The sequence below is a fragment of the Pseudomonas sp. FSO-7 genome, assembly GCF_059579345.1.
The window spans coordinates 1,604,020-1,661,403 of sequence record NZ_CM184193.1; the positions used below are offsets into that span (position 1 = coordinate 1,604,020).

Sequence of the window (57,384 nt, forward strand, 5' to 3'; positions counted from 1 at the left end):
CTTGAGCCGTATGAACGCTGTGCAAGCCACCAAGGCGGATTCGATTGATGCCCCTATTCGCGTTTCCTGATAGGGAAAGTGTCATTCTAGGATTTGCGAAAAAGGAGAGAATGCCACGTATAAAATCTATTTCTTCGATTGAGGCATGTATAGCATCATCGGCGCTGTGGGCCAGAGTCTGGGCGACTACTCCGGAGTAGTCGTCGGGGGTGTGGGGTGTGGTTGATTTCCACTTTTCATCGTACTGTTGTCGGCTCTTAAATTTTCTTGGAAGACCGTCTGGGTAAAAAGTAGTCTGTATGTTGTTGGTTGTGAATTGTTTGATCGGTAAAGAGCCGGTTGTCGAGATAGATGTGGCTACAAGGAAGGCAGTTTTGGGGGTGCTGAGATAAGTGTGGAGTCTGTTGTTTATAGCGGCTAGTAGTGATTCCTTTAAGTTTGTATGGTTTGAATGGTGAATTTTGGCGAAATCATTAAGGCCGGAATCAAATATATCCTCTTCCGTCTTGGGGGAGATAACCTCGTTTCCAGTGAAAAGTATCATGCTTCTAAGCATTCCTTTGTTTTCGAAATATCTAAAGCCCTCATATTGTAGTGCTCCCTCTGAGTTTAGGGATGTGCACTCAAGAATTAATTTTATGAACATTGTTGGGTTGAAATTTTTACTTTTGTTGCTCCACTCAGCTTTCATTTTTAACCTCCATTTTGTACATCGGCTGCGGTTAGCATGTCTCATAGTAGCTAATCGGCATCATTGGCGCTAATCTCATTGACGCAGTGGGTCCTAGAGAGACATTGGTGGTCGGTGTTGCGAGGCCTAGCAATAGAAGGGGAAGGAAATGATTCTTTACAAATACTACAGTGCGGAAAATGGCTTGAAAGCTATCCAGAGTCGACGTTTAGGATTCAGAACTCCTAAGCATTTCAATGACCCGTTCGAACTCACAGCCCTGTCAAACGGTGATGGTCCTGGTGCGAAGCTCGACACACTCAGAAGCTTGGTAGAGAGGCTGAAGGAGCAGGTGGTGATTCTAAGTCTCACGCGCAGCCCACTGAATCCTCTAATGTGGGCTCACTACGGACGGGAGCATTCGGGAATTGTTGTGGGCTACGACATTGAAGGGCGATTTTTAAATACGCAGGAATACAGTTTGATTCCTGCTGACACTGGGGATGTCATTTACACGCATACAAAATCCCCATTTAAGATGACACCAGAAACAATGGGGGCTCTTCAAAGGGTCTATCAATGGGGGTTTGGTTCCGATGGGCTATCAGTGTACGAACAGCAAGCTATTGCGCGACGGCTCTTTTTAACCAAGCACGCCAGTTGGGTATATGAAGAGGAGGTTAGGATCGTGAAAATCGCGGACAGTTTTTTTGAAGAAACTTGCGATTTTCAAGCGGATCCGCTGCGGGCGCTAGAACAGAATGACAATCTACCGAAAGGACTGCACCTGTACAGCCATCAGGTTTCAATACACGAGATATATCTTGGGGTTAAGAACACAAGCCTAGACGACCCACTGGGAAAAATAGCTTTGGAACGGGCAGGCTGCCCAATCTATAAGCTGCATGTGGACGATGCTTCGTGGCAGCTTGGAGCTGAGCTTGCACAGGCTAAAGGTTAGCCATGCAGAGGTGCCAGTTGAGTGTTGAGAGCCGCTAACAGACACCTTAACAGACACCTAGGTGAAGCGGGGCAGGCTGGAAGCCTTGAAAATAGTGGAGCGGGTGAAGGGAATCGAACCCTCGTTATCAGCTTGGGAAGCTGGAGTAATGCCATTATACGACACCCGCTCAGAGCGGCTGACTTTGTACCAGATGTGGGCACGGATTTGAAGTTTTTCTTCACATGGCGTGCGGTCAGTCGTCTACGCGAGCCTCAAACCAGAGCGGTCGTTGGCGGGCAAACCCCATTGCTGAAGGCGCAGGAAGGGGCTTGCTCGCCAAGACTCGGTTTCAGATAGCCAGTGCATGGTAGCCCTGCACGTAGCTATAGCGCGGTCGGCTTTCGTGGTGTTCCGGTGTGAGGAAACCCAGCAAGGCGTTGCGACTGTCGCGGCAAGCGGCTTTGTGTTCCATGTCCAGAAAGTGCCCGGTGGCTTGCAGCGTGCTGAAGCTGCTGTGCTGCACATGATCGGCAAAAAGCTTGGCGTCGTCGGCCGCGGTGTATTCATCCCATTCGCCGTTCAGGAACAACACCGGTACGTTGATTTTTTTCGCTGCGTTGACGTAGCACAAACGGTCGCTGTGGAGCACATCGCTGATGTGGAAGTGCATCTGCCCGTACTCATGCTCGGCCAGGCTGCTGACGTGGCGATAGTTGAAACGCTTGAACAGCGGCGGCAGATGCTTGCCGATGGTGCTGTTGACCAGGTGCCCGACCCGGTCGCCGTCCAGGCTGCTCAGGTAATCGACACCGCGTTCCAGGTAGTCGCGCATCGGCGCATTGAGCACCGGCGAGAACGAGCTGATCACCGCTTTTTCGATGCGTCTTGGCCGCTGGGCCAAGGCGGTCAGCGTGGCGGCGCCGCCCCAGGAAAACGACAGCACGTGCTCGGCGGCGAAGTGGTCGATCAGTTCCAGGAGAATCTGGCCCTCGATCTCTTTCGTCAGCATTTGCTCATGTCGGTTGTGAGCTTTTGACTTGCCCGCGTAGGGTTGGTCGTAAAGCACGACATTGAATTGCGGGTAGAGGTTTTTGGCGGTCTGTGCGAACGACGCGGTGGTGGCCATTGAGCCGTTGACCAAAATGATGGTCTTTTGTGCGGCGTCTGCGCGATAGAACTCCGTGTAAACCCGATACTGACCCTGTATATCCAGCACAGCGATTTCTGGCCTCATGTCATAAGACTCCTGGCAAGCGGGTATGCGCGCAATGAGATTGCACGGGCAATGTGACAGGTAGGCATACGCCTGGAAGATAAGGCCCATGTCGATCCGAAACAGCGGTCGACGGGTGTTGTTATAGGCGGGCAGTTTGCCGGGCGGACAAGACGGAACCTGAGGGTTCCCGCCGACAAAAAGTTTCTTGGAAGTATGTGGTGACTCATCGGTCACATTTCGGCCGACGGTTTGATTCAAGCAGGGGGGCGACCGTTGCGCAAGTACCTGTCGGAAAATTGTTCGACACTTCTGCCCAGCGGTAGCGGGATCAGATGAGCTGGATTTCTTCAGGGCTCAAGGCGCGGTAGTGGCCCGGCTCGAGATGGTCGTCCAACGTCAGTGGACCCATGCGCTCGCGGTGCAGGCGCAGCACCTTGTTGTTGAAGTGGCCGAACATGCGTTTGACCTGGTGGTAGCGTCCTTCAACGATGCTCAAGCGCGCTGATTTTGGCCCCAGCAGCGTCAGCTCTGCCGGTTGGGTGGTGAGGTCTTCGAAGGCGAAATACAGGCCTTGGGCGAAGGTGTCGGCGTATTCGGCCGTGATGGTTTGCTCGGTTTCGACGTAGTAGACCTTGGGTAGCTTGGTCTGCGGTTGGGTCAGGCGCCGCGACCAGCTGCCGTCATTGGTGATCAGCATCAGCCCGGTGGTGTTGAAATCCAGGCGCCCGGCGATGTGCAGGTCGTCCTTGTCCGGTTCGTCCAGCCAGTCGAGGACGGTGGGGTGTTGCGGATCGCGAGTGGCACTGACGCAGCCGGGCGGCTTGTGCAGCATGAAGTAGCGCGCCGGCCGACCGGCTTGCAGCACTTGGTCGTCGACTTCGACGCGACTGAATTCACGTACCGGTGCATGGGGATCGCTGACGGTCTGGCCGTCGATTCGCACCCGGCGCTCCACCAGCAACAGGCGCACTTGTTGGCGATTGAATCGCGGCAGATTGCTAAGGAAACGGTCGACGCGCATGGGCAGTTCAGGCAGGGCAGCGGAGGGTGGGCATCTTACGCGATCGGCTGGGACTTGGCGCGCAATTGGGCTTCGACCTGGGCGCAGCGTGGGCACAGGCAGGACTGATCACGCAGTTCGACCGGCAACGCTTCAAGCACGGCCGGGTCGATGCTCACGCCGTAACACCAGCAAGCGCGGTCGGCGGTTCGTGGGTCGGCCAGGGTGCAGTCGTTGGTGCTGCCGCAGGCCGGGCAAAGATCGGGTTTATTCATAACTGGAGTGAGGCATGTCCACGCAGGTTCGGTTGCACCCGGTCTGCCGGGCGCGTTGCAGCGCATGATCGGTCCGCGACAGCAGGCTGTGCAAGGTGTCTTCGTCCTGCAAGGTGGTAAGGCCGAGGCTGACGGTGACCAACAATTGTTTACCACTGCAGAAATAGCGCTGCTTTTCGATGTGCTGGCGAATTTTCTCAGCGATTTTCAGACCGGTCTGTCCGTCGGTGTCCTTGAGCAGGACGACAAAGGCGTCGGCACTCCAACGACACACAATGTCCGAATGCCGCAGGCTCTCCGTCAAGTCGCGGGCGAACCCGGTCAGCAATTGATCGGTGGCGATATGACCGTGGGTGGTGTCCAGCCGCTTGAAATCGTCCAGTTCCACCAGCAACGCCGTCAGGGGTTTGGGCTCGCGCTGGGCTTCGTGCAGGGCTTGCACGGCCAGCAGGTCGAAGCCACGGCGGTTTGGCAATTCGGTCAGGCTGTCGAGGGTGGCCTGGGCGTCGATGCGCTGTTGATAGGTGTTGATCAGCCGATAGAGGATAGCCAGCACGGCCAGCGTCACGAGCACGCCGATCAGCAGGTTCACGTACAGCGTCTTGAGAATGTGATCGCGTATCGAGGCATGGGCTGCGTAATAGCCCAGCAACGTAATGATCAGGAAACCTGTACCGAGCAGCGCCACCACCGCCAGGAGCGGCTTGCGCTGGGAATACAACGGTGAACGGAGCGACATGGCGATTCCCTTGGCGCAGACCCAGTGAAATCAGTTTAGTGGCCCTGTGGGAAAAGGTGCTCGGATTTGCAGGTTTGTAGGACGGTGGTGAGGGAGCCAGCGCCCTCACCACCGGTTCAGCCTTATTCCAGGCTACGCAGATACGCGCGCCATCCTCCCAGGTGACTGATGTCCTGTGCGCCTTCCAGGCCATACGATTCACAGATGAAACCGCTTTCCCAGCGGCCATCGGCCAGTTGCACCTTGCCCAGCCCCAACGGTGCGGGAATGCCGGTCAGGAACGAGCCCAGTTCGCTGCTCGGCAGCTCCCAGACCTCGACCTCGATCGCCACGCCGCCTTCACGAACCCGAACCATGCCGGGGCGCAAGGGTGGACCACCGGCCAAGGCATGAAGTCGGTAATCCGCTGAGCTTTGGGTGGCCTCGACCAGCCGGGCACCGCGTTGCTTGAGCTGCCCGTTCAGCGCCAACCCGTCCAGGTGTGCGCCGCACACGACCAACCGCGCCCGGTCGTGGCGAGCCGGGTGGGCGGGAATGGGCAAGGCCTTGTCCTGTTGACGCTGCAAGGCATCGGCCACGCTCAAGAGGTATTGATCGGTGAAGGCTCGACCGAACAGCGTCACGCCCCAGGGCAAGCCGTTGGCCATGAACGCACTGGGAACGGCGACGGCGGCGTAGTCCAGCAGGTTCATGAAATTGGTGTAGTAACCCAGCTCCGAGTTGCTCAGCACGGGTTCGGCGGTCAGTTCGGCAAGGGTCACCGGGCGGCCGATGGTCGGAGTGAGTACACAATCAAGTGTGTCCATGGCTCGGTCGCATTGGGCTTTGAGCGCTTGCAAACGGTACCGGGCGCGGAAGGTTTGCACGCCATCTACCGTAGGCGCTTTCGCCAGGACGGCGCGGATGACGGGCAGTACGGCCTCCGGCTCGCGTTCCATCAAGGGGCCGGCAACGCTGTAGCGTTCGGCCACCCACGGACCTTCATAAAGCAGCCGTGCGGCTTCCAAAAACGGCGACAAGTCCAGTTCCACGGCTTCGCCGCCCAGGCGTTCGAGCCGTTCGACGGCGTCCTGAAACAGTTGCGGACCTTCCTGGCAGCCGAAAAATTCCAAGTCCTGCTGGCGCGGCACGCCGAAACGAAAGCGCCGGGGCGCGCCGAACGCGGCGCCGTCGTTCCACTGCGGGTTGTAGCGGCTGTAATCGTCACGAGGGTCTGGACGGGCCGTCAGCGCCAAGAGCTGGCTGGCTTCCTTGGCCGTCGCCGTGAAGGTCGTGACGCAGTCCAGCGTGCGACAGGCCGGGACCACGCCTGCCGTGGAGATCAGCCCCAGGGTGGCCTTCAATCCCACCAGGTTGTTCAGCGCCGCGGGCACCCGACCGGAGCCGGCGGTATCGGTGCCCAAGGCAAAACTCGCCACGCCCAGGGCCACGGCCAGCGACGAGCCGGCGCTCGAACCGCCTGCCGGGTAGTCGGGCAACACGCTGTTGCGGCAGGCGCCGTAGGGTGAGCGGGTGCCATTGAGCCCGGTGGCGAATTGGTCGAGGTTGGTCTTGCCTAGAGGGATCGCGCCCAGTGCCAGCAACTGCTCGACCACGGTGGCCGAACGGTCCGGCACGTAGGCAAACGCCGGGCAGGCGGCCGTGGTCGGAATGCCAGCCAGGTCGATGTTGTCCTTGATGGCAAAAGGCACGCCGTACAGGGGCAGGCCCTCCAGGTCGCGGCCTTCCAACGCGGCCAGGTAGGGCTCCAGTTCCTCGGCTGTCAACAGGTGGATGAACAGGTGATAGTCCGGGTTCAGCGCCGCGGCCTTTTCCCGCAGGCCCAACAGTAATTGGCGTGGCGTCAGTTCGCCGCTGCGGTAGGTATTGCGCAGGTCGTCCAAGCGAAGAGAGAGGTTCATGGTGTTAATCCTTTGATTGAGTTCAGTCACGGTCCAGCACCACGACGCGTTGTCCGGCACGCACCGCCGAACCGGGCTGGACGCGGACCTCGCGCACCACGCCGGCCGAGGGCGCAAGCAGCGGGATTTCCATTTTCATCGATTCCAGGATGACCAGCACATCACCGGCGGCGACCCGCGCGCCAATGTCTACCTGCACCTGCCAGAGGTTGCCCGCGATGTGGCTGTCGACACTCAGTTGACCGTCAGTCAGCCGCGATTCTTCGCTTGGCGCGAGGGCCGGTTCTTCACTGTCGAAGTGTGCCTGACCACTGGCGATCCAACGCTCGCGCTCGGCGTCGAAGGCGCTTTGTTGCTGTCGTCGGAACGCGGCGATGCTGTCGGCTTCCTGCGCCAGGAAACGCTGATAGTCGGTGAGGTTGAGCTGGCTGTGCTCGATCTTCAAGTCGAAGCGGCCCAGCGGGAACTCCCGGCGGATGCGCAGCAGCTCCTCGGCACTGACTGGGTAGAAGCGGATCTGGTCGAAAAACCGCAGCAACCAGGGCTTGCCGTCGAAGGCGGCGACCTCCCGATAACGATTCCACATCTGCAACGTGCGCCCGACGAACTGATAGCCGCCAGGCCCTTCCATGCCGTACACGCACATGTAGGCGCCGCCGATACCCACCGAGTTTTCCGCGGTCCAGGTCCGGGCCGGGTTGTATTTGGTGGTCACCAGTCGATGGCGTGGGTCGAGCGGTGTGGCGACCGGCGCGCCGAGGTAGACGTCCCCCAGGCCCATCACCAGGTAGCTGGCGTCGAACACCGTGCGTTGCACCTCGTCGAGGTTGGGCAGGTCGTTGATGCGCCGGATGAACTCCAGGTTGCTGGGGCACCAGGGCGCGTCCTTGCGCACGGTGGTCATGTATTTTTCGATGGCCAGTTGGCAGGCCGGATCGTCCCAGGACAGCGGCAGGTGGACGATGCGCGACGGCACTTGCAGATCCTGCGCGGCGCACACCGCGTCCCATTCACCGACGACGATGCTCAGGAGATCGGCCAGGGGCATTTGCTCGGGTTGGTAGTGCACTTGCAATGAGCGAATGCCCGGCGTGAGGTCAATCACGCCGGGCAGTTGTTTGTGTTCCAAAGCCTGCATCAAGGCGTGGGCGCGAAAGCGCAGCACCAGGTCCAATTCGGCGGCACCGATTTCCAGCAGCAGGTGGGTGTCGCCGGCTAATCTCGCCACCAGGCGGGTATCGTCCTGGCCGATATCCAACACCACAGGCGACGCAATCCCTTGTGCGAGCGAGCTTGCTCGCGATAGCGGCGAGACATCCAAAGCCGACGTATCTGACAGACCGCCATCGCGAGCAAGCTCGCTCCCACATTGATCCCATTCCAAGGCCAGTAAGCGGGCGGTCTTCAGGTCCACTGGCACGAATCGCACTTTGTCCCCGGCCTTGAGCTGTCCCAACTGCCAGAGGTCCGCCTCGATCACCGTCACCGGGCAGACGAAACCGCCCAGGCTCGGGCCGTCGGGGCCGAGGATGACGGGCATGTCGCCGGTGAAGTCCACGGCGCCGATGGCGTAGGGGTTGTCATGGATGTTGGAGGGGTGCAGCCCAGCCTCGCCACCGTCGGCGCGAACCCATTCAGGTTTCGGCCCGATCAGGCGCACGCCCGTGCGGCTGGAGTTGAAATGCACTTCCCATGCAGTGTCGAAGAAGGTCTGGATGTAGCGCTCGGTGAAATATTCGGGCGCGCCGTGGGGGCCGTAGATCACGCGAATCTGCCGCACGCTCGGCAGTTCCAGGACCGGTGCGCTCGTTGGCGGCAACGTCGAGTGCTTGTCCAGCGCCGCCAGGTGCAGCACGTCACCGGTGCACAGCGCGCGTCCGCCATGGCCGCCGAACTGACCGAGGGTAAAGGTGCTTTTACTGCCCAGGTAATCCGGTACTTGTACGCCACCCTGCAGGCACAGGTAGCTGCGTGCCCCGGCACCGGAGATGTTGCCGATGGCGAGGGTAGAACCGGCAGCAATCGACAACGGGGTGTTCATCGGTACGGCTTCACCGTCGAGCGTGAGGGCAATCACCGCACCGGTCACCGCCACCCGGGCATCGCAGTTGAAACGCAGCAGCGGCCCGTTCATGGTGATTTCCAATGCCGCCGCACCGTCTTCGTTGCCCAGCAGACGATTACCCAGGCGCAGCGAACGCCTGTCCATCGGTCCCGACGGCGGCACCCCCACGGCCCAATAACCGAGGCGGCCGGGATAGTCCTGGACACTGGTCTGGGTGCCGGGGCTGAGCACTTCCACGGTATTGGCGCGATAGACCAACGCTTCCAGGCAGCGGGTCCAGGGTTGGCCGTTGGCAAACGGCGCGTCGAGAAGAATCTGTTGCAGGTAGTGGCGGTTGGTTTCGACGCCGTACAGCAGGCTTTCGTCCAGCGCTTGATGCAAGCCCAGCCGCGCTTGCTCGCGGGTCGGCGCCCAGCGAATGACCTTGGCGATCATCGGGTCGAAGTAGGGCGGGATCTGGCAACCGGCATCGACCCAGGTGTCGATGCGCAGTGCTTTGCCGTCGGCCTGCGGAAATTTCACCGCGGTCAACAGCCCCGGGCTTGGCTGGAAATCCCGGCCCGGATCCTCGGCATACAGACGTGCCTGGATCGCGTGGCCCTCGGCCTTCAAGCCCTGGCCCAGCTCGCTCAGTGGCGGCAGATCACCGGCCGCCAGTTGCACCATCCAACGCACCAGGTCCACGCCCCACACCTGCTCGGTGACGCCGTGCTCCACTTGCAGGCGGGTGTTCACTTCCAGGAAGTAGAAGCGCCCCGCGTCGCTGTCGAACACGAACTCCACGGTGCCGGCGCTGCGGTAGTTCACGGCCTGGGCCAGTTGGATCGCCGCCGCGCAGAGTTCGTCGGCCATGCCTTCGGGCAAGTTCGGTGCCGGGGTTTCCTCGAGGACTTTCTGGTTGCGCCGTTGCACCGAGCAGTCGCGTACGCCCAGGGCGATCACCTGGCCCAGGCCGTCGCCGAATACTTGCACTTCCAGATGCCGCGCGCGTTCGATGTACTTCTCGATGAACACCCCGGCATCGCTGAAGTTGTTCTGGCCCAGGCGCTTGACCGCTTCGAAGGATTCGCTCAGGTCGGCGGCGCTGCGACACACGCGCATGCCGATGCCGCCGCCGCCAGCGGTGCTTTTGAGCATCACCGGATAGCCGACCTGTGTGCCGGCCAAGAGCGCGGCATCGAGGCTGTCGAGCAGTTCGGTGCCTTCGAGCAGCGGTACGCCGTGTCGACGGGCCAGGTCTCGGGCGGTGTGCTTGAGGCCGAACACGCGCAGTTGCTCTGGCGTCGGACCGATGAAGGCGATGCCGGCGGCTTCGCAGGCTTCGGCGAAAGCGGCGTTTTCCGAGAGGAAACCGTAGCCGGGATGGATCGCCGTCGCGCCGCTGCTTTTGGCGATCGCCAGGAGCTTGTTCACCGCCAGGTAAGTACCGGCCGCCGCACCATCGCCCAGGCAGTGAGCTTCATCGGCCTGCTGGATATGCAAGCTGGCGGCGTCAGCCTGGGAGTACACCGCGACGCCTTTGACCTCCAGCTCGCGCAAAGTCCGCAGGATGCGGCAAGCGATGGCACCACGGTTGGCGATCAGGATTTTTTCGAACATGGCATTGCCCCCTCAGGCATGCGTGCTGCCTGAACTGGGATGCGGGCCGTCCCGCAGTTTTCGATGGCCGACGGGGTCGTCCCCGACAGCAAACTTCCAAACAGCACTGCACCCCTTGTGGGAGCGAGCCTGCTCGCGATAGCGGTGATTCATCCAACATCAATGTGACTGACAGATCGCTATCGCGAGCAGGCTCGCTCCCACAGGGGATTGGTGGTGTTCATAAAATCTGTATTTATTTGATGCACTGCCCCGACCGGCTCTGGCACAACACAAACAGCCAGCGCCGCAGGCGGCTGAGTTTCAGTTCCATATCAAAAGCTCCGCTGGCGTGGGGTTGTAGGCGTTGCACGGGTTGTTCAGTTGCGGGCAGTTGGAGATCAGGACGATCACGTCCATCTCGGCCCGCAGGTCGACGTATTTGCCGGGCGCCGAAATCCCGTCCTCGAACGTCAGGCCGCCGTCGGCGGTGACCGGCACGTTCATGAAGAAGTTGATGTTCGGTCCGATGTCGCCCTTGCCCAGCCGACCGTCGTGGGCGCAGGCCCGCAGGTAGTTGTCGCGGCAACTGTGCATGTAGCGTTTTTCCAGGGCGTAGCGCACGGTGTTGCTTTCCTGGGCGCAGGCGCCACCGAGGGTGTCGTGGCGCCCGCAGGTGTCTTCAACGATGGTCAGCATGGGTTGGCCGAGGTTGGAATACAGCACGCTGCCGGTGCTCAGGTAAACGCTGTTCTGCCGGCGCAGGGTGCGCTGCACGTCATAGCGTTCCCTGGGGTTGGCCAGGCTGTAGAACAGCGTATCGACCGCCTGGTTGCCTTCCAGGTCGAGGATGCGCAGGGTCTGGCCGGCCTTGACCTCTGTCAGCCAAGGTTCTCCGGCGGGAATCGTGGCACGGTAGACGGCGGTATCGGGTTGCTTGTGTGCGGTGGCGATGGCGAGTGACATGGCAGCGATCCTCAGGCGAACAGGCGGTCGGTATTGATGAAGCCGCGCTGGTTTTCCGGGCGCGAATGGCGACAGTGCTCGGCGACGCTGGCGTCGGCATTCATCCAGCTGAGCTTGAGCGGTTGCGGGGCGTAGTGCGGATTCGGGTCCATCGGATGTTGTAGCGCGGTCAGCACCACCAGGGTGTCCATCGGTGCATAGAGCTCGATGTAGTCGCCGGCCTGGGAGTTGCCTTCAACGAAGTGAAAGCCTCCGGCCTCATCGACATCGACCCGACTGAACAGGTTGAGGGTCATCAGCAGGTCGGACAGGCCCAGCCCCCATTTACCCAGCTCCACCAGCAGGTTGTCGGTGCCGTTGCGAAAGAAGCCGTTGCGCAGTTCCTGATAGCGGCCTTGGCCGTATTTTTCAGCGACCTCTTCGGCGCAGAGCACGCCGCCAAGGCTGTCGCTCCAGCCGCAGGTGTCGGCGGTGATGGCCGCCAGTACCCGGCCCATGTCCGAGTACAGGCAATGGCCGGCGGTGAGTTTGGCGGTGTGTTGGCATTTGAGGCTGTCGGGCAGGTTCAGGCGTTCGGTTTTCTCGTTGGCATTGAGCAGCGTCAGGCTCACGTTGGCCCCGCCGCGCAGGTCGGTCAGGCGCAGCAGTTGGCCGCGCTTGAGCACGAACGAACGGTGGCCGCCACCGGGCAGCAGTTCTTCGGCGAAGGGGGGGAACAGAGAGATCGAATCGGTCATGGCAAAACTCCTTTCAAGCGATACGCAACGTGCCGGCCAGTGCGGCGGGCAGGGCGTCGACGGCGGCACGAGGGGTGCGGCGGTCGCTGTTCAATGGAATGTCGTAGGTAATGCGTGCGCCATAGGCGCTGGGGGCGTGCGGGTCGACACGAACTTTGTCGAACACCAGCAGGCGCGTGCCGAGGCTGAAACCTTCGGACAAGTCATGGGTGACCATGAACACCGTCAGCCGGGTTTCGCGCCACAGTTCCAGCAACAGGGCGTGCATGTCTTTGCGAATGCCCGGGTCGAGGGCGCCGAAGGGTTCGTCCAGCAGCAGGACGCGGGGCTTCATGATCAGCGCCTGGGCGATGGCCAGCCGCTGTTGCATGCCCCCGGACAGTTGCGCCGGGTACTTGTCCAGCGCATGGCCCAGGCCGACCTTGTCCAGCAGTTGTGCGGCATCTTCGCGGGCCTGGCGTTTGGCGCTACCGAACAGACGCCCCAGCAGCGGCGAGCGCGGCAACTCCAGGCCCAGGGCGACGTTGTCCAGAACCGTCAGGTGCGGGAACACCGAGTAGCGCTGGAACACTACGCCCCGGCTGGCATCCGGTTCACCGGCCAAGGGTTCGCCATCCAGGAGAATCTGTCCGCGACTGGCGCGCTCCTGGCCCAACAGCAAGCGCAGGAAGGTCGACTTGCCGCAGCCCGACGCCCCCACCAGTGTGCAGAACTCACCCTCGGCGACCCTCAGGTTCAAACGCTCCAGTACCACCTGATCGGCGTATTGTTGCCAGACGTTGTTCACCGTAATGAAGCTCATGCCTTCGCCCCCTCGTACCAGGGGAACGCTCGCCGGGTCAGGCGCTTGAGGCCCCAGTCCATCAGCCAGGCGAGCAGGGTGATCCACACCACGTAGGGCAAGATCACGTCCATCGCCAGGTAACGTCGCACCAGGAAAATCCGATAGCCCAGCCCATCGGTGGAGGCGATGGCTTCGGCGGCGATCAGAAACAGCCAGGCCGAACCCAGCATCAGCCGCAGGGAAATCAACAGGCGTGGCAGCAATTGCGGCAGCACCACCCGCAGTATCAGCGTCCAGGTCGAAGCGCCGAGGGTCTGGGCCTTGATCAGCAGTTCGGACGGAATTTCCCGGGCGCGCTGTTCCAAGTCGCGAGCCAGGCACGGGGTGATGCCAATCACGATCAGCATCACTTTTGACAGTTCCCCCAGGCCGAAGACGATGAACAGGATCGGCAGGATGGCCAGCGGCGGCACCATCGACACCACGGTGAGCAGCGGCGATAACGGCGCGCCCAACAGCGGCAGCGTACCGGCGGCGATACCCAGACACAGTCCGGCCAGGGCGCTGATACCCAAACCGATGGCCAACCGGCGCAGGCTCGACGCGGTGTCTTGCCAGAGCAGGTATTCGCCACTGCGGGCATCGGCGGTGAAGGCCAGGCGTTTCACCGCATCGGCCATTTGTACGGCGCTGGGCAGCAATTTGTCGTTGGGGTTGTCCGTCAACCGTTCGGCCGAGCCCATGAAGTAGGCGAACAACACCAGCGCGAAGGGCAGGATCACCAGCAACAAGCGGCTGGGACGATCCGGGTAGCGGTTGATCAGGCGCATGCCAGGTCCTCCGGTTTACAGCTTGGCGTCGGCGGCCAGCTGTACGTAGGTCGGGTCAAAGCGCAGCTTGAGGTTGGCCTTGTCGCCGCGGGTCACGCCATTGGCGAACGTCATGCCGACCGCGTCGGTGCTCTTGGCGCCTTCGCCCAACAAGCCGTGCTGGAACGAGAACGCGGCCACTTTGCCCATGGTGGCGGGCAGTTGTTCGCTGGTGGCGAAGGTGAGCGCTTCCTTGGGCGTGGCGAACAATTTGGTGGTGTCCAGTTGCGCCTGGAAACCTTTGAGGTCGGTGCCCGAGGCTTTGGCCATGTGTTCCAACGCGGCCTGGCTGGCGGCGTTTTTTGCGTTCATCAGCGCCACCACTTCAAACCAGGCACCGGTCAACGCTTTGCCCAGGGCCGGGTTGTCCTGCAGGGTCTGGGTGTTGACCACCATCATGTCCATGATCTCGCCGGGAACCTGGCTGGAATTGAACACTTCGCTCACCCCTGGCTGGGCCTTGATGTCCGAGAGCATCGGGTTCCAGGTGGTGACGGCCTTGACCTGGTCGGTGTTGAAGGCGGCGGAGATATCGGCGTCGGAGGTGTTGACGACTTTCAGGTCTTTTTCGGCGAGGCCCACGGAGTCCAGGGCGCGGGCCAGCAGGTAATGGGACACCGACAATTCCACCAGATTGACGTCCATGCCCTTGAGGTCAGCGACTTTCTTGCCCTCACCCTTGAGGACGATGCCGTCGTTGCCGTTGGAGAAATCGCTGACGATCAGTGCGGTGCTGTCCACGCCACCGGCGGCGGGAATGGTCAGGGCGTCCATGTTGGTCATGGTGCAGCCGTCGAACTGACCGGCGGTGTACTGGTTGATGGATTCGACGTAGTCGTTGAGCTGCACGACATCGATCTTGATGCCGTATTTTTTCGCCCACTTGTCGACGATGCCTTGGCTGCCAGCGTATTCCCAGGGCATCCAGCCGGCGTAAATGGTCCAGCAGACGCTGAAGTGATCTTTTTGTGCGGCGACGGACGAGAAGCTCAGGAGGGCCGAGAGTACGGCGAGGAGCAGGGCGGACAGACGAAGCTTGAACATGGTGGTTCTCCAGTTGATCAAGGGCGGACAGGAGCAACGCGGCACCGCGAACGGTGGCTTGTCTCCCGGGCTTTTGTCCCGCCGTGTAACCTCAACTGGAGGTCGCCAACTCTCGGACCAGCCACTCGCCAGAAGCGAGCCGGAACCCTAGTCAGCCATTGCAAATTGTGGTGCCGCGAACCTGTGATGACTCCTGCACGGAGTTTGTTAAAGCGAGAGCCGTGCCAATTCCGGCAAAGGCCCGGGCCAGAGAGGGCAAGTGTCGGGAACGGATGATTGAGGGCGGATTTGTGCTTGTTTGTGGTGCCTTGCGCACCGGAAGAGGGCGACGAAGGACATGTTTCTAGTTGTTGCCAGGTCGCACCAGATTCCGATTTGGCTGTCTGAGTATGTGTCAGTCACACCACGTTGACTGCCGCCCATCAGCGTCGCTGATGTGGCCCATCCGCGGTCCAGGAGGCCGCCATGTATCGACGACTGCTGCTCATTGCGTTTCTCGGTTTGACTCTTTCGGCCTGCGTGCCTTTTTACGACGGAGACTCGAGCTACTACCGTTCCGAGGTCTACACCTCACCGGCGCCAGTCTATTATGGTGGCGCGAGTTATTATTCGGCCCCGCGTGGTTATTACGCCCCGCGGTACTACCAACCGGCGCCGCGCTACTACTCGGCTCCGCGCTACTACCAACAAGGCCCACGCTACTACTCGCCACCGCGAGCGGCGTACCGGTCTTATCCGCACCGGGGCGGCTGGGACGGCCGTGACCGGGGCGGTTGGAATGACGACCGACGTGGTCGGGGCGGGCGTGATCATTGGGGACGCGGCGATCATGACCGTGGACGCGGCAATCACGATGGACGGGGCAACCACCGCTGATCTCTGGGCAACAAGAAGCGGCGCATTGAGCGCCGCTTTTTTTGGTGCGCCCAGCATGGGCGCAATCTTGTGGGTGAAAGTCCCGCCGTAAGCTGACCACAGCGAATGAAGTGAAGCGCAACTGCATGAGGGCGACCGAGTGTGGGGAGGAAGCGTGGAGCGAAGCCGTGAGCCGATGAACAAGAACCGGATATAAGGCGAAGCCGACCAGGGTGAGCGGGCCAAAAACCGCGAAACTCTTGTGGTCAAAGGGCGGCTGCGTAGATCCGGCGGCTGTGCGGTGAAGGATTGCGTTCTTACCTGGGGAGATCTCGCCTTATGCCTGAAAGGGCGACGGTGCAAACCGGAGCGAGAAGTCAGCAGAGGCCGTAGTAGTCTTTTTTTCTTTTTTTGACGAAGGGCCGAACGAGAGAAAGCGTCATAGGCCATGTTGATGCGAAAGACCGGAAGTCAGATGCCTGCCAAACGCGGGGCGGATGGGAGGGACGCGAGCGGTGAAGCCGTGAGTGCCTCCATCAGCGACGAGGTCAATTGCCCGCAAGATGAATCCTACAACGCAGGGCAAGGGCTGCTGGAACGGGCCTTTGCGAGAGCGAACCTGAAACGGGCTTGGAGACGAGTCAGGGCCAACAAAGGAGCTGCTGGAGTCGACGGTTTGGACATTGAACAGACCGCCAAACTTTTGCAGTCCCGATGGCCTGTGATCTGCGAACAGCTTCTTTCAGGCGTCTACCGGCCCAGTCCGGTACGGCGCGTGGTCATTCCCAAGCCTGACGGCGGTGAACGCGAGTTAGGCATTCCAACGGTCACCGACCGGTTGATTCAACAAGCGCTGCTGCAAGTCCTGCAACCACTGCTCGATCCAACCTTCAGTGAACACAGCTACGGCTTTCGTCCGGGGCGCAGTGCGCAGGACGCCATCCTGGCGGCTCAGCGCCATGTGTCTGCGGGGCTCAAGGTGGTAGTGGATGTTGATCTGGAGAAGTTCTTCGACCGGGTCGACCACGACATCTTGATGGATCGCTTACGCAAACGGATAGCAGATCAGGCGGTCATTCGCCTGATCCGTGCGTATCTGGATGCGGGAACGCTGATCAATGGCGTGGTCGAGAAAAGCCGCCTGGGGACGCCGCAAGGCGGCCCGCTGTCGCCGTTGCTGGCGAACGTGCTGCTGGACGAAGTGGATCGAGAGCTTGAACGCCGAGGTCATAGTTTTGTGCGCTATGCCGATGATGCGAATGTGTACGTTCGCAGTCAGAAGGCCGGGCAGCGAGTGATGTCCTTGCTCAAGTGTCTGTATGAAAAGCTGCACTTGAGCGTCAACGAGAGCAAGAGTGCGGTGACGAGTGCGTTTGGTCGCAAGTTTCTGGGATACGCCTTCTGGGCCTCTCAGGGCGAAGCCAAGCGAGCCGTCTCATTTAAAGCGCAAAAGCAGTTCAAGCAGCGAATACGCTGGCACACCCGACGCTCATGTGGCCGTAGTTTGCAGCAGATCGTCGATGATCTGCGCCCTTACATTCTGGGTTGGAAAGCTTATTTCGGACTGTCGCAAACCCCAGCCGTCTGGCGCGAGCTGGACGAATGGATACGGCACCGATTACGAGCAATCCAGCTCAAGCAATGGAAGCGCGGAACGACGACCTACCGGGCGTTGCGGGCACTGGGGGCGAGTGTGGAAGTCGCGAGGAAGATCGCGGGGAATGCTCGCCGTTGGTGGAGCAACAGCCGGTATGAGCTGAACCGTGTGCTGAGTATCGCCTGGTTCGACAGCTTGGGTTTACCGCGTCTCTCCTGACCTCAATCTCTCGAACCGCCCGGTGCGGACCCGCATGCCGGGTGGTGTGGCAGGGGAACGGCCTATGAAGGCCGTCCCCTATGCCGATTGTCTGCAATAAACCCGATGGGATAACGCTTGTGGGAGCGAGCTTGCTCGCGATTACGGTGTGTCAGGCACCCTTGATATTGCTGACCCGACGCCATCGCGAGCAAGCTCGCTCCTACAGAGGGCTTTATTCGTTGGACAAATCCGCCAATGGATGCCGACCTTCCCACGCCTTGTGAAAGTGCGCCTCCACTGCGGCTTCGGGCACATGGTTGATGTCCGGCCAGTGCCAGCGGGGTTTGTGGTCCTTGTCGATCAGGCGCGCCCGCACGCCTTCGCTGAATTCCGGATGACGGCAGCAGTTGAGGCTCAAGGTGTATTCCATCCGGAACACACCGGCCAAGGACAAATGCCGGGCCCGGGCGATCTGCTCCCAGACCAGGTGAGCGGTCAACGGCGAGCCTTCGGTCATGGTCTTGGTGGCTCGGGCGATCAGTGGATCAGGATGATCCACCAACAGGCTGAGGGCTTTCCAGGCGCAACGCACGTCGCTGACATCCAGCCACTCATCGATTTTCGGCCGCCGCGGCAGCCATTGGGCTTCGGGCAGTTGGGTGATGGCTTCCTGCTGCAAGGCCTTGAGCAAGCTGTTGAGCTGCATCTCGGTCTGCTCCTGCCAATTGAGTTGCAGCAGGCCTTCGATCAGGTCGTCCTGTTGTTCATCCAGCAAAAAACGGTCGGCCAGGCCCAGGTCGATGGCGTCCCGAGCATTCATGTGGGCGCCGGTCAGGCCAAGAAACAGCCCGAGCTTGCCGGGTAGGCGCGACAAGAACCAACTGGCGCCGACATCCGGGTACAGGCCGATGCTGATCTCCGGCATGGCCAGGCGGCTGCTTGGCGTGACGATGCGGGTACTGGCGCCTTGCAGCAGCCCCATGCCGCCGCCCAGAACATAGCCGTGGCCCCAGCACAGCAAGGGTTTGGGGTAGGTGTGCAGGTTGAAGTCCAAGCGGTATTCCGCCGCGAAGAATTGTGCCGCCAGCGGTGGTACTTCGCCGGGATGAGCGCGGCAGGCTTCCACCAGGCTGCGCACTTCACCGCCGGCGCAGAAGGCCTTGGCACCATTGCCGCGCAACAGCACGCAAACGACCTGCGGCTCCCTGGCCCAGGCATCGAGGCGATCACGCAGGGCGTTGATCATGGGCAGGGATAGCGCGTTCAGGGATTTTTCGGCATCCAGGGTGGCGATGCCGATACGGGCACCGTCGATGCCGGTAAGCTCTTCGAAGTGCAGATTCATCGTGACCTCGATCAGAAATTTGAATGTTCAGTATGACCGCTACGTAGGAAAGTGCCGGTTCTGCGTCAGATCAATTGACAAGCCCTGTAGGCTTTCCTAGGGTGCGCCCATTGTTTTTACCGGATGCAACCATGACTGCTGACGACCGTATCAAACTCGAACCGAGCTGGAAGCAGGCACTGCGTGCCGAGTTCGACCAGCCCTACATGGCAGAGTTGCGCGAATTCCTGCGTCGGGAATACGCCGCCGGCAAGGAGATTTACCCACCGGCATCGTTGATTTTCAATGCCCTCAATTCCACGCCGCTGGACAAGGTCAAGGTGGTGATTCTCGGCCAGGATCCGTACCACGGCCCGGGCCAGGCCCATGGCTTGTGTTTCTCGGTGCAGCCGGGCGTGCCGACTCCGCCGTCGCTGGTGAACATCTATAAGGAATTGAAGCGCGATCTGAACATCGACATCCCGAATCACGGCTACCTGCAAAGCTGGGCCGACCAGGGCGTGTTGCTGCTCAACACGACCCTGACCGTGGAGCGCGCCAATGCCAACGCCCACGCCAAAAAAGGTTGGCAGCACTTTACCGACAGGATCATTGAAGTCGTCAGCGAACACCAGCCGCACTTGGTGTTCCTGCTGTGGGGCGCCCATGCCCAGAGCAAGCAGAAGCTGATCGATGCGACCAAGCATTTGGTGTTGACCTCGGTCCATCCGTCACCGCTGTCGGCCCACCGAGGTTTCATCGGTTGCGGGCATTTCAGCCGGACCAACAAGTTTCTCCAGCAGCAGGGCGAGAAGCCGATCGATTGGCGGTTGCCGCCGGTTTGAATGGTTGGCTGTGAGGGCCCCATCGCGAGCTTGCTCGCGATGAAGGCAACTGGGTTACGAATTTGAACCCGGCCTGCTCGCCCAATACCTGAACAACGGCTCCGCCAGAAACAGCACGAACAGCAACCGCATCACCTGCAACGCCGTCACCAAGGGCACCGACAGTTGCAGCGTCTCCGCCGTCAGGCTCATTTCCGCGATGCCGCCTGGCATCATGCCCAGCGTCAACGAACGCAGGTCCAGATGGGACAAGGTGCTCAACCCTAGGGCTGCAAGCGTGGCGATCAGCATCGTCAACACCGTGCCAACCAACGTACGGCCCATGAACGACGGTGCCCGACGAAAGAACTGCCGGTTGAAATGACAACCCAATCCGCTGCCGATCAGCCACTGGCCGATCTGGCTGGCGCCGTTGGGCAGGCCAATGTGCAGGTCCCAACCGATGCTCACCGCCGCACTCACCAATAACGGTCCGAACAACCAGGGGTTCGGCTGGCGCAAGCGCTCCCAGACCCAGGCGAGCAGGGCGCCCGCCGGAAACAGGAGCGCCAGCCACAGCCAGTCCACCGTCGTGGCGTGTTGCACCGGCGCACCTTCGCCCAACAGGTACTTGAAGGCTGCCGGTACGCACAGCACCACCACCAGTACCCGCAGGCTCTGGCCCGCCGCGACACGGCTGAGGTCCGCGCCGTTGCGGGCACCGAGGTTGACCATTTCGCCGGAACCGCCCGGCATGCTCGAGAAAAACGCGGTAGCGCGGTCTTCGCCGGTGCGACGCATCAGCCAGACACTTACCACGCTGGACACGCTGGTGATCAGCGCGCCGAAGAAGATCAGGCCAAAATGGCTCAGGACCTGCTCCATCACTACGGGAGTGAAGTGCAGGCCAATGCCGATGCCCACCACCCATTGGCCGCATTTACGACCGCCGGGGATTTCCATCAGTTGCCACGGCGTAAGACAGCGCACCAGGATGATCGCCAGCAACGAGCCGACCATCCAGGGCAAAGGCCAGCCGATCAGGCTGGCCAGGTAACCGCCGGCCAGGCCGACCAGCGGTGTTCCCCACCATTGTCTGAAGGTCGCTTCAGACATTGGCCAGGGCGCGACGTTGTGCAGCGCGGCGACGCCAGATTCGCAGCAATGGCATGAACAGCATGATCGCTGTCAGGATCCAGCAGCCGAAGGTGATCGGGCTCGACCAGAGGATCTCCAGCGCACCGTTGGAGATCGACAGCGCACGCCGCAGGTTCTGCTCCATCAGCCCACCGAGGATGAAGCCCAGCAGCACCGGCGACAGCGGGAAGTCCAACTTGCGCAGGATGTAGCCGAAGATACCGATGCCGATCATCAGGAACAGGTCGAACGTGGTGGCATGCACCGCATAGACACCGATCCCGGTGATGATCGCGATGACCGGAACCAACGCCCAGTTCGGCACGGCCAAGATGCGGGTGAAGATGCGGATCATCGGGATGTTGAGGATCACCAGCATGATGTTGGCGACGAACAACGACGCGATCAGGCCCCAGACGATGTCCGGCTGTTGCTGGAACAGCAGGGGGCCAGGGGTAATGTTGTACAGCGACAGCGCGCCGATCATCACCGCCGTAGTGCCCGAGCCGGGAACGCCGAGGGTCAGCATCGGCACGAGTGCGCCGCAGGCTGCACCGCCGATGGCGGTTTCCGGCGCCGCGAGGCCACGCTTGTCGCCCTGGCCGAACGTGCCACCGGTTCCGGCGATGCGCTTTTCAGTCATGTAGGCCACGGCACTGGCCAGGGTCGCGCCCGCGCCAGGCAATACGCCCATGATGAAGCCGAGCACGCCACAGCGGATGTTCACCCAGAACACCGAGGCCGCTTCCTTGACGTTGAACATCATCCGCCCGGTGGCTTCCACCGCTTCCTGGCCGCGATGGGTTTTCTCCAGCAGCAACAGGATTTCACTGATGGAGAACAAACCCAGCACCAGCACGACGAACTGAATCCCGTCGGTCAGGTGGATATTGTCACCGGTGAAGCGGTAGACACCGCTGTTGGCATCGATCCCGACACTGGACAGGAACAGGCCAATCAGCGCCGCGATGAACGTCTTGAGCGGTCGGTCGCCGGCCATGCCGCCGAGGCAGACAATGGCGAACACCATCAGAACGAAGTATTCCGCCGGTCCGAACGCAATCGCCCATTTGGCCAACAGTGGTGCGAACAACACCATGCCGCAGGTGGCGATGAACGCGCCGATGAACGAACTCCACGCCGACAGCGACAACGCCACCCCGGCCAGGCCCTGACGCGCCATCGGGTAGCCGTCGAGGGTGGTCATCACGGTGGAGGCTTCACCGGGGATGTTGAGCAGGATCGAGCTGATGCGTCCGCCATATTCACAACCCAGGTACACCGCCGCCAGCAGGATCAGCGCCGATTCCGGCGGCAGCCCCAATGCGAAGGCGATCGGGATCAGCAGCGCCACGCCGTTGATCGGGCCCAGGCCCGGCAGCAGGCCGACCACGGTGCCGATCAAGGTACCGCTCAGGGCCGTGACGAGGTTGTAGGGGGTCAATGCAACGCCAAAACCCTGGCCGAGATAATTCAGGGTATCCATATCAATTCTCCAGGACGTCGAGCAGGCCAAGGGGCAGCGGCACGTCCATCAGCTTGTCGAACAACAGATAAAGACCGATGGCCATCAGGCTGATGATCACCACGCTCGGCACCCAGCGACCGCCATACAGGCGCGCCATCGGCACACCGATCAGGATGCTGGCGATGATGAAGCCCAGGGGTTCGAAGGTCCCGGCGAAGACCAGCAGCAGTACCACGCAGATGCCGATCTTCTGCAGGGTTTCACGGTCCAGTTGCGGGTCTTCATCGCTGTGCACGATGGGGGTAGGGCGAAACAGCATGTACAGCAGCGCCAGGCCCATCAGTCCCAGGATCAATAATGGAAAGGCGCGCGGGCCGACCGGTTCGTAGGAAAAGGCGGCCTGATACGGCCAGGCCATCAGCACCAGGCCGATACAGACCAGCAGCAGCACCGCGGCAAAAATACGTTGGATGGTGAGCATGACTAACTCCTGGGCGGCGCCGACAGTACCAGCGCCGCCGCGAGAACAGAGACGGTTACTGGATCAGGCCGAACTCTTTGGCCAGCACCTTGTAATCAGCCACTTGCTTCTTCACGTAGGTGTCCAGTTCCGGGCCGGTCATGGCGAACGGGAACAGCTCGCGCTGGTCGCGCAGCTTGGCGAACTCTTCGGAAGCCAGCAGTTTGTCGAAGGCGTCTTTCCACCAGGCGTAGTCTTCATCGCTGACCTTCGGCCCGAGATAGAAGCCGCGAACCACCGGCCAGAGGATGTCGTAGCCTTGTTCACGGGCCGTCGGAATGTCTTTCATTTCCGGCTCGTCCAGGCGTTTATCGGAGAACACCGCCAACAGACGCATGTCACCACTCTGGATGTGCGGCATGGAGTCGGAGATGTCGGTACTGCCCACTTGGATATGGCCACCGAGCAGAGCAGTGGCGATTTCACCGCCGCCTTCAAGCGCCACGTAGCGCAGTTTGCGCGGGTCGATGCCGGCAGCCTTGGCGATCAACGCGGTTTGCATCCAGTCCTGGCTGCCCACGGTGCCACCGGAACCGATCACCACCGAGCCTGGATCTTTCTTCAGGGCCTGTACCAGATCGTCGAGGGTCTTGTAGGGCGAGTCGCTTTTCACGGCGATGGCCCCATAGCTGGTGCCAACGGCCGCCAGCCAGCGCACGGCGCTTTCATCGAAACGACCGAACTTGCCCTGGGCCAGGTTCAACAGCGAACCGCTGGACCAGGCCACCAGCGTGCCGGCGTCGGCCGGACGCTGGGCGACCACTGCGTTGTAGGCCACCGCGCCGACACCGCCGGGCATGTAGGTCACGCGCATTGGCTTGGTCAGCAGCTTCTGGTTGACCAGCGCGCTTTGCGCCAGCTTGCACGTCAGGTCGAAACCGCCGCCAGGGGAGGCCGGGGCGATGCATTCGGGGCGCTTGGGCTCTTTGGATGGATCAGCGGCGAGCAGCTGCCCGGCGAACATCAGGCATCCGGCGGCCAGGGCTACTTTACGCAGTGATAGGTTCATTGTTGTCTCCACAGGAATTGTTGTTGTGTGTGGTGAAAATGTGTCGTTGACGGATTCCCGCCCCGGGTCATCGCTGATGGTTGACGCAGGTCGTTATCGGAATTGAATGCGTGGTGGCACCGCCCAGGGCGGTCTGGTTGAAGCGAGAAGGGCGAGCAGGCGCTGGGGCCTGGAGCTGCATGGACGGCATGGACGGCATGGTGAATACTCCGCTTTTATTTTTCTTATAGGGCGAAAACGCTTCGAGGCATTTTTCGTTCGCGATGGGGTGTCGCGGCGGGCAGTCGAAACTATCCGTAAAGGGACTCTAATGGCTCAACCTTTCGCTAACCTTTCAAAAGCTTTCAGAATGTTTTTGCCTTCACAGCGACGGATGCGGCTGTAAACTCCGCGCCAAAGAATGGCGTCGACCATCCCTGAATCGAGGAATAACCCATGCGTGTTCTGCTCGTCGAAGACCATCTGCAGCTCGCCGAAAGCGTTGCCCAAGCGCTCAAGAGCACCGGTTTGACCGTGGACGTGCTGCACGACGGCGTCGCGGCCGACCTGGCCTTGAGCAGCGAGGAATACGCTGTGGCGGTGCTCGATGTCGGGCTGCCGCGCATGGACGGTTTCGAGGTGCTGGCGCGCCTGCGGGCGCGCGGCAAGACGTTGCCAGTGCTGATGTTGACCGCCCGCAGCGACGTCAAGGACCGCGTCCATGGCCTCAACCTCGGTGCCGACGATTACCTGGCCAAGCCATTCGAACTCACTGAGCTGGAGGCCCGGGTCAAGGCCCTGTTGCGCCGCAGCGTACTGGGCGGCGAACGTCAGCAGCGTTGTGGTGGGCTGGTCTATGACCTGGACACCCGTCGCTTTACCCTCGACGAGGAATTGCTGACCCTGACATCCCGCGAGCAAGCCGTGCTGGAAGCGTTGATAGCCCGGCCGGGGCGGGTGATGAGCAAGGAGCAACTGGCGGCCCAGGTGTTCGGCCTGGACGAAGAGGCCAGCCCCGACGCCATTGAAATCTACGTCCATCGCCTGCGCAAGAAACTCGACGGTCATGCGGTCGCGATCGTGACGTTCCGCGGCTTGGGCTATCTGTTGGAAAACCGCAATGCATAAGCCCGACAGCTTGCGCTGGCGGCTGCTCTGGAACCTGGCGTTGCTGCTGGTGGTGCTGATGCTCGCCAGCGGCTTGAGTGCCTACTGGAACGGTCGCGAAGCGGCGGACACCGCCTATGACCGGACCCTGCTGGCCTCGGCCCGGACCATCGCCGCGGGCCTGTCCCAGCGCGACGGCAGCCTCAGCGCGGATGTGCCCTACGTGGCTCTGGACACCTTTGCCTACGACAGTGCCGGACGCATTTACTACCAGGTCAATGACATCGACAAGAAGTTGATTTCCGGTTACGAAAACCTCCCCGGCCCGCCGCCCGGGACACCACGCACGGACGATTATCCAGCCCTGGCGCGCTTCTATAACGCCCAGTACCAAGGGCAGAACGTGCGGGTGGTGAGCCTGCTCAAGGCGGTGAGCGAGCCAAACATGAATGGCATGGCGGAAATTCGCGTGGCGGAAACCGAGGAGGCGCGGGTCAGCATGGCCCGTGGCCTGATGGCCGACACGCTGTTGCGCCTGGGCATGCTGGCCGTGGGCGCGCTGCTGTTGGTGTGGTTTGCGGTCAGTGCGGCGTTGCGCCCGTTGGAGCGTTTGCGCACGGCGGTGGAGGAGCGTCAGCCGGACGATCTGCGGCCGCTGCCGTTGGTGGAGGTGCAACACGAATTATGGCCGCTGGTGCGGGCTCTCAACCATTTCACCGAGCGCCTGCGCGGGCAATTCGAGCGGCAGGCGCAGTTCATCGCCGATGCCGCCCATGAACTGCGTACGCCCTTGGCCGCGCTCAAGGCACGCCTGGAGCTGGGCTTGCGCGCCAGCGAGCCGGCGACTTGGCGTGAAACCCTGGAAACCGCTGCCCAGGGGACCGATCGATTGACCCACCTGGCCAACCAGTTGCTGTCCCTGGCGCGGGTGGAAAACGGCGCCCGGGCCATTGCCGAAGGCGGCGCACAGTTGCTCGACCTGAGCCAGTTGGCCCGTGAACTGGGCATGGCCATGGCCCCGCTGGCCCATGCCCGAGGCGTGGCGCTGGCCCTGGAAGCCGACGAGCCGGTATGGCTGCGGGGCGAGCCGACCTTGTTGAACGAGCTGTTGAGCAATCTGGTGGACAACGCCCTGGCCCACACCCCGTCGGGCGGGAATGTGATTTTGCGGGTGTCTGCGCCGGCCGTGCTGGAAGTCGAGGACGATGGCCCCGGCATTCCCTTGCATGAACGGGACCGAGTGTTCGAGCGGTTCTATCGACGCAACCAGCAAGTGGCCGGCTCGGGACTGGGGTTGGCGATCGTCGGCGAAATCTGCCGTGCCCATCTGGCGCAGATCACCTTGCACGACGGGGAGGCGGGAGGGCTGAAGGTGCGGGTGAGTTTTATCCCAGGGTAAACCTGGCGATGCAAAACCCTGTGGCGAGGGAGCTTGCTCCCGCTGGGTTGCGAAGCAGCCCTAAGCTTTTGCGGCCGCTGCGCGACCGAGCGGGAGCAAGCTCCCTCGCCACAGGAGCGCTTCGTGGCTTCAGATGTCTCTAATAGAACATCGACCGCGCTTCTTCGATGTCCGCGCACCGGGCCTTGTTCTCCGGGTCGATGCCCAGTTTCTTGAAGGCCGGGACGCCGAACACGTCAATCTTGCTCAGAGGGTGGTCGGTGTCCTTGTAGCAATACAGCGCAGCGACCTGCACCAGATCGACATAATCGATTTGCTTGGAGTCGCGGTTGAAATCCAGGTACAGCCCCGGCAGCTTCACCAACCGTTCCGGAAACTCCCAGACGCTGAGCAGCTTGTCCCCCAGCACCGGATGAATCGTCTCGATGACATGGTTGAGGCTGACCGGGTCCGACAGCAATTCATTATTGTCCTGTGCATACGTGAGGATCGGCAGCACGCCGATCTGGTGCACCAGCCCACCCAATGCGGCCTGGTCGGGCTTGAGTTGGGTGTAGCCACGACACAACGCATAGCTGACGCCGGCGATCTCCAGGCTTTTGCGCCAGACTTCGCGCATCTTCAGTTCCACCACCTCGGAGCGGGCATGGAAAATCTGTTCCATCACCAAGCCAATGGCCAGGTTGCTGCTGTAGTTGACGCCCAGTCGAGTGATGGCCGTGTGCAGGTCAGTGACTTCCTGGGTGGCGCGCAACAGCGGGCTGTTGACCACTTTTATCAGGCGTGCCGAGAGGGCCGTATCGCGGCCGATCACTTTGCTCAGGTTGCTGACGCTGATTTCCGGGTCTTCGGCGGCCCGGCGAATCTGCATGGCCACTTCCGGTAATGTTGGCAGAACCAGGTCATCGTTATCGATGGCCTGCACCAAATCCCGTTGGACCTTATCCGCCAAATCGCTCATTTCGGTTCTCTAGGGTGTTGCGACAAATGCTGCGATCAGCGCTGGATTTCGCGGTCGCGGTCCAGTTCGTAAGGCAGGTCCAACAATTGAAGGCGAGGGCCTTCCAAGGCACCGAGGTGCAGATTGTCATCTTCTGCTGCTTCGGCCTGCAATACCGCCAGCAGTTCAATGTTTCCTTCGCCGCGGGCGGCAACTACCACTTCGCCGATGGAACTGCCGTGGGTGGGGGAGAACAGCGCCGTGCCGGGCTCCGGCAACTCGTTGGCGTCCAGTTGCAGGCGATACAGGCGCCGCTTGAGCTTGCCCAGGTATTGCATGCGGGCGACGATTTCCTGGCCGGTGTAGCAGCCTTTCTTGAAGCTGACGCCGCCGACGGCTTGCAGGTTGAGCATCTGTGGGATGAACAGTTCGCGGGTGCTCGGCATGACCTGACCGATCCCGGCACGGATCTGGCCCAGCAGCCAAGGGTTCAGGTCCGCCTCGGCCAGTTCAGCGCCCAGGCGGGTCCGCAGTGCCTGTGCCTGTTCGGCGGGTGCCCACAATTCGGCGCGGCCGGGAGAAACCCGGATGGCGATCAAGGCTTCATGGCGCGCCACGCTGTCGGTGTCGCTCGGCAGTTCGAGGCCCAGGCCCGCGAGGGCCTTGTCGGCATTTTCCAGGCCGAAGCGAACCCAGGCGGCGCTTTCGTCGGTGAGCTTGGATTTGGAGAACACGGCGTATTTTTTCAGGTCCGCCAATTGCGGCTCGAGCAGTTCGGTGGCCATGGCCATCAATACACCATCACCTTGGAGCAGGATGCGGAAGCTCGATTGCATCCGGCCCTTCTGCGTGCAGCGGGCACCGAGGCTGGCCCGGCTGTCGCTCAGGTAGTCGAGGTTGCAGGTCAATTGGCCTTGCAGGAATTTGCTGGCATCCACGCCGCGGACCGCGAGGACGCCTTCGTGGGACAGGGTGCAGAAAAAAGCGAAATCAGCCATGGGTCATCGCAGGGTAAAAAGTCTGGTAGACATCATAAGGGGACGCCCTTGAAATGGGTAGTTCACAAAGGATCGGTGGTGCCCGAACAAAGCCGTCTGTTGCGCTGTGGCGAGGCCTGTATACTTGCGCTCTATTTGAGGAGCGCTCCATGGTCGAAGATGTTGAACTGAATCGCCTCTACTGGCACAGCCGCCGCGGCATGCTTGAGCTGGATGTGTTGCTGGTGCCGTTCGTGAAAGAGGTTTACCCCCATCTCAATGAAGTGGACCGTGCGTGTTATGTCCGCCTGCTCGAATGCGAGGATCAGGACATGTTCGGCTGGTTCATGGAACGCAGCGAATCCGAAGACCCGGAGTTGCAGCGCATGGTCCGGATGATCCTGGACCGTGTCCAACCCAAGTAATCGCTTCGAATGCCGCTGGCAGGCCTCCGGGCAACTGCTGGCGGCCTATCTGCTGGCCCAGGTGTTCGCCCTGGGGTCGTTGCTTCTGTTGTCCATCCCGTCCTGGTGCGCAGCGCTTGGCGTCATCCTGTGCCTGGCCCATGGCGCCTGGGTCATTCCCCGACAGGTCGTGCTGACCCATCGCCGGGCCTTTCGCGGGTTGCGGCGTAATGCCGCTGGCTGGCAGCTCTGGAGCCGGGCCGATGGCTGGCGGGCTGTGCAACTGCGCCCCGATAGCCTGGCGCTGCCGATGATCATCGTGCTGCGTTTTCGATTGCAGGGTGAATGGCGGGTCCGTTCCCTGTGCGTGCCCCGCGACGCGCTGGCGCCGGATGTCCATCGGCGCCTGCGGGTGCGGCTCAGGTTCAGTCGGCGTAGGTGGGCGGCACCAGGATAGTGTCCAGTGCCTCGGGCAGCAGGTTCGGGTAGTCGAGGGTGTAATGCAGTCCTCGGCTTTCCTTGCGTTCCATGGCCGAGCGAATCATCAGTTCAGCCACCTGGGCCAGGTTGCGCAGCTCGATCAGGTCGCGGCTGACTTTATAGTTGCTGTAGAACTCGTCGATTTCATCCAGCAGCAAACGCACCCGATGCTGTGCCCGTTGCAGGCGCTTGTTGGTGCGCACGATGCCCACGTAGTCCCACATGAATCGCCGCAGTTCGTCCCAGTTGTGGGCGATGATCACGTCTTCGTCAGAATCGGTGACCTGGCTGGCGTCCCACGAGGGCAGGGTGGCTGGAATGGCGATCTGCGGCAATTGCTCGAGGATGTCTGCCGCCGCCGAGCGGGCGTAGACGAAACATTCCAGCAGCGAATTGCTGGCCATGCGGTTGGCGCCGTGCAGGCCGGTGAAGCTGGTTTCGCCAATGGCATACAGGCCAGGCACGTCGGTGCGGCCCTGTTGGTCGACCATCACGCCGCCACAGGTGTAGTGCGCCGCTGGCACCACCGGGATCGGTTGCTTGGTGATATCGATGGAAAATTCCAGGCAGCGCTCGTACACCGTCGGGAAGTGGCTCTTGATGAACGCTTCGGGCTTGTGGCTGATGTCCAGGTAGACGCAATCGATACCCAGGCGCTTCATTTCATGGTCGATGGCCCGGGCGACGATGTCACGCGGCGCCAGTTCGGCGCGCGGGTCGAAGCGTTGCATGAAGCGTTCACCGTTGGGGAGCTTCAAATGGGCCCCTTCGCCACGCAGGGCCTCGGTCACCAGGAAACTCTTGGCCAGCGGGTGATAGAGGCAGGTGGGGTGGAACTGGTTGAACTCCAGGTTTGCTACCCGGCAACCCGAACGCCAGGCCATGGCGATGCCGTCGCCGCAGGCGCCGTCGGGGTTGCTGGTATACAGGTAGACTTTCGCCGCGCCACCGGATGCCAGGACGACGAAGCGCGCGCCGTAGGTGTCGACTTCGCCGGTACCGCGATTGAGCACGTAGGCACCGAGGCAGCGGTCACCGTCCAGGCCCAGGCGTTTTTCGGTGATCAGGTCGATCGCGACGCGCTGTTCCAGCAATTCGATGTTCGGCCGTAATCGCGCCTGGGCGAGCAGGGTCTTGAAGATCGCCGCGCCGGTGGCGTCGGCCGCGTGGATGATGCGCCGATGGCTGTGGCCGCCTTCGCGGGTCAGGTGGAACTCGAAACCGCCGTCTTCGGTGCCCGATTGTTCGTCACGGGTAAACGGCACGCCCTGGTCGATCAGCCATTGGATGGCCTCCCGGCTGTGCTCGACGGTGAAACGCACCGCTTGCGGATCGCAAAGGCCACCGCCGGCGTTGAGGGTGTCGTCGACATGGGATTCAATGGTGTCGGTATCGTCCAGCACGGCGGCGACACCGCCCTGGGCCCAGAAGGTCGAACCGTTGGCCAGGTCGCCTTTGCTCAGTACTGCGATGCGCAAATGCGCAGGCAAGGTCAGGGCCAGGCTCAATCCGGCGGCTCCGCTGCCGATTACCAGAACATCGTGTTGAAACTGTTGGCTCATTCGAATGGTTTCCGCTCAAAGCGACCCGGGTCGGGGTTGGCGCCAGACACCGCTTCAACGGGTCGGGCAGCCACGCAGCCCACTAGTATATAGAGGGGGGGATCGGCACAATAGCCGGGCATTCATGGCAATGTGGAACCAGCGTGACAGAAAAGCGACACGCTTCGTCGGATCGTCGGTTTGGCTTTGAGTCGATAAAGGCGGCCGTTTCGAGGACAGAACGCTGTTTATCTCGTCATGGTTGCCTAATATTCAGTTCATAACGATGTAAATAGCGGGAACTTTTGCCAAGCGCCTACGTTCAATAGACGGTTGTCTGCAAAAGGGAGCAGCGTCGGGTTGGTGCAAGATTTCGATTGGAATCGCTGCCGACAGACCCGATGACAGATTATTCGCGCAGCCGGGGAAACTCCTGCTGCGTTTTTCGTGCGTGCCGAGATCAGAGCGCGCCGGAAACTTGCTTGGAAGGGGGAGAACTTTTGCGAAAAGCCCGAGTCTATGTTTGCAAGCCCGGTCATTTAGTAATGCAAGCCTCCTTCGAGCTTATCGAGGAGTGTTCATGCTAACCCAGGAAGAGGATCAGCAGCTGGTCGAGCGCGTCCAACGCGGCGACAAGCGAGCTTTCGATCTGCTAGTGCTGAAATACCAGCACAAAATTCTCGGGTTGATCGTGCGTTTCGTGCACGACACCCATGAAGCGCAGGATGTCGCTCAGGAAGCCTTCATCAAGGCCTACCGCGCACTTGGTAATTTCCGCGGGGACAGCGCGTTTTATACGTGGCTTTACCGCATCGCCATCAACACGGCGAAAAACTATCTGGTTTCACGCGGCCGCCGGCCGCCGGATAGCGATGTAAGTTCTGAAGATGCCGAGTTCTACGATGGCGATCATGGCCTCAAGGATCTCGAATCACCGGAACGTGCGTTGCTGCGGGATGAGATCGAAGGCACCGTCCATCGAACCATCCAGCAACTGCCTGAAGATTTGCGTACGGCTTTAACTTTACGTGAGTTCGACGGTCTGAGTTACGAAGACATTGCGAGCGTCATGCAATGTCCTGTGGGCACCGTGCGCTCCCGGATTTTCCGCGCTCGGGAGGCCATCGATAAAGCCTTGCAACCTTTGTTGCAGGAAAACTAGAGACAGCGGCGACAGCCAAGAGAGGAACGCCATGAGTCGTGAAGCCCTGCAGGAATCGCTGTCCGCAGTTATGGACAACGAAGCGGACGAACTTGAATTACGTCGGGTATTGAATGCCTTTGACGATGTTGAAACACGTGAGACCTGGGCTCGTTACCAGATCGCCCGGGCTGTTATGCACAAGGATTTGCTGCTTCCACGCCTGGACATCGCCGCGGCCGTTTCTGCTGCATTGGCTGACGAAGCCGTACCGGCAAAAGCTTCACGCGGACCATGGCGCAGCCTGGGTCGTCTGGCGGTAGCCGCGTCGGTCACCGTTGCCGTACTGGCCGGTGTGCGCCTGTACAACCAGGATGAGATTGCTGGCGTGCAAATGGCGCAGCAGTCCAACCAGCCTGGCTTGGCCGCTCCACAGGTCAAGGGCCCAGCGGTATTGGCCGGTTACAGCGAAGGTTCGGAAGCCGCAGGCCCGATGGTCAACGGTGTTCTGCAAGGCCAGCCTGGCTGGCATGATCAGCGTCTGCCCAACTACCTGCGTCAGCATGCCCAGCAAGCTGCCCTGAAAGGTACCGAAAGCGCGCTGCCTTACGCCCGTGCCGCCAGCCTGGAAAACCGTTAATAAGGAAAGCCATTGCGCGCCATACCTCTATTCACGCTTCTGCTTGGTGGCTGGTGTGCGATTCCAGCCCATGCCGATGAGGCTCAGGACTGGTTGAACCGCCTGAGTCAAGCCGAGGAACAGCAGAGCTTCCAGGGCACTTTCGTTTACGAGCGCAACGGTAGTTTTTCTACGCACAACATCTGGCATCGCGTCCAGGATGGCAAGGTCCGCGAGCGGTTGCTCCAGCTCGACGGCTCGGCACAGGAAGTCCTGCGCATTGATGGGCATACTCAATGCGTCAGCGGCTCCTTGATCGCGGGGCTGGGCAATACGCCGGACGGCACTTCACGTGCGCTCGATCCGCAAAAACTCAAGAATTGGTATGACCTTGCTGTCATTGGCAAGTCGCGCGTGGCCGGGCGTCAAGCGGTCATCGTGGCATTGACGCCCAAGGACCAGCATCGCTATGGCTTCGAGCTGCATCTGGACAAAGAGACCGGCCTGCCGCTCAAGTCCTTGTTGCTCAATGACAAGGGCCAATTGCTCGAACGCTTCCAGTTCACTCGCTTGAACGTCACCGCTCCCACGGATGGTGACCTGCAGGCCAGTGCCGAATGCAAGGCCGTCGCGCAGGATCCCGGAAAGGCCGTCGCGGCGAAAACCGCCTGGCACTCGGATTGGTTGCCGCCCGGCTTTGAACTGACCAGCAGTGCCGCGCGCAAGGACCCGGACACCCAGGTCCAGGTCAGCAGCTTGATGTACGACGATGGCCTGGCGCGCTTCTCGGTGTTCCTGGAGCCGTTGAACGGTGCCAACGCCACCGACACCCGTACTCAACTCGGCCCGACGGCTGCCGTCTCCCGCAGGCTCACGACGCCCCAAGGCGAAATGATGGTCACGGTGGTCGGTGAGATTCCTATCGGTACGGCGGAACGGATCGCGCTTTCCATGCGCTCCGACGTCAAGGCGACTCAATAGCCAGCTGGCTCCATGGGTGGTTCGATTGCGCGAGAGGCTGATGACGCCAGGGCTTGATCGAAATGCCGAAACTTCCTGTCAGCATTTTCATTTGCAAAAACCCAGCTTTTTTTCTATAGGTCAGAGCCGCTCGGCCCTGGCCTTGTCTGTTCCCGGAACAAAAATACCGGCGTATCTTTCCCTGGTATTCCTTGCTCCATATCGCTTAACCATGCTCGTCGTAACGGGAGCCGTATGTCGATACCACGCTTGAAAACCTATCTCTCCATTTTTGCCACCGTGCTTGTGCTCGGCCAGGCGGTTCCTGCCGTGGCGGTCGAATTGCCTGATTTCACGCAACTGGTCGAGCAGGCTTCGCCCGCGGTGGTGAACATCAGCACCACCCAGAAGTTGCCGGACCGCCGCGTATCGGACCAGCAGATGCCCGACCTGGAAGGCTTGCCGCCGATGCTGCGGGAGTTCTTTGAGCGTGGCATGCCACAACAGCCTCGTTCGCCCGGCGGTGGCCGCCAGCGCGAAGCGCAATCCCTGGGGTCGGGCTTCATCATTTCGCCTGATGGCTACATCCTGACCAACAACCATGTGATCGCCGATGCCGACGAAATCCTGGTACGCCTGGCCGACCGCAGCGAGCTGAAGGCCAAGCTGATCGGCACCGACCCACGTTCCGACGTGGCGCTGTTGAAAATCGAGGGCAAAGACCTGCCGGTGCTCAAGCTGGGTAAATCCCAGGACCTGAAAGCCGGCCAATGGGTGGTGGCCATCGGTTCTCCATTCGGCTTCGACCACACCGTGACCCAGGGTATCGTCAGCGCCATCGGTCGCAGCCTGCCGAACGAAAACTACGTGCCGTTCATCCAGACCGACGTGCCGATCAACCCGGGTAACTCCGGTGGCCCGCTGTTCAACCTCGACGGTGAAGTGGTGGGCATCAACTCCCAGATCTATACCCGTTCGGGCGGCTTCATGGGCGTGTCCTTCGCGATTCCGATCGACGTTGCCATGGACGTGTCCAACCAACTGAAAAGCGAAGGCAAGGTCAGCCGTGGCTGGTTGGGCGTGGTGATTCAGGAAGTGAACAAGGATCTGGCCGAGTCGTTCGGGCTGGATAAACCCGCCGGTGCGCTGGTGGCACAGATCCAGGAAGGTGGCCCGGCTGCCAAGGGCGGCCTGCAAGTGGGTGACGTGATCCTGAGCATGAACGGCCAGCCGATCATCATGTCCGCCGACCTGCCGCACCTGGTGGGCGCCCTCAAGGCGGGTGCCAAGGCCAATCTTGAAGTGATTCGTGAAGGCAAGCGCAAGAACGTCGAGCTGACCGTCGGCGCCATTCCTGAAGAGGGCAAGGAACTGGATTCGCTGCCCAAGTCCGGTGTCGAGCGCAGCAGCAACCGCCTGGGCGTGGCGGTGGTCGAACTGACCGAAGAGCAGAAACGCACCCTGGAACTGCAGGGCGGGGTGGTGATCAAGGAAGTGCAGGACGGTCCTGCCGCGCTGATCGGTCTCCAGCCAGGCGACATCATCACGCACCTGAACAACCAGGCCATCGGTTCGGCGAAGGAATTCACCGACATTGCCAAGGCATTGCCGAAGAATCGTTCAGTGTCGATGCGGGTCCTGCGACAGGGGCGTGCGAGCTTCATCACCTTCAAGCTGGCCGAATGATCGGTTAGCCGCTGAAAAAAAAACCGCCTCGGAAGAGGCGGTTTTTTTATGCCTGGCGAATGCTCAGCCCATCATGTCCTTGACCATGCGTTCCTGCTCCATGAGTTCCCGCTGGCGGGCATCGATGCGCGACGACAGGGGGAAATTGGTGCCGGCGCGGCGTTTGGCGAAGTCCAGTTGCTGAATGGCCTGACGGTAGTCGCCCACCAGGGCGAAGTACTCGGCACGGGCCTGATGCAGGCCAATGATGTTGCCTGACAGCCCACGGGTCTCGGCCACCATGTACCAGATGTCCGGATCGTCCGGGCGCGACTTGAGCAAGGTTTCCAGGGCCTTCTCGGCATCGGCGGGGCGGTTCTGCTTGAGCAGCAGGTCGACGCGTACTTGATTCAGCGGATAGTTGCCCGGGTACTGGCTCAGCATCCGGTCGACGCGGGATTGCGCGTCGGCCAGTTTGTTGCTGGTGATGTCCAGGTCCACCTGGGCGAGGTTGTAGATGATCTCGTTGGGCGATTTGGCCAGCAGTGGCTTGAGGTTCTCCCGTGCTTCATTCAACTGGCCACCCTTGATCTGCGCGATCGCCAGGCCATAGCGGGCCACGTCGTTCTTCGGGTTCTCATCCAGTTGTGCACGGAAGCGCTTGGCGCCCAGGCCCGGGGTTTCTTCATAGGTCAGTTGGACCCGCGCGCGAATCAGTTGATAGCGCACACTGTCTTCGATGCCGCCTGGCTTGGCCTGTTCGGCGCGGTTGCGGGTGTCGGCGATCCGCGATTCGGTGACCGGGTGAGTCAGCAGGAATTCCGGAGGCTTGGCGTCGAACCGGTACTGGCGCATCAGGCGCTCGAACATGGTCGGCATGGAGCGCGGGTCGTAGCCAGCCTTCTCCAGGTTCTGGATGCCGATGCGGTCGGCTTCCTGTTCGTTCTGGCGCGAGAAGCGCCGTTGTTCCTGGATGGCGGCGGCCTGGGTCCCGGCGATGGCCGCGATCCCGGCGTCACCGCCACCGGCGGCGGCAATCACGATGCCGGCCAGCAGCGCGGCCATCATCGGCACCTGCATGCGTTGCTGGGCTTCGACGCCGCGGGCGAAGTGGCGTTGTGACAAGTGCGCCAGTTCGTGGGCCATGACCGAGGCGTATTCGCCTTCGGTCTGTGCGTTGAGGAACAGGCCGCCGTTGACCCCGACGATGCCGCCCGGTGCGGCGAAGGCGTTGAGTTGCGGGCTGTTGATCAGGATGAATTCCAGGCGCCGATCGTTGACCTGGCTGGTTTCCACCAGCTTGTAGACGCTGGTTTCGACGTAGTCCTTGAGCTGTGGATCGTTGAGCTGTGAAACCTGGCTGCGCAGCAGGGCCAGCCAGGCGCGGCCCAGTTGGTGCTCCTGTTCTGGCGAGACGATGGCAGAACTGGCATCGCCAAGTGACGGCAAGTCGTCGGCGAAGCCCGGTGAGGCAAGCAGGCAAGCGAGCGTCAGCAGGGTGGGGCGCAGAAATGTCATGCACGAAGCCTTAGTTGACAAAGACCCTACTGTAGCCGGACACCGGGCCCGGGACCAGATATTCTAGGCCGCTCAACGACCTGCCGCGGAGCGAACCCATGACTGATGCTGTTGCCCACGATGCCGAACTGGACGCCAGCGGCCTGAACTGTCCGTTGCCGTTGCTCAAGGCCAAGCTGGAGCTCAACCGCCTGGCCAGCGGCAGTGTGCTCAAGGTGATCGCCACGGATGCGGGCTCCCAGCGTGACTTTCGTACCTTCGCCCGATTGGCCGGTCATACGCTGCTGCGTGAAGAAGACGAAAACGGCGTCTACCGTTACTGGCTGAAAAAGGCCTGACAAAACCGAGAGCGTCTCTTAAGGATTTTTAATGTTCAAAGTGTTACGCGATTGGATTCAGCGCTACTTCTCCGATGAAGAGGCGGTGGTCCTGGCAGTGCTGCTGTTCCTGGCGTTTACCGCCGTGCTCACCTTGGGCGGCATGCTGGCGCCAGTGCTGGCGGGGATGGTGCTGGCGTATCTGATGCAGGGGCTGGTCACGACGCTGGAGCGTTTGCGGCTGCCTGGCGCCGCCGCAGTCGGGCTGGTGTTCGCCCTGTTCATGGGCGTGCTGGTGGTGTTCATCGTGGTGATCGTGCCGTTGCTCTGGCACCAGTTGGTGACCTTGTTCAACGAGTTGCCGGGGATGCTCGCCAAATGGCAGTCCCTGCTATTGCTGCTGCCGGAGCGTTATCCGCACCTGGTTTCCGATGAGCAGGTGTTGCAGACCATCGAAGTGGTGCGCGGCGAGATTGGCAAGTTCGGCCAATGGGCGCTGACGTTTTCGCTGTCCAGCCTGCCGCTGCTGGTCAACATCATGATCTACCTGGTGCTGGTGCCGATCCTGGTGTTCTTCTTCCTCAAGGACCGGGAAATGATCGGGCGTTGGGTTCGTGGCTACCTGCCGCGTGAGCGGGCGCTGATCACCCGGGTGGCCCAGGAGATGAACCGGCAGATCGCCAATTACATTCGCGGAAAAGTCATCGAGATTTTCATCTGCGGCGGCGTGACCTACATCGGCTTCGTGACCATGGGGCTCAATTACGCCGCCCTGCTGGCGCTGCTGGTGGGTATTTCGGTGGTGGTGCCTTACGTCGGCACCGTGGTGGTAACCGTGCCGGTGGCCTTGATTGCGCTGTTCCAGTGGGGCTGGAGCGATCAGTTCATCTACCTGATGGCGGTCTACGGAATCATCCAGACCCTGGACGGCAACGTGCTGGTCCCGCTGCTGTTCTCCGAGGCGGTGAACCTGCACCCGGTGGCGATCATCTGTGCGGTGTTGCTGTTTGGCGGGCTGTGGGGGTTCTGGGGGGTGTTCTTTGCGATTCCCCTGGCGACGCTGTTCAAGGCGGTGCTGGATGCGTGGCCGAGCAAGGAGCCGGTGGTGGCGCCGTTGTTGTAGCTTTGATTAATTGAGTGAGGCAGATGGCCCCATCGCGAGCAAGCTCGCTCCCACAGGGGGATTTATTAACACCACCAATCCAGTGTGGGAGCGAGCTTGCTCGCGATAGCGCCAGTCCAGGCAGCGAAAACTTCAGCCTTTGTTGAGGGCCTGAGCCGCCGCCAACACCGCATCCACATGCCCCGGCACCTTCACGCCACGCCATTCCTGACGCAGCACACCGTTCTTGTCGATCAGGAAGGTGCTGCGATCAACACCCAGGTATTCCTTGCCATAGAGCTTTTTCAGCTTGATCACATCGAACAGCTGGCAGACGGCCTCGTCCTTGTCGCTGATCAGTTCGAACGGGAACTCCTGCTTGCACTTGAAGTTCTCGTGGGACTTGAGGCTGTCCCGGGAGACGCCGAACACTTCGGTGTTGGCGGCCTGGAATTGCGCGTACTGGTCGCGAAAACCCTGGCCTTCAGTGGTGCAGCCGGGGGTGCTGTCCTTGGGGTAGAAATAGATCACCACCTGCTTGCCCTTGAGGGCGGCGAGGCTGATGGTCTGCCCGCTGGTGGCGGGCGCCTGGAAATCGGCAACCGGCTGGTCGACGGCAACGGCCATGAACGCTTCCTTACATTGGGTTTTGTGGGCGCCACGGTTCGATCAGGGCATCCAGGTTCATCGCATCGGCGAAGTCCAGGAACTGATCGCGCAGCCAACTGATCTGGGTGCCGGCGGGCAGGGTCACGGTGAACGTGGCGTTGAGCATGGTGCCGCCGGTCTGCGGGGCCTGGTAGGTGTCGCAGGTCAGGTTTTCCAGCTCGACATGGTGGTCCATGAAGAACTGGCACAGCTCGTTGATGATGTCCGGACGGTAGGCCGAACTCACATAGGCCACATAGGGCAGGGCCTGGGGACGGTTTTCCAGGGCGGCGCTGCGCACCACGTTGACGGTAAAGGCATGCTTCTTGGCCAGCACCGGCAGGCTGCCTTCCAGGCGCGCCAGGGCGTCCCAGCTGCCGGAGATCTCGAGCACGAGTGCACTGCATTCGCCGTGACGGGTCAGGCGTGAGGTCACGACGGCGCAGCGATTCTCATGGCTGGCGCGGCACAGGACGTTAGTCAGCTCCATGGGGTTGGCGCCAAGGGCACTGATAACAAGGAATTGTTCGCGGACTGTGGGGGTGGACATGCAGCATTCCTAAAGCGATGAGCGGTCGGTACTTTTGCCGCTCGACACGGCGCCCGGCCCGGGAAAACGAACGGCTCAAGCCTTGTGCCCGGGATTGCGCTGCATTCCGCGACAGCAGGAATGCACCAGGATAAACCCGGGATCGGGGCTTGTGGCGTCGAAAACGGAGGCTGGAAACCGGCGTATGAGCTTGTCGGTACCGATCAAAGCCTGAAGGGTAGCGAAAACCATCGCCCAGGGGAATGGTAGTTCGCTTGTACAAGCATCTTGGCGCCAGTACCATTACCGCTCTCTTTTTCCGGCAGGAGCGGTTTCATGATTGCGGGCAGTATGGTGGCACTGGTCACACCCATGGATGCACAAGGGCATCTTGACTGGGCCAGCCTCAGCAAACTCGTGGACTTCCACCTTGAGAACGGCACCCATGCCATTGTCGCCGTCGGTACCACCGGCGAGTCGGCGACCCTCGACGTCAATGAGCACATCGAAGTCATCCGTGCCGTGGTCAAGCAGGTCAACGGTCGCATCCCCGTCATCGCCGGTACTGGCGCCAACTCGACCCGCGAAGCCGTCGAGCTGACCCGCAACGCCAAGGAAGCCGGTGCCGACGCCTGCCTGCTGGTCGTCCCGTACTACAACAAGCCGACCCAGGAAGGCTTGTACCAGCACTTCAAGCACATTGCCGAAGCCGTCGACATCCCGCAGATTCTCTATAACGTTCCCGGCCGCACCTCCTGCGACATGCAGGCCGAGACCGTGATCCGTCTGTCCACGGTGCCGAACATCATCGGCATCAAGGAAGCCACCGGCGACATGAAGCGCGCCAAGGCCATCCTCGATGGCGTGAGCAAGGACTTCATCGTGCTGTCCGGGGATGACCCGACAGCGGTCGAGCTGATCCTGCTGGGTGGCAAGGGCAACATCTCCGTCACCGCCAACGTTGCCCCCCGCGAAATGGCCGACCTGTGCGAGGCCGCGCTCAAGGGCGACGCCGAGACCGCGCGGGCCATCAACGAAAAACTGATGCCGTTGCACAAGGACCTGTTCATCGAGGCCAACCCGATTCCGGTGAAGTGGGCCTTGGTCGAAATGGGCCTGATGCACGAAGGCATCCGCTTGCCACTGACCTGGCTGAGCACCCCTTGTCACGAACCGCTGCGGCAGGCCCTGCGCCAGTCCGGCGTCCTGGTTTAATTGAGGAAGTACAACGCATGAAGCGAATGGCCGGACTTTCCGCACTTGCCTTGATTATCTCCAGCACCAGCGGCTGCGGATGGATCTGGGGGCCGGAAGGTTACTTCCGCGACCGTGGTAGCGATTACCTGCAAGCGCAACAGACTGCACCGATGCAATTGCCGCAAGACGTCAACGTCGCCAAGCGCCTGGATCCGTTGCTGCCGATCCCGCGTAACGTCGCGGACGACAGCGTCAAGGGCGAATACATCGTTCCACGTCCACAACCGCTGTCGGCCGTGGCCGATGCCAGCGACTACACCCTGCAGAAGAGTGGCGATTCCAGCTGGGTCATGGGCCAGCATCCACCGGCCGAAGTCTGGCCCGTGGCGATCCAGTTCTTCCAGGACAACGGTTTCCGCCTGGACGAACAGCGCCCGCAAACCGGTGAGTTCACCACCACCTGGCAGCGCTCCGATGAACTGTCCGCCGCCATGGCCAAGCGCCTGAGCGCCGCCGGTGTCGCGGCCGACAGCGAAACCCGCGTGCGGGTACGCATCGAGCCGGGCGTGCAGCGCAACACCAGTGAAATCTACGTGGTCAGCGCCGAGCGTCCTGCCGGCAGCACCGCCGACGTGGCCTTCACCAACCGTTCGGTCAATACCGGCCTCGACGCTGCGCTGGTGGACGACATGCTTGCCAGCATGAGTCGTAACGCGGAGCAGGGCGGTTCGGTGTCGATGCTGGCTACCCGGGACTACGACACCCCGAGCCGCGTCAGCCTGAGCGAAGACGGCAGCGGCAACCCGGTGCTCAACGTCGGTTCCGACCTGGACCGCGCCTGGTCGAGCGTTGGCCGTGCGCTGGAGCAGGGTGAGTGGCGCGTTGAAGACATCAACCGCAGCCTGGGCCTGTACTACATCAACCTCGCCGAGAAGGCCGAGAAGAAAGACGACAAGCCTGGCTTCTTCAGTGGCCTGTTCGGCAGCAAGCCGGACAAGGAAGAGATCGAAGCCCGCGCCGAGCGTTACCAGGTTCGCCTGAGCAAGGTCGGCGAAAACGTCCAGGTCACCGTCGAGAAAAACATCAACACCGTGGCGCCGGCCGATGTGGCCCGCAAGGTGCTGAGCGTGATTCAGGATAACCTGGGCTGATCCGATGCGTTTTGCCGTTCTCGGCAGCGGTAGCCAGGGCAACGGCACGCTGGTCGCCAGCGCTGGCACGTACGTGTTGGTCGATTGTGGTTTCTCCCTGCGGGAAACCGAGAAACGCCTGTTGCGCCTGGGTGTGCACCCGGCGCAACTGAGCGCGATACTCGTGACCCACGAACATGCCGACCACGTGCATGGCGTGGGTTTGCTGTCTCGGCGCTACAATCTGCCGGTGTACCTGAGTCGTGGCACACTGCAAGGCCTGCGCAAGCCCATCGAGCCAGCCGGCTTCGTGGCCGGTGGCGAGCAACTGCGCATCGGTGACCTGGACATCAGCGTGGTCAGCGTGGCGCACGATGCCCGGGAACCGACGCAGTATGTGTTCAGCGACGGCGAGCGGCGCTTCGGGTTGCTCACCGACCTGGGGTCGTATTGCGACAGGGTGATGGACAGTTACCGGGACCTCGATGCGTTGATGATCGAGTCCAACCACTGCCGTGACATGCTGGCCCGTGGTTACTACCCGTACTTCCTCAAGCAGCGGGTAGGCGGGGAGCACGGACATTTGAACAACCACCAGGCCGCGTTCCTGGTGGCCGAGTTGGGCTGGCAAGGCCTGCAACACCTGGTCCTGGCCCATCTGAGCAGCAAGAACAACCTGCCGCAGCTGGCCCGGCAATGTTTCGTCGACACCCTCGGGTGCGACCCGGACTGGCTGCAACTGGCCGATCAAGATTCAGGGCTCGACTGGCGACATATCGCCTAGCCCACTACTTAGCAAGCGGAGCCCATCATGGAAAAACGTGAAGAACTCTACCGCGGCAAAGCCAAGTCGGTTTACAAGACCGACGACGCTGACCGCTTGATCCTGCTGTTTCGCAACGACACCTCGGCGTTCGACGGCAAGCGCATCGAACAGCTGGACCGCAAAGGCATGGTGAACAACAAGTTCAACGCCTTCATCATGCAGAAGCTCGAAGCCGCCGGCGTGCCGACCCAGTTCGACAAGCTGCTGGGCGACAACGAATGCCTGGTCAAGAAGCTGGACATGATCCCGGTCGAATGCGTCGTGCGTAACTACGCCGCCGGCAGTCTGGTCAAGCGCCTGGGCGTGGAAGAGGGCATGAAGCTCAACCCTTACACCTTCGAACTGTTCCTGAAGGACGACGCCAAGGGCGACCCGTTCATCAACGAATCCCACGTCGTGGCCTTCGGTTGGGGCACCGCCGAGCAACTGGCCCGCATGAAGGAGCTGTCCCTCAAGGTCAACGAAGTGCTGACCAAGCTGTTCGACGACGCCGGCCTGCTGCTGGTGGACTTCAAGCTTGAGTTCGGCGTGTTCAGCGACGGCTCCATCGTCCTGGGCGACGAGTTCAGCCCGGACGGCTGCCGCCTGTGGGACAAGGACACCAAGAAGAAGATGGACAAGGACCGCTTCCGCCAAGGCCTCGGTGACGTCATCGAAGCCTACGAAGAAGTCGCCCAGCGTCTGGGTGTGCCGCTGTAATCGACGCAAGCATCTGATAGCACGGAAAAAATTTCGCTCGGGGGTTCGCTTCCGGCGAATGTGCTGGTATGATGCGCGCCACTGGAGAGATGCCGGAGTGGCCGAACGGGACGGATTCGAAATCCGTTGTACTGGCGACAGTACCTAGGGTTCAAATCCCTATCTCTCCGCCATTATTGTGTATGACTAAGCCCCTGAAATGGTTGAACATTTCAGGGGCTTTTTCGTTTCTGGCGTTTGGTGCCTCCACGCTGGCATCTATTACTCCAACGCAACTCACTTAGCGACCTGGCCAGCGCAGCGTTCTCGCCACGAAGGCTGTGTCTTTAGCATCTGATGCTTCCAAGAATGCCGTCGTGATCCTCTGACGTGGAGAAAGGACTCGCATCATGGATCGGCTCCAACCCGACCACTGATCTGAAATCTGCTCCGACCTGTAAGTTCTGACAGTAGCCAGCGTTCCATGCCTGAAGTTTCATAGCCCATGTCGAAAGACCACGCGCCCTTCATTCTTCCGGAGCCATCATGGACATCCAATCTTCTGCCATGAACCATCCATTCGAACTAGCCCCTGTATTCATCCCTGGGTGGGTGACGGAGTTGATGCCTGTAGGTATCGCATACGGCGGAATTCCCCATAGTCTTTTTAGGCCCGAAGGCTTGCAATGCGTGATTTCTTCATGGACCCCCCTTAAAAAGGGCCCTTGGACAATGGCGGCATACGATCGAGTTGAGTTGTATGTCAATGACGTGCTCATCCCCGAGGCAGGCTTTACCGTCCAGCCGGGAGAAGAAAATGAACAGTTTTATTCCTTGTACCTCCCCCAGGGGAAACTGAGGGAGGGTGTCAACAAGTTGCGCTACAAGGTGGTCCGTTTCTCCGGAAACTCCGACGATTCCAATCCTATTGATGTGTTGTATCACCTACGGGCACCGGGTGAGCCAGCGCCCCAAGGCCTGGATCTGGTGATCCCGTCGGATGTGCTCCTTGATGGGGTCAGTGCCGAGCGGGCGGCGCAGGGTGTGGCGTTTGATTTTACCTATTCCAATCCGCGAAATTATGACCGCATCAGCTTTTTCGTCGGCAATGTGACCGTTCCTATTGAGGTATTGAACGCTTCGGTGCCGGTGACGCACACACTGTTTGCCGACACATTCAGACAGGCAGGGGACAACCCCAATACACCCCTCCAGTTCACGGTGACTGACCAATTGGGCAACTCCAACCAGTCGTTGATCAAATACATCGATGTTCACCTGGACCGCGTCGAACAGGATCTGCCGCCTCCCCAGGTGGAGGGCGTACAGGAGGGGGGAACGCTTGATCCTTCTCAGATAACCCAGGTCTGGACCAGAGTGCCCGGTGACAAATTGATCGCTGGTGATAACGTCACCGTCACCTGGACGGATACAAGCGGAGTGGTCTCCCCCTATGTATCTCCAGCTAAACCCTATACGACCAACGACCAGCTCAATAACTATTTACGGTTTCTTATCCCCGCCCCCGACGTTCAGAAGTTTCTTGGCAAGAACGTGACCGTTACCTACACGCGGGATCGAAACGGGACGGTAGCCGGACCCTCTCGGCCCTTCAATATGAGGGTTGAAACCCCAGTGTTGCTGGAGCCGTTCAAGGTCATGGGCGCGCGTTTCAATCGCACGACTTATCGCGCTTCCGGCAGCTCACGGTTGTTGAGTGCCTTGCATGCCGCCACCCTCCAACCGCTGGCGGTTCAGTGGAAGTACATTGATGACGTCAATTGGAGCGCATCTTCTTCAACTTGGCGTGATAGTCAGCCGTCCAAGCCATTGCAGGTGCGTTCCAGTAGCCATGAGGCAACGTTGAACCCGACGAATATCTTTGGCAATGGTGCCGATACGCTCACCAACGGCAATGCGGCTTTTGTTGCGTTGCGCGATCAGGGCGATTTGGTGTGCTGGGGGCATCCGGATTTCGGCGGAACGCCTCAGTCCTGGAGCAATATTGTCGAAGTGAGCTGCACCCAGGGCGCCTATGCGGCGCTGGACGGTTCGGGCAACGTGCGGGTCTGGGGGGATCCGAACGCAGGCGCAATGATGGGGAGCGTATTGCCTTACGGGTTTGTCGAATTAACAGCCAATGGAAATGCTTTTGTCGGGCGCAAGACCGACACCAGGTTGGTGGCCTGGGGGGCGGGACGAGCTGATGACTTGATCCCCCCGCAGTATGGCGGGCTCCCTGGTACAACCCATGTTTATGGCGCCTCGGAGGCATTTGCGGTTCGTCGTCTGAACAACCCGGTCGTGGCTTGGGGTAGAAGTTGGGATGGTGACTTTGGCGGTACGATCCCTGATGGGCTCATTCTCAATGATGTAGAAGACATCATGGGCAGTTTCCGTGCATTCGCAGCCCTGCGCGCCGGTGGCAGAGTGGTGGCCTGGGGCAATCCTGGCTATGGCGGCGGGTCACCGAATCTGTCCGGCATCGCTTCTCTCGGGTGTGCCAACGCCCAAGCGTTCTGTGTCCTGAACAACAACCAGCAGGTGCAATCCTGGGGGACGCAGGATTATGGCGGATACGGTGCTCCGGTACCCAACAGCAATGTCGTCGAAGTCGTCAGTACCTGGCGTGCATTTGCCGCACGCCGCAGTGACGGCACCGTGGGCGCATGGGGGAGACCTCTCGAGGGTGGAACCGCGCCGCAGGGGCTGACCAATGTGGTGCAGATAGCGGGCAGTTCGGAGGCTTTTGCCGCATTGCGCAGTGACGGCACAGTCGTAGTCTGGGGCAATCAGGCGGTGGGGGGCGCGGCACCGACATTGAGTGACGTCTTGGCCCTCTACAGCAATTCTCACGGTTTTACCGCGTTGACCTCTACGGGGGACGTGGTGTCTTGGGGACATTCCGTCGGCGGTGGGAATAATTCGGCGGTAATCCATCTATTGCGAGGCAACGTCTCCTACTACCGCTCGCCACCGGCACCGAGGGCCTTGGTTGCCCAGGCTGAGCACGCCTCCAGCAGCGCTTGATCGATTATTCGATGCTCGACCCGTTTCGGCGCACCAGCGCGCGCGCCGACTCCTCGATCTATATGAGGTTTCATCATGTCCGGTACTTCTGAGCGTACGGAAAACCTGCCTCGTCCGTCGGTGGATCAAGCGCCTGAGGGCATCTTGGACCCCGCCGATATCCCGCCTGATGGCGCCGTTGTCCGGATCAAACGTTACGCCAACGATGACTGGGGAAAGGTGTTTGTTTTCGTAGGCACTATCTACAGCAATGATTTACCTGTCCGGCCGTCGACCGATGACGTCGAGTTCTATGTCGAGGCGCAGCATTTTGTAGCCGACGCAGACGGTGTCGTGATTGTCCGCTACGAAGTCGAGATGCGCAGCGGCGGCACGGTACCTTCGGATGAATTGGAACTGAAACTGGACGCCGGTTTTGAAGGCGCCGCAACACTCGATCTTACCCAGCAGAACTATGTCGCCGTGGACATCAAAGCTCCGCAGGTTGTGCCTGCGTATGCCCGAATGACACGGACCGCGACGTGGGGAAGCTCGCCCCACGCCTATGTCAGCGACAACGAGTACATCGCCAGCGTCGATCCTCAGACCGGCGAAGTGACCGCCAGGGGCAATGGCGAATGCACGATCACCGCGACCGACAGCCTGAATCAATCCCGTGCCTATTCGCTGACAGTAACGGGCATCCGGCAAGTGCGTTTCATGAGTGACAAAGCCGATTGGGCTGGGATGAAAACGGTTTGTGAGAGGTTCGGTCTGGATCCGGTCGCGCGGCTGGATCTCAACCGCCTGCGAGAACTGTATGGCAATCGTGCAGCCGATTACCTGGGGTGGCTGGACTACCCGTTCTGGACCGGAGAAGCCGTTGGGGCCGGTACGTACTGGATCTACGACTTGAACACAGGCGACACGACGTCCGCAGATGCCAGTGCATACCATCAGGCACTGGGTATCTCCAGAAGCGCGTCATGACGGCTTGCCACGCAAGAGGAACGCAACCATGAACGACTCCTCAGGTGGTTCGGTTGGCAGCACCTTACTGCAGCCGCCTTCTGTGGACGGCATAGTCGAAAATGATGTGCTGGATCCTGACTCCGCACCCTTGGGCATCAGGGTAACGATACCGGCCGGGAACCTCGTCGAGGGCGACACCGTTTTGTTGCACTGGGCAGATGCCACGGGTGTCGTGAGTGCCTATGACGCCAAGCGATTCTATACCCGCAATGACCTGGGCAAGCCCTTGTATTTTACCGTGCCCCAGGCGCAGGTCAGCCGGTTTCTAAATTGCTCCGTGGTACTGGCCTACGAGGTGGAGCGGCTGGCGGGAGGCGAGAATGAGCCCTCCGAGGCATTGACCTTTCAGGTGGCGAAGATGCCGTTGTCGGCGCCGATTATTGTCCAGGCCAAAGAAGATCAGTTGAATCCCGATGACCTGCCGGACAGCGCCACGGTGCGGATCCCTCGCGAGGCCTGGCTGAACCCCGCCGATGTCGTGCGGCTGAGCTTGATCGGGATACCCGGCGAGGGCAGCACCGTGGTGACGCATAAGGTGCTGTCGGGTGAGTCAGGGAAGGCACTGGAAATCGCTATGCCCTACGGCGTCATCAACGCCAATGAAGGTCGCTCCATCGTCCTGTCCTATACCGTCAACGGCGGCGAACCGAGCCCGCAAGCCGAGTATCAGGTCAAGCGCGACATCGGTTCCGGCGAGCTGCGGGTCATGGGCGCACGTTACAACCGTGGCCTTTATCGCTGTTCGGGATGTTCGCGTCGGTTGAGCGCATTTCATGCTTCGACCGGGCGGCCAATCCTGGCGCAATGGCAATACGACGGTGACGATGCCTGGGTGACCGGCACGAGTTTTCGCGACACCGACTCGTCCCGCCCGTTGCGCGTGCGAACGACGGACTTTCAAATCACCGTCAATCCGGCGAACGTATTGGGTAATGGCCTGGACAGCGTAGTGACGGGTGAGGCGGCGTTCATTGCCCTCCGGGGCATGGGCGATCTGGTCGGCTGGGGCAGTGCCATCGAGGGCGCGAAGATTCCCCCGACCATCATCAGCATGGACGACATGGTCGAGGTGAGCGCCACGGCGGGTGCCTACGCTGCGCGCCGCGCCAATGGCAATGTCGTTGCCTGGGGATTAGCCACCCATGGCGCGACCATGGGTGAGCTGTCCAGGCTGGACTTTACCCAGGTAGTGGGCAACGGCGCGGCGTTCGCCGGTATCAAGCGCAGCGGTCAATTGGTCGCCTGGGGGGATCCGGAGCGCGGTGGGTTGCTGCCCGCGCCCATCGATGGCTACACGGATATCGTCAGGGTGTTCGGCGGGGCGTCGGCGTTTGTCGCGATCCGCCGCACTGGCGAGATTGTGAGCTGGGGCGCTGCCGCCAGTGGTGGCGAGTTGGGTGAAGAGATCGGTCAGTTGAACGATATCGACGACGTGATGGGCAATTACGTCGCGTTCTCGGCCCTGCGCAAAAATCGTCGGCTGATTGCCTGGGGGGGAGCGGAGCAGGGCGGTGCGCTACCGGAAGAAATTGCCTACCTGGACGATATTGTCGAGTTGAGCTGTGCCAATGCGCAGGCGTTTGTCGCCCGGCGCGCCAGTGGGCATATCGTCGCCTGGGGCGAGGTGACTCATGGCGGTGTGCTGCCGGATTTGATCAGGGACCTGGACGATATCGTCGAAGTGGTCGCCAATTGGCATTCATTCGTAGCCCGCCGGGAAAATGGGCATGTGGTGGCTTGGGGAGCGGCGGAAACCGGGGGCGAACTCAGCGACGAGATTGCCCGGCTCAACGACATTGTCCAGGTCGTCGGCTCATCCAGAGCTTTTGCCGCCCTGCGCAAGGACGGCAGTGTCATGGCATGGGGCGATATCACCGTAGGCGGGGACGCGAGTCCTGTCGCCGGAGGGTTGACGGATGTCCTGGCCATTTATGGCAACTCCCATGGTTTTACCGCCTTGACCGGCGACGGTCGGGTCGTGACGTGGGGCCACGCCGCAGGAGGGGGCGACAGCGACGCGGTCCAGTCTTTGCTCAGTGGCCAGGTAGTTTGTTATCGAACCGTCGAAGCATTGACGTGAGAGGCACAGCGATCATGAGCCATTTCTTCAGAGTCTTGATGCTGTCATGGGCATTGCTCGGCGTGACAGTCCATGCCGCCTCCGGGCCTGAAGTCGTGCAGTTGCTTAACAATCGTTACCGCTATGCGCCGCAGCAATGCCCCAATAACCATCCGGCATACTTTTGTAGCGGTGTGCTGGTCAGCGGCCTGGCGGGCAGCTTCACGGTGAAGTTCTGGGAGCATGGCCCCACGGCCATTGCGTTGGGCGCGCGTGACTTTTCCTATTTGCGCAGCGACTTGGGCATCCGCACCCTGACGCAGCCCAGCGGGATGGTTTTCAGTGATTCGTTTACCGCCATCAGCCAAGGCAAAACGCTGGATGTCCTGTGCGCCTATCCGCTGGTGTCGGCGAATCGGGATAAATACGGTTGTGGCGTGGGCGGCGGCGAGGATGATCCGGGCTCCTGCGCCGCGCAGGGCGTGAGCGATGCGCCGGGCTGGTTGGCGCATTTCCAGCAGCAAGGCCAGCAGCCAGGTTTGCAATGTTCGCTGAGCAGTCGGGTCGCGGCGCAGTTTCGAGCCAGTCTGCTGGCCCATGAGCAACTGGGCGGCAGTTGGGTGGCCCAACCCAATCAAGTGCAGGTGCGCAATTGGGATCCGCAGGCCCCGGCGCAAGTGCCGGTGCAAGCGTTGTTTTATGACATACATGGGGAGAAGGGCCTGCGTGTGGCCCAGTCTGATCAGAAGGATTATTACGCGGCCACGGGGCAATGGCTGCCGATCCTGCGACTGGATCTGACGCAGCCCGAAGGCCTGGTGTTCGGTTTTGATCTGCAAGAGCAGCTGTACGTTGGTTATCAGGTGGCGGAGCGGCTCAATGCGCGGTATTTCGATACGGCGAAAACCTGTTCAGGCGGTCGAGCGTCGTTCTACTGCAATGGAGTGGTATTGAGGGGGACCGATGCGAATACTGCGTTCCATTCTTGGAATCCCAGTAAGGGATCCGAACGGAACAATGGAGTTTCCACTACCTATTTAAGGGCCGATGCGCATGTCCTCAGACCGGTTTGGCGTCAGGGGTTTCTATTCAAGGAGTGGGCCGCGCCGGCCGCTTACCCGCTGACGATGGGGTGTGCTTATCCGGTCGATGCGGGGACCTCCAATCTGGATGAGGCCTGTTCGTCCCACGGCGTTTGCCAGGCAATGGGTATCGACAGCGTGGCTAGCTGGATGGCGCGTTATGGTACCTATCCCTATAACACCTGTAGTTTTTTACCGACTCCGGAGCAGATCCAGCTGAGCATCGATATTCGTGTGCACATGGCGGATAGAGATTGGAATGAGTTCATGGTCAGGACTTGGCCGCAGGACATTCCCGAGCAATTACCGATCGACGCGGTGTTTTATGGCGATGCGCTTTTCGAGGGTAATGGGCCGGTCGGTTCACGCTACCTACAGGATGATTACTTCATCAAGACCGGTCGATTCCTGCCCATCGTCGAATTGCGGCTGGATGCGCCAGATGCCCGGATATTCAGGTTCAGTCCGGACGACCAGTGCCTGAGCGATCGTTGTCCGGCTCCTCAGATAAGAGCGGCGGGCCGACAATATTTCGGTCCGAACCTGGAGCGCTACCTGGATCCTTAACGTTGCTTCGTCCAACGGCGATTGCCGTTTGTCTGTATGCGGGGCGTCGAATGATTTCGTAAACCTGGTTCAAGGAGGCATTCATGGGATTGAATTTCCTGCTGGGCAAGCTTCTGGGTCTGGTATCGATCGTATTTGTGCTGGCGGCCCAGGCCGCCACTGGCCCGGACGTCGCGCAACTGCTCAACAACCGCTATCGCGCCACTCCACAGGTGTGTCCTGGAAATCATCCGGCGTACTACTGCAGCGGTGTGCTGGTCAGCGGCCTGGCGGGCAGCTTCACGGTGAAGTTCTGGGAGCATGGCCCCACGGCCATTGCGTTGGGCGCGCGTGACTTTTCCTATTTGCGCAGCGACTTGGGCATCCGCACCCTGACGCAGCCCAGCGGGATGGTTTTCAGTGATTCGTTTACCGCCATCAGCCAAGGCAAAACGCTGGATGTACTGTGCGCCTATCCGCTGGTGTCGGCGAATCGGGATAAATACGGTTGTGGCGTGGGCGGCGGCGAGGATGATCCGGGCTCCTGCGCCGCGCAGGGCGTGAGCGATGCGCCGGGCTGGTTGGCGCATTTCCAGCAGCAAGGCCAGCAGCCAGGTTTGCAATGTTCGCTGAGCAGTCGGGTCGCGGCGCAGTTTCGAGCCAGTCTGCTGGCCCATGAGCAACTGGGCGGCAGTTGGTTGGCCCAACCCAATCAAGTGCAGGTGCGCAATTGGGATCCGCAGGCCCCGGCGCAAGTGCCGGTGCAAGCGTTGTTTTATGACATACATGGGGAGAAGGGCCTGCGTGTGGCGCAGTCTGATCAGAAGGATTATTACGCGGCCACGGGGCAATGGCTGCCGATTCTTCGTCTGGATCTGACGCAGCCCGAAGGCCTGGTGTTCGGCTTCGATCTACAGGAACAATTGTATGTCGGTTACCAAGTGGCCGAGCGGCTCAACAAGCGCTACTTCGATACGGCGGTCACCTGTCCGGATGGCCGGGCCTCGTTCTATTGCAATGGGGTCATATTGAGAGGAACCGAGGCAACTACGCTTTATCACTCATGGAACCCCAGCCCTTACTCAGTCAACAACGATGGTGTTTCTATCACCTTTTTACGTGTTGATTCCCGGGTGCCCCGACCTGTCTGGCCTCAAGGTTTTCTTTTCAAAGAGGCGGCCGCTCCAGCGACGTACCCTATGACGCTGCGTTGCGGCTATCCCTACGACGGGCACACCGGGTCAATGCCTGATCCCTGTGCAGGTTATGGGCGTTGTGCGGATCTTGGGATCAACAGCGTAGCGGCATGGATGCAACTGTATGGAACGCGACAGTACGAATCCTGCAGTTTTCCCCCCACGGCGGATGGTCTTCAGTTGCTGATGGATGTTCGCAAGACCGCTCCGATGCCACCTTATGATTGGAACGAATTTATTTTGTTGACTTGGCCACAGGACATTCCTGAGCAGCTACCTGTCGATGCGATTTTTTATAGCCAGGAGGCCTACTACCCAAATGATGCGCTGGCCGGCGCACGCTATCTCCAGCGTGACTATTTCACTGAGACGGGGCGCTTCTGGCCCATTGTGCAATTGAACCTGAGAGCAACGGATGACCAGGTATTCAGTTTCATGCCTGACGATCAATGTTTGACTGACAGTTGCCCGCCACCTCTGCAGGCTTTAGGTATTCAGAGCCTGGAATCCTGGTTTCGTGAGCACGGACAGTAGTTCAGGATGCCTACTATGAAAGCTGCCTCGCTCTGGCTCGGCAAAATCCTGCTCCTGATATTGACGCTATGGGTATTGATGGCTCAGGCCGCCACCGGCCCAGAAGTCGCACAACTGCTCAACAACCGCTATCGCAGTACCCCGCAGGAGTGCCCTGGCAACCAGGCGGCTTATTACTGCAGCGGGGTGCTGGTCAGTGGCTTGACCAGCGGTTTCGCGAAGAAGTTCTGGGAGCATTCGGGCAGTGCCATTGCCCTGGGGGCGCGCAGCTTTTCCTTTTTGCGGCGTGACGTGGGCATCCGTACTTTGCCGCAGAGCGGGGGCATGGTTTTCAGCGATCCGTTCACGGCTATCAGCCAGGGGAAAACGATGGATGTGCTGTGTGCTTATCCGCTGATGGCGGCGATACAAGGCAATTATGGCTGTGGCGCCGGCGGCAGCGAAAACGATCCGGGTTCCTGTGTTGCGCAGGGTGTGAGTGATGCTGATGGCTGGTTGAAGCACTTCCAGGATCAAGGTCAACAGCCGTCGTTGCAATGCTCGCTCAGCAGCCGGGTTGCGGTGCAGTTTCGTGCCAGCTTGCTGGCTCATGAGCGACTGGGTGACAGTTGGGTGATTCAGCCCAATCAGTTGCAAATGCGCAACTGGGATGCCCAGGTTCCGGAGCAGGTCCCTGTGCAAGCGTTGTTCTATGACAAAGACCAGGCCAGCGCCTTGCACATGGTTCAAGAGGACCAGCGTGACTATCATGCGGCCACGGGACAATGGTTGCCTATCTTGCGCTTGGATCTGACGCAGGTCGAAGGCTTGGTATTCGGCTTCGATCTGCTGGATCAAATGTATATCGGTTATCAAGTTGCCGATCAGCTCAATGCACGTTATGCCGATACGTCATCCATCTGCCCTGACGCAAGTGCGGCTTACAACTGCAATGGCATCCTCATACGCATTACCGATGCGTCAACGGATTTTCACGCCTGGAACCCCAGCCCCGGATCGAGAGAGCGCAATGGTGTTTCGTTCTCCTTCATGCGGGCGGATGTGCCGTTACCTTATCTTTCCAGGCAAAAAGGCCATGGCTTGATCATGAAGGCGTTGGCGGCGCCAGCGTCATATAAGCTGGAACTGCGTTGTTCGTTCCCCTATGACGGGGCCACCATCTTTCGATCCGAGGCTTGCAACGAACACAGCGGTGCACCCGTCGTGAGTCGCCCGTGCGAGGAGCAGGGAATCGGAACGGCGGATCAATGGTTGGTCCATTTCAACTCGCTCTTGAGCAAGCTATCGGCGTGCAGTTTCAAGGGCGACGCGGATATGTTCGCTGAAAGTATAAAAGCTCGCCGCCTGATGTCTGTCGATGATCAGCAGGTACACAACGAGATCATCATTGCCAGTTGGGATCTTGATATCCCTGCCCGGCTTCCGCTTCAAGCTTTTTTCTACGCTGACAGCCTCGAATTACCACGCGCGCAGTTTTTCCAGCACGACTACTTCACGGAAACAGGAAAGTTTCTACCGATCGTTCGGGTCAATCTGGCCCCCACGGCGGATACCTCGTCTTTCTCGTATAGCCCGCAAGATCAGTTGGAGCCGGGAGAGCCGGGGCCATGAAGAGTAGGCACTAACGACCAAGGTTTTTACGCTGGGAGTTTGGTTCATGAAAACTCACGTTCTGGAATACAAGACTCTGTTTGCATTGTGGATGCTATGGGTTTGTGCAGCCCAGGCCGCCACTGGGCCGGAAGTCGCGCAACTACTCAACAACCGTTACCGCAGTATCCCGCACGAGTGTCCCGGCAACCAGGCGGCTTATTACTGCAGCGGGGTGCTGGTCAGCGGCCTGGCGGGCAGCTTCACGGTGAAGTTCTGGGAGCATGGCCCCACGGCCATTGCGTTGGGCGCACGTGACTTTTCCTATTTGCGCAGCGACTTGGGCATTCGCACCCTGACGCAGCCCAGCGGGATGGTTTTCAGTGATTCGTTTACCGCCATCAGCCAGGGCAAAACGCTGGATGTACTGTGCGCCTATCCGCTGGTGTCGGCGAATCGGGATAAATACGGTTGTGGCGTGGGCGGCGGCGAGGATGATCCGGGCTCCTGCGCCGCGCAGGGCGTGAGCGATGCGCCGGGCTGGTTGGCGCATTTCCAGCAGCAAGGCCAGCAGCCAGGTTTGCAATGTTCGCTGAGCAGTCGGGTCGCGGCGCAGTTTCGAGCCAGTCTGCTGGCCCATGAGCAACTGGGCGGCAGTTGGATGGCCCAACCCAATCAAGTGCAGGTGCGCAATTGGGATCCGCAGGCCCCGGCGCAAGTGCCGGTGCAAGCGTTGTTTTATGACATACATGGGGAGAAGGGCCTGCGTGTGGCCCAGTCTGACCAGAAGGATTATTACGCGGCCACGGGGCAATGGCTGCCGATTCTTCGTCTGGATCTGACGCAGCCCGAAGGCCTGGTGTTCGGCTTCGATCTACAGGAACAGTTGTATGTCGGTTACCAAGTGGCCGAGCGACTCAACAAGCGCTACTTCGATACGGCGGTCACCTGTCCGGATGGCCGGGTCTCGTTCTATTGCAATGGGGTCATATTGAGAGGAACTGAGGCAACTACGCAGTTTCATTCATGGAATCCCAGCCCAAGGTCTAACAATATCAATGGTGTGTCTGCCAGCTATGTTCGGGCTGACGCCTTGATGATGCTTCCCGCCTGGCCTCAAGGGCTGTTGTTCAAGGCATTGGCCGCGCCGACGATCCAAGCGTTGACGCCGCGTTGCCTGTACCCGTTCGATGGCTTCACTGGCGCTCTGACTGAAGCCTGCACCGGGCGTATGCTGTGCACGACTCTGGGGGTCTACAGCGTGGCGGATTGGTTGTACTGGTATTCCACGACACCTTACAACTCTTGCAGTTTCGACACTTCGGCGCAGATGGGCCAGGTGGTGATGGATATTCGCAGAACGCTCCCGCATCCGGAATACAGCTGGAACGAACTGGTGCTGGCGCCGTGGGAGCAGAATATTCCCGAGAAGTTGCCTGTCGATGCCTTGTTCTATGGCACTGCTTACAACGCGGGTGACGGACGTGGTGGCGCACGGTACATCCAGGATGATTACTACCAGCAGACAGGGCGCTTCTGGCCCATTGTGCATCTGCGACTTAATGCCACGGACGGACAGATTTTCAGCTTCATGCCAGACGATCAGTGCCTGACTGACAGTTGTCCAGCCCCTCTCCAGGCGTTGAGTGCCCAGGATCTGGAGTTCTGGTTTGAAAAGCATGGGCAGTAGATGGAGACATGGCTGGTTCAGCCTCCCAGGAATCCCACCTCACCACTGAAAACGGGGCCAGACCGCGCTTACGAAGCGGGTCGATGACAAGTGAACTCAAGATCGTGGTCTGTCCCTGAACGACAGGGTGTCTGGCTTTTAGGGCTGCTTTGCAGCCCAGCGGGGATAAATCCCCTCGCCACAGGGCTGCGTCGATTAACTGATCGGCATCACTTCGTAGAGGCCCTTCAATACTAGGCCGGCTCTGCATCCAAACGTCGAGCTATGACATCAAGTACATCGCAGCCATCCCTCAACGGAATGCAGCATAGCTGTGCAAAATCCTGGAGGACCACTGAGTCACTCGGAATGTCCCCTCGCATGGCGAGGTTCTCTAAAAGCTGGGTGACCGCGCGAATTCTATAGCCTGCCGTGTCAAGCAAGATGTGCAAAGGCGCAGAGGTATCGACGAAGAGGGGTTGATCGTCGGCATTACTGGTAAGAGCCATGTATCTATTCATTTTTTAAATTCCATTTGATTGAGGACCTTCTTAGTCGTCGCCAAACGAATAAGGTGGTAGCTGTACGCGGGTTGGCGAACCGGACAAATAGAAAAACCGGCAGATCCGAAGATCTCCCACGCACAGTTACCGAAAAGCAGCATATTGCGCACGGTAGCGTTCCGCAATCCGTGAGAGGTTCCTGCATATTTGTCATGGGTCGCCAAACCCAAGCCGCTCTTACGAACGGCACTTGGACTATAGAGCCCTTCTGAAGAAATCATCAATCAGATGATGAGTCAGAAAATTCCCTAAATTATGTGGGCGGGAAATGTCAGAAAACTCCCCGCAGCTATTGCCTCCCCCCGCCTTTTTTATCCCGCCCAACCCCCTCCGCGACCTGCATAACCCCGGTGTCTGCCAGACCCAAAGCTTTGTGACAAGTGGACAAATGGTCTATAGCTCAAAGCATGACTGCCGATAGGTAAGTTAATCCCCCTGTGAGGAGTGACACCATGCTGCGGTTCTTCGCCGACCTGGGCTTTCGTTGGAAAATCACTCTCCCGATTACATTTCTGGCTGTGCTGCTGGTGCTGATGGGATGGACGGGCATGCGCGGCATCGGTCAGGTGACTGAATCGAGCACGCAATTGACCAAACGTTATCTGCCGGCCATCAGCCTGTTGCTCAATGCCGATCGTGATCTTTATCAGGCTTTCGTCGCCGAGCGCAGCCTGCTTGATGGTCATGCGGATGAGCATATTCAAGCACTGGGCACCAGTCACAGCGAGAATGCGAAGCAGGCTTATGACCGCGTGCAGCAATATGCCGCGATGCAGCCCGGTGCCGAGGCGCAGGCGTTGGTCAATCAATTCAATGACAGCTTCGGAAAGTGGATGCAGGTTTCGCGGCGGGTCCTCGAGCAGTCTGTGAGCGATCCGCAGAGCGCCAGCGCCCTGAGTTTTGGTGACAGTGAGCGCCTGTTCGAAACCATGCGGGACTCCATCGACAAGCTGGGTGAGCTGGAAGACGCGGCGTCACATCGCGAAGGCGATGCGGCGATTGAGAACGGTGAGGCAGTCGGCGTGCATCAGGGCGTGATTCTGCTGGTCGGCCTGCTTGGTTGCATCCTGGTGCTTGTCGTTCTGCCACTGGTGGTGCTGAGTCCTATGCGTCGACTGCTGTATCGCGTCGAGCAGATTGCCGAGGGGGGTGGCGATCTGAAAGGGCGTCTTGAGGTACGCTCGGCCGATGAGTTGGGCCAGCTCGGCAGTGCCTTCAACCGTTT

General features: G+C 60.4%; 48 protein-coding genes, 2 tRNA genes, 2 pseudogenes and 1 riboswitch (2 of these 53 cut by a window edge). Of the genes and pseudogenes, 27 read left to right on the top strand and 25 right to left on the bottom strand.

Annotation, left to right across the window (positions count from 1 at the left end; translation table 11 throughout):
• On the bottom strand, positions 1–691 hold the 5' portion of the coding sequence (locus tag AC515T_RS07060) for a hypothetical protein (protein WP_496531936.1). It extends 566 nt beyond the left edge of the window; 691 of the gene's 1,257 nt are visible here — the first part of the coding sequence; it begins with the start codon at positions 689–691; its stop codon lies beyond the left edge, outside the window.
• A gap of 148 nt (positions 692–839) precedes the next feature.
• Between AC515T_RS07060 and AC515T_RS07065 the strand changes: the two genes are divergently transcribed.
• On the top strand, positions 840–1,631 hold the full coding sequence (locus tag AC515T_RS07065) for a DUF2971 domain-containing protein (protein ID WP_496531937.1): 792 nt from the start codon (positions 840–842) through the stop codon (positions 1,629–1,631).
• 95 nt (positions 1,632–1,726) lie between these two features.
• Here the strand turns inward: AC515T_RS07065 and AC515T_RS07070 are convergent.
• The 12 genes and pseudogenes from AC515T_RS07070 to AC515T_RS07125 form a co-directional block, all read right to left on the bottom strand.
• Positions 1,727–1,800, bottom strand: a tRNA-Gly gene (locus tag AC515T_RS07070).
• 162 nt (positions 1,801–1,962) lie between these two features.
• Positions 1,963–2,847, bottom strand: a complete 885-nt coding sequence (locus AC515T_RS07075) for an alpha/beta fold hydrolase (protein WP_496531938.1) — start codon at positions 2,845–2,847, stop codon at positions 1,963–1,965.
• Between the two features lie 310 nt (positions 2,848–3,157).
• A complete protein-coding gene (locus tag AC515T_RS07080; RefSeq protein ID WP_496531939.1) occupies positions 3,158–3,850 on the bottom strand; it encodes a pseudouridine synthase in 693 nt (230 codons plus the stop codon).
• A gap of 35 nt (positions 3,851–3,885) precedes the next feature.
• The gene (locus AC515T_RS07085; protein ID WP_496531940.1) at positions 3,886–4,104 is read right to left on the bottom strand and encodes a cysteine-rich CWC family protein; all 219 of its coding nucleotides are present in this window, start codon (positions 4,102–4,104) and stop codon (positions 3,886–3,888) included.
• A pseudogene (locus AC515T_RS07090) lies at positions 4,097–4,714 on the bottom strand (GGDEF domain-containing protein); the annotation flags it as partial. The pseudogene AC515T_RS07090 and the gene AC515T_RS07085, both read right to left, overlap by 8 nt.
• A 251-nt stretch (positions 4,715–4,965) precedes the next feature.
• Entirely contained in the window at positions 4,966–6,744 is a 1,779-nt protein-coding gene (atzF, locus tag AC515T_RS07095) for an allophanate hydrolase (protein WP_496531941.1), read from the bottom strand.
• A gap of 22 nt (positions 6,745–6,766) precedes the next feature.
• Entirely contained in the window at positions 6,767–10,408 is a 3,642-nt protein-coding gene (gene uca, locus AC515T_RS07100; RefSeq protein ID WP_496531942.1) for an urea carboxylase, read from the bottom strand.
• A 303-nt stretch (positions 10,409–10,711) separates the two neighbouring features.
• Positions 10,712–11,353 (bottom strand): urea amidolyase associated protein UAAP2, encoded by a 642-nt coding sequence (locus AC515T_RS07105; protein WP_496531943.1) that lies wholly within the window; start codon positions 11,351–11,353, stop codon positions 10,712–10,714.
• Between the two features lie 11 nt (positions 11,354–11,364).
• On the bottom strand, positions 11,365–12,090 hold the full coding sequence (locus tag AC515T_RS07110; protein ID WP_496531944.1) for an urea amidolyase associated protein UAAP1: 726 nt from the start codon (positions 12,088–12,090) through the stop codon (positions 11,365–11,367).
• Between the two features lie 13 nt (positions 12,091–12,103).
• Complete coding sequence (locus AC515T_RS07115; RefSeq protein WP_496531945.1) at positions 12,104–12,892, bottom strand: ABC transporter ATP-binding protein; 789 nt, start codon at positions 12,890–12,892, stop codon at positions 12,104–12,106.
• Positions 12,889–13,704 (bottom strand): ABC transporter permease, encoded by an 816-nt coding sequence (locus tag AC515T_RS07120; protein ID WP_496531946.1) that lies wholly within the window; start codon positions 13,702–13,704, stop codon positions 12,889–12,891. Before AC515T_RS07120 ends, AC515T_RS07115 begins: the two co-directional genes overlap by 4 nt.
• A 15-nt stretch (positions 13,705–13,719) precedes the next feature.
• On the bottom strand, positions 13,720–14,787 hold the full coding sequence (locus tag AC515T_RS07125) for a putative urea ABC transporter substrate-binding protein (protein ID WP_496531947.1): 1,068 nt from the start codon (positions 14,785–14,787) through the stop codon (positions 13,720–13,722).
• Between the two features lie 60 nt (positions 14,788–14,847).
• Positions 14,848–14,949, bottom strand: a riboswitch (guanidine-I (ykkC/yxkD leader).
• Between the two features lie 303 nt (positions 14,950–15,252).
• On the opposite strand from AC515T_RS07125, the gene AC515T_RS07130 reads away from it, so the two are divergent.
• Together AC515T_RS07130 and ltrA are read left to right on the top strand one after the other, a co-directional pair.
• Complete coding sequence (locus tag AC515T_RS07130; protein WP_496531948.1) at positions 15,253–15,663, top strand: hypothetical protein; 411 nt, start codon at positions 15,253–15,255, stop codon at positions 15,661–15,663.
• 427 nt (positions 15,664–16,090) lie between these two features.
• Complete coding sequence (ltrA, locus tag AC515T_RS07135) at positions 16,091–17,458, top strand: group II intron reverse transcriptase/maturase (protein WP_496529475.1); 1,368 nt, start codon at positions 16,091–16,093, stop codon at positions 17,456–17,458.
• A gap of 214 nt (positions 17,459–17,672) precedes the next feature.
• On the opposite strand, the gene dspII is transcribed toward ltrA, so the two are convergent.
• Positions 17,673–18,785 (bottom strand): enoyl-CoA hydratase/isomerase DspII, encoded by a 1,113-nt coding sequence (dspII, locus tag AC515T_RS07140; protein ID WP_496531949.1) that lies wholly within the window; start codon positions 18,783–18,785, stop codon positions 17,673–17,675.
• 131 nt (positions 18,786–18,916) lie between these two features.
• Between dspII and ung the strand changes: the two genes are divergently transcribed.
• Positions 18,917–19,609 (top strand): uracil-DNA glycosylase, encoded by a 693-nt coding sequence (gene ung / locus AC515T_RS07145; RefSeq protein WP_109755900.1) that lies wholly within the window; start codon positions 18,917–18,919, stop codon positions 19,607–19,609.
• A 54-nt stretch (positions 19,610–19,663) separates the two neighbouring features.
• Here the strand turns inward: ung and AC515T_RS07150 are convergent, their stop codons facing one another.
• From AC515T_RS07150 to AC515T_RS07165, 4 genes are read right to left on the bottom strand one after another with little or no spacing between them, the layout of a single operon-like run.
• Positions 19,664–20,704: an AbrB family transcriptional regulator gene (locus AC515T_RS07150; RefSeq protein ID WP_496531950.1), complete on the bottom strand. Its 1,041-nt coding sequence runs from the start codon at positions 20,702–20,704 to the stop codon at positions 19,664–19,666.
• A complete protein-coding gene (locus AC515T_RS07155) occupies positions 20,697–22,211 on the bottom strand; it encodes a tripartite tricarboxylate transporter permease (RefSeq protein WP_496531951.1) in 1,515 nt (504 codons plus the stop codon). The genes AC515T_RS07150 and AC515T_RS07155 overlap by 8 nt, the downstream gene beginning before the upstream one ends.
• A gap of 1 nt (position 22,212) precedes the next feature.
• On the bottom strand, positions 22,213–22,674 hold the full coding sequence (locus tag AC515T_RS07160; protein WP_496531952.1) for a tripartite tricarboxylate transporter TctB family protein: 462 nt from the start codon (positions 22,672–22,674) through the stop codon (positions 22,213–22,215).
• A 55-nt stretch (positions 22,675–22,729) separates the two neighbouring features.
• Complete coding sequence (locus AC515T_RS07165) at positions 22,730–23,722, bottom strand: Bug family tripartite tricarboxylate transporter substrate binding protein (RefSeq protein WP_496531953.1); 993 nt, start codon at positions 23,720–23,722, stop codon at positions 22,730–22,732.
• Positions 23,723–24,157: 435 nt separating this feature from the next.
• On the opposite strand from AC515T_RS07165, the gene AC515T_RS07170 reads away from it, so the two are divergent.
• Together AC515T_RS07170 and AC515T_RS07175 are read left to right on the top strand one after the other, a co-directional pair.
• Positions 24,158–24,829: a response regulator gene (locus AC515T_RS07170; protein ID WP_496531954.1), complete on the top strand. Its 672-nt coding sequence runs from the start codon at positions 24,158–24,160 to the stop codon at positions 24,827–24,829.
• Positions 24,822–26,207, top strand: a complete 1,386-nt coding sequence (locus tag AC515T_RS07175; protein ID WP_496531955.1) for a sensor histidine kinase — start codon at positions 24,822–24,824, stop codon at positions 26,205–26,207. Before AC515T_RS07170 ends, AC515T_RS07175 begins: the two co-directional genes overlap by 8 nt.
• A gap of 139 nt (positions 26,208–26,346) precedes the next feature.
• Here the strand turns inward: AC515T_RS07175 and AC515T_RS07180 are convergent, their stop codons facing one another.
• Positions 26,347–27,168 carry an HDOD domain-containing protein gene (locus AC515T_RS07180; protein ID WP_060738768.1) on the bottom strand — a complete coding sequence of 274 codons (822 nt, stop codon included), beginning with the start codon at positions 27,166–27,168 and terminating at the stop codon, positions 26,347–26,349.
• A 35-nt stretch (positions 27,169–27,203) separates the two neighbouring features.
• Positions 27,204–28,145, bottom strand: coding sequence for a CAF17-like 4Fe-4S cluster assembly/insertion protein YgfZ (gene ygfZ / locus AC515T_RS07185; RefSeq protein WP_496531956.1), 942 nt, complete (start codon positions 28,143–28,145; stop codon positions 27,204–27,206).
• 149 nt (positions 28,146–28,294) lie between these two features.
• Between ygfZ and AC515T_RS07190 the strand changes: the two genes are divergently transcribed.
• Positions 28,295–28,549, top strand: a complete 255-nt coding sequence (locus tag AC515T_RS07190; protein ID WP_003184348.1) for an FAD assembly factor SdhE — start codon at positions 28,295–28,297, stop codon at positions 28,547–28,549.
• Entirely contained in the window at positions 28,533–28,985 is a 453-nt protein-coding gene (locus AC515T_RS07195; protein ID WP_496531957.1) for a protein YgfX, read from the top strand. The genes AC515T_RS07190 and AC515T_RS07195 overlap by 17 nt, the downstream gene beginning before the upstream one ends.
• Here the strand turns inward: AC515T_RS07195 and nadB are convergent.
• Positions 28,954–30,570, bottom strand: coding sequence for an L-aspartate oxidase (nadB, locus tag AC515T_RS07200; RefSeq protein ID WP_496531958.1), 1,617 nt, complete (start codon positions 30,568–30,570; stop codon positions 28,954–28,956). The genes AC515T_RS07195 and nadB overlap by 32 nt on opposite strands.
• A gap of 559 nt (positions 30,571–31,129) precedes the next feature.
• Between nadB and rpoE the strand changes: the two genes are divergently transcribed.
• The 4 genes from rpoE to AC515T_RS07220 all read left to right on the top strand — a co-directional run bounded on the left by rpoE (position 31,130) and on the right by AC515T_RS07220 (position 34,955).
• Complete coding sequence (rpoE, locus tag AC515T_RS07205; RefSeq protein ID WP_003172477.1) at positions 31,130–31,711, top strand: RNA polymerase sigma factor RpoE/AlgU; 582 nt, start codon at positions 31,130–31,132, stop codon at positions 31,709–31,711.
• Positions 31,712–31,742: 31 nt separating this feature from the next.
• On the top strand, positions 31,743–32,330 hold the full coding sequence (locus AC515T_RS07210) for a sigma-E factor negative regulatory protein (RefSeq protein ID WP_230153096.1): 588 nt from the start codon (positions 31,743–31,745) through the stop codon (positions 32,328–32,330).
• 12 nt (positions 32,331–32,342) lie between these two features.
• Complete coding sequence (locus AC515T_RS07215) at positions 32,343–33,290, top strand: MucB/RseB C-terminal domain-containing protein (protein ID WP_496531959.1); 948 nt, start codon at positions 32,343–32,345, stop codon at positions 33,288–33,290.
• 234 nt (positions 33,291–33,524) lie between these two features.
• Positions 33,525–34,955, top strand: coding sequence for a DegQ family serine endoprotease (locus AC515T_RS07220; RefSeq protein ID WP_496531960.1), 1,431 nt, complete (start codon positions 33,525–33,527; stop codon positions 34,953–34,955).
• Positions 34,956–35,018: 63 nt separating this feature from the next.
• Here AC515T_RS07220 and AC515T_RS07225 read toward each other — a convergent pair whose 3' ends face one another.
• Entirely contained in the window at positions 35,019–36,452 is a 1,434-nt protein-coding gene (locus tag AC515T_RS07225; RefSeq protein ID WP_496531961.1) for a M48 family metalloprotease, read from the bottom strand.
• Positions 36,453–36,550: 98 nt separating this feature from the next.
• Here AC515T_RS07225 and AC515T_RS07230 point away from each other — a divergent pair, with 98 nt between their 5' ends.
• Both AC515T_RS07230 and AC515T_RS07235 read left to right on the top strand, forming a co-directional pair.
• A complete protein-coding gene (locus tag AC515T_RS07230; RefSeq protein ID WP_053120054.1) occupies positions 36,551–36,790 on the top strand; it encodes a sulfurtransferase TusA family protein in 240 nt (79 codons plus the stop codon).
• Between the two features lie 31 nt (positions 36,791–36,821).
• Positions 36,822–37,892, top strand: a complete 1,071-nt coding sequence (locus tag AC515T_RS07235; RefSeq protein WP_092204436.1) for an AI-2E family transporter — start codon at positions 36,822–36,824, stop codon at positions 37,890–37,892.
• A gap of 132 nt (positions 37,893–38,024) precedes the next feature.
• Here AC515T_RS07235 and AC515T_RS07240 read toward each other — a convergent pair whose 3' ends face one another.
• Both AC515T_RS07240 and AC515T_RS07245 read right to left on the bottom strand, forming a co-directional pair.
• Positions 38,025–38,498 carry a peroxiredoxin gene (locus AC515T_RS07240; RefSeq protein ID WP_496531962.1) on the bottom strand — a complete coding sequence of 158 codons (474 nt, stop codon included), beginning with the start codon at positions 38,496–38,498 and terminating at the stop codon, positions 38,025–38,027.
• A gap of 10 nt (positions 38,499–38,508) precedes the next feature.
• Positions 38,509–39,069 (bottom strand): glycine cleavage system transcriptional repressor, encoded by a 561-nt coding sequence (locus tag AC515T_RS07245; protein WP_003184325.1) that lies wholly within the window; start codon positions 39,067–39,069, stop codon positions 38,509–38,511.
• Positions 39,070–39,384: 315 nt separating this feature from the next.
• Here AC515T_RS07245 and dapA point away from each other — a divergent pair, with 315 nt between their 5' ends.
• The 12 genes from dapA to AC515T_RS07305 all read left to right on the top strand — a co-directional run bounded on the left by dapA (position 39,385) and on the right by AC515T_RS07305 (position 55,617).
• Entirely contained in the window at positions 39,385–40,263 is an 879-nt protein-coding gene (dapA, locus tag AC515T_RS07250; protein ID WP_060738759.1) for a 4-hydroxy-tetrahydrodipicolinate synthase, read from the top strand.
• A 17-nt stretch (positions 40,264–40,280) separates the two neighbouring features.
• On the top strand, positions 40,281–41,396 hold the full coding sequence (bamC, locus tag AC515T_RS07255; RefSeq protein ID WP_496531963.1) for an NlpB/DapX family lipoprotein: 1,116 nt from the start codon (positions 40,281–40,283) through the stop codon (positions 41,394–41,396).
• Positions 41,397–41,400: 4 nt separating this feature from the next.
• The gene (locus AC515T_RS07260) at positions 41,401–42,159 is read left to right on the top strand and encodes an MBL fold metallo-hydrolase (protein WP_496531964.1); all 759 of its coding nucleotides are present in this window, start codon (positions 41,401–41,403) and stop codon (positions 42,157–42,159) included.
• Between the two features lie 27 nt (positions 42,160–42,186).
• Positions 42,187–42,900 carry a phosphoribosylaminoimidazolesuccinocarboxamide synthase gene (purC, locus tag AC515T_RS07265; RefSeq protein ID WP_025212375.1) on the top strand — a complete coding sequence of 238 codons (714 nt, stop codon included), beginning with the start codon at positions 42,187–42,189 and terminating at the stop codon, positions 42,898–42,900.
• Positions 42,901–42,983: 83 nt separating this feature from the next.
• Positions 42,984–43,073 (top strand) — tRNA-Ser (locus tag AC515T_RS07270).
• A 352-nt stretch (positions 43,074–43,425) separates the two neighbouring features.
• Positions 43,426–45,909, top strand: coding sequence for an RCC1 domain-containing protein (locus AC515T_RS07275; protein WP_496531965.1), 2,484 nt, complete (start codon positions 43,426–43,428; stop codon positions 45,907–45,909).
• A gap of 75 nt (positions 45,910–45,984) precedes the next feature.
• On the top strand, positions 45,985–46,878 hold the full coding sequence (locus AC515T_RS07280) for an immunoglobulin-like domain-containing protein (RefSeq protein ID WP_496531966.1): 894 nt from the start codon (positions 45,985–45,987) through the stop codon (positions 46,876–46,878).
• 28 nt (positions 46,879–46,906) lie between these two features.
• Positions 46,907–49,000: an RCC1 domain-containing protein gene (locus AC515T_RS07285; protein WP_496531967.1), complete on the top strand. Its 2,094-nt coding sequence runs from the start codon at positions 46,907–46,909 to the stop codon at positions 48,998–49,000.
• 14 nt (positions 49,001–49,014) lie between these two features.
• The gene (locus tag AC515T_RS07290) at positions 49,015–50,628 is read left to right on the top strand and encodes a hypothetical protein (protein ID WP_496531968.1); all 1,614 of its coding nucleotides are present in this window, start codon (positions 49,015–49,017) and stop codon (positions 50,626–50,628) included.
• 83 nt (positions 50,629–50,711) lie between these two features.
• Complete coding sequence (locus AC515T_RS07295) at positions 50,712–52,337, top strand: hypothetical protein (protein WP_496531969.1); 1,626 nt, start codon at positions 50,712–50,714, stop codon at positions 52,335–52,337.
• Positions 52,338–52,352: 15 nt separating this feature from the next.
• Positions 52,353–53,948: a hypothetical protein gene (locus AC515T_RS07300; protein ID WP_496531970.1), complete on the top strand. Its 1,596-nt coding sequence runs from the start codon at positions 52,353–52,355 to the stop codon at positions 53,946–53,948.
• 46 nt (positions 53,949–53,994) lie between these two features.
• Positions 53,995–55,617: a hypothetical protein gene (locus tag AC515T_RS07305; RefSeq protein WP_496531971.1), complete on the top strand. Its 1,623-nt coding sequence runs from the start codon at positions 53,995–53,997 to the stop codon at positions 55,615–55,617.
• Between the two features lie 233 nt (positions 55,618–55,850).
• Here the strand turns inward: AC515T_RS07305 and AC515T_RS07310 are convergent, their stop codons facing one another.
• A complete protein-coding gene (locus tag AC515T_RS07310; protein ID WP_013692484.1) occupies positions 55,851–56,117 on the bottom strand; it encodes a hypothetical protein in 267 nt (88 codons plus the stop codon).
• Between the two features lie 494 nt (positions 56,118–56,611).
• Here AC515T_RS07310 and AC515T_RS07315 point away from each other — a divergent pair.
• A pseudogene (locus tag AC515T_RS07315) lies at positions 56,612–57,384 on the top strand (MCP four helix bundle domain-containing protein); its annotated part runs 4 nt beyond the window's last position; the annotation flags it as partial.

Excerpts from the sequence above, each read along its gene's own strand:
- AC515T_RS07065 (WP_496531937.1), top strand. The coding sequence starts at position 840 with ATGATTCTTTACAAATACTACAGTGCGGAAAATGGCTTGAAAGCTATC.
- AC515T_RS07075 (WP_496531938.1), bottom strand. The coding sequence starts at position 2,847 with ATGAGGCCAGAAATCGCTGTGCTGGATATACAGGGTCAGTATCGGGTT.
- AC515T_RS07080 (WP_496531939.1), bottom strand. The coding sequence starts at position 3,850 with ATGCGCGTCGACCGTTTCCTTAGCAATCTGCCGCGATTCAATCGCCAA.
- AC515T_RS07085 (WP_496531940.1), bottom strand. The coding sequence starts at position 4,104 with ATGAATAAACCCGATCTTTGCCCGGCCTGCGGCAGCACCAACGACTGC.
- atzF (WP_496531941.1), bottom strand. The coding sequence starts at position 6,744 with ATGAACCTCTCTCTTCGCTTGGACGACCTGCGCAATACCTACCGCAGC.
- uca (WP_496531942.1), bottom strand. The coding sequence starts at position 10,408 with ATGTTCGAAAAAATCCTGATCGCCAACCGTGGTGCCATCGCTTGCCGC.
- AC515T_RS07105 (WP_496531943.1), bottom strand. The coding sequence starts at position 11,353 with ATGTCACTCGCCATCGCCACCGCACACAAGCAACCCGATACCGCCGTC.
- AC515T_RS07110 (WP_496531944.1), bottom strand. The coding sequence starts at position 12,090 with ATGACCGATTCGATCTCTCTGTTCCCCCCCTTCGCCGAAGAACTGCTG.
- AC515T_RS07115 (WP_496531945.1), bottom strand. The coding sequence starts at position 12,892 with ATGAGCTTCATTACGGTGAACAACGTCTGGCAACAATACGCCGATCAG.
- AC515T_RS07120 (WP_496531946.1), bottom strand. The coding sequence starts at position 13,704 with ATGCGCCTGATCAACCGCTACCCGGATCGTCCCAGCCGCTTGTTGCTG.
- AC515T_RS07125 (WP_496531947.1), bottom strand. The coding sequence starts at position 14,787 with ATGTTCAAGCTTCGTCTGTCCGCCCTGCTCCTCGCCGTACTCTCGGCC.
- AC515T_RS07130 (WP_496531948.1), top strand. The coding sequence starts at position 15,253 with ATGTATCGACGACTGCTGCTCATTGCGTTTCTCGGTTTGACTCTTTCG.
- ltrA (WP_496529475.1), top strand. The coding sequence starts at position 16,091 with ATGTTGATGCGAAAGACCGGAAGTCAGATGCCTGCCAAACGCGGGGCG.
- dspII (WP_496531949.1), bottom strand. The coding sequence starts at position 18,785 with ATGAATCTGCACTTCGAAGAGCTTACCGGCATCGACGGTGCCCGTATC.
- ung (WP_109755900.1), top strand. The coding sequence starts at position 18,917 with ATGACTGCTGACGACCGTATCAAACTCGAACCGAGCTGGAAGCAGGCA.
- AC515T_RS07150 (WP_496531950.1), bottom strand. The coding sequence starts at position 20,704 with ATGTCTGAAGCGACCTTCAGACAATGGTGGGGAACACCGCTGGTCGGC.
- AC515T_RS07155 (WP_496531951.1), bottom strand. The coding sequence starts at position 22,211 with ATGGATACCCTGAATTATCTCGGCCAGGGTTTTGGCGTTGCATTGACC.
- AC515T_RS07160 (WP_496531952.1), bottom strand. The coding sequence starts at position 22,674 with ATGCTCACCATCCAACGTATTTTTGCCGCGGTGCTGCTGCTGGTCTGT.
- AC515T_RS07165 (WP_496531953.1), bottom strand. The coding sequence starts at position 23,722 with ATGAACCTATCACTGCGTAAAGTAGCCCTGGCCGCCGGATGCCTGATG.
- AC515T_RS07170 (WP_496531954.1), top strand. The coding sequence starts at position 24,158 with ATGCGTGTTCTGCTCGTCGAAGACCATCTGCAGCTCGCCGAAAGCGTT.
- AC515T_RS07175 (WP_496531955.1), top strand. The coding sequence starts at position 24,822 with ATGCATAAGCCCGACAGCTTGCGCTGGCGGCTGCTCTGGAACCTGGCG.
- AC515T_RS07180 (WP_060738768.1), bottom strand. The coding sequence starts at position 27,168 with ATGAGCGATTTGGCGGATAAGGTCCAACGGGATTTGGTGCAGGCCATC.
- ygfZ (WP_496531956.1), bottom strand. The coding sequence starts at position 28,145 with ATGGCTGATTTCGCTTTTTTCTGCACCCTGTCCCACGAAGGCGTCCTC.
- AC515T_RS07190 (WP_003184348.1), top strand. The coding sequence starts at position 28,295 with ATGGTCGAAGATGTTGAACTGAATCGCCTCTACTGGCACAGCCGCCGC.
- nadB (WP_496531958.1), bottom strand. The coding sequence starts at position 30,570 with ATGAGCCAACAGTTTCAACACGATGTTCTGGTAATCGGCAGCGGAGCC.
- rpoE (WP_003172477.1), top strand. The coding sequence starts at position 31,130 with ATGCTAACCCAGGAAGAGGATCAGCAGCTGGTCGAGCGCGTCCAACGC.
- AC515T_RS07210 (WP_230153096.1), top strand. The coding sequence starts at position 31,743 with ATGAGTCGTGAAGCCCTGCAGGAATCGCTGTCCGCAGTTATGGACAAC.
- AC515T_RS07220 (WP_496531960.1), top strand. The coding sequence starts at position 33,525 with ATGTCGATACCACGCTTGAAAACCTATCTCTCCATTTTTGCCACCGTG.
- AC515T_RS07225 (WP_496531961.1), bottom strand. The coding sequence starts at position 36,452 with ATGACATTTCTGCGCCCCACCCTGCTGACGCTCGCTTGCCTGCTTGCC.
- AC515T_RS07230 (WP_053120054.1), top strand. The coding sequence starts at position 36,551 with ATGACTGATGCTGTTGCCCACGATGCCGAACTGGACGCCAGCGGCCTG.
- AC515T_RS07235 (WP_092204436.1), top strand. The coding sequence starts at position 36,822 with ATGTTCAAAGTGTTACGCGATTGGATTCAGCGCTACTTCTCCGATGAA.
- AC515T_RS07240 (WP_496531962.1), bottom strand. The coding sequence starts at position 38,498 with ATGGCCGTTGCCGTCGACCAGCCGGTTGCCGATTTCCAGGCGCCCGCC.
- AC515T_RS07245 (WP_003184325.1), bottom strand. The coding sequence starts at position 39,069 with ATGTCCACCCCCACAGTCCGCGAACAATTCCTTGTTATCAGTGCCCTT.
- dapA (WP_060738759.1), top strand. The coding sequence starts at position 39,385 with ATGATTGCGGGCAGTATGGTGGCACTGGTCACACCCATGGATGCACAA.
- bamC (WP_496531963.1), top strand. The coding sequence starts at position 40,281 with ATGAAGCGAATGGCCGGACTTTCCGCACTTGCCTTGATTATCTCCAGC.
- AC515T_RS07260 (WP_496531964.1), top strand. The coding sequence starts at position 41,401 with ATGCGTTTTGCCGTTCTCGGCAGCGGTAGCCAGGGCAACGGCACGCTG.
- purC (WP_025212375.1), top strand. The coding sequence starts at position 42,187 with ATGGAAAAACGTGAAGAACTCTACCGCGGCAAAGCCAAGTCGGTTTAC.
- AC515T_RS07275 (WP_496531965.1), top strand. The coding sequence starts at position 43,426 with ATGGACATCCAATCTTCTGCCATGAACCATCCATTCGAACTAGCCCCT.
- AC515T_RS07280 (WP_496531966.1), top strand. The coding sequence starts at position 45,985 with ATGTCCGGTACTTCTGAGCGTACGGAAAACCTGCCTCGTCCGTCGGTG.
- AC515T_RS07285 (WP_496531967.1), top strand. The coding sequence starts at position 46,907 with ATGAACGACTCCTCAGGTGGTTCGGTTGGCAGCACCTTACTGCAGCCG.
- AC515T_RS07290 (WP_496531968.1), top strand. The coding sequence starts at position 49,015 with ATGAGCCATTTCTTCAGAGTCTTGATGCTGTCATGGGCATTGCTCGGC.
- AC515T_RS07295 (WP_496531969.1), top strand. The coding sequence starts at position 50,712 with ATGGGATTGAATTTCCTGCTGGGCAAGCTTCTGGGTCTGGTATCGATC.
- AC515T_RS07300 (WP_496531970.1), top strand. The coding sequence starts at position 52,353 with ATGAAAGCTGCCTCGCTCTGGCTCGGCAAAATCCTGCTCCTGATATTG.
- AC515T_RS07305 (WP_496531971.1), top strand. The coding sequence starts at position 53,995 with ATGAAAACTCACGTTCTGGAATACAAGACTCTGTTTGCATTGTGGATG.
- AC515T_RS07310 (WP_013692484.1), bottom strand. The coding sequence starts at position 56,117 with ATGAATAGATACATGGCTCTTACCAGTAATGCCGACGATCAACCCCTC.